This is a genomic window from Limnohabitans sp. Hippo4 (genome assembly GCF_003063605.1).
GTDB lineage: Bacteria > Pseudomonadota > Gammaproteobacteria > Burkholderiales > Burkholderiaceae_C > Limnohabitans_A.
Window position 1 is genome coordinate 1 of record NZ_NESE01000007.1, and the last position, 55,478, is coordinate 55,478.

Here is a 55,478-nt window from a genome sequence, read left to right on the forward strand (position 1 = left end):
CCGGCCAGGTGGTGCGGTGCGCGAGGTCCGCAAATTTCCGCAGGAACCCGCAAGAACACGGGGCAACACGCGCGATCGCCCAAGAAAAAACCCCAACTCAGACGAGTTGGGGTTTTGGTATTGGTGGTGGGTGCGGGCCCGGGTTCAATTCCCTGCCAATAGGTGCCTACTAACACCCGTTATGAACCTGCGGAAGGATGCGGAAAGGTACACACACATGTCTCCCGCTCCTTAGTATTTGCACGTGTTCGCATCCTTCCGATCCTGCCTTTCGGGTCAACGACGCATCACGAACCCGGATTCAACCGGGCATTACTTGCAATTGTTGTGCAGCTTCCACTTTTCCTCGTGCCCCATCGCTTTGGCAAAGTCGGGCACCTTGCAACGCTCCACTTCAGCTGGATCAACAGATTCAGCAGGTTGTGTCACTGCCGCAGCAGGCAACTCACTCACTCGCTTCGGGGCTGTGCTGTAAACCCATTGCGCAACGGCGAGCACCGCCATGGCGAAAGCCAAAAAGATCACAGCCTGGATCAGGGACATCTTGGGTATTTGATCAGGCGGGATATCGCAAACGCCCCCGGGGCACAGCTGAGCTTTTTCCTTGTTAAACAGGTTGTAAATCTTGCAGCCGATGCAAATGCCGAACGCCGTTTCGAAGAACAGCAAGAGCAGACAAACCGAGCACACGATCAGGTTGATGGGGCCGATGACGTTATTGAGCACCACCAGATACAGCATGGTCGCTGCCAAAACGAAGCCGATGCTCCAGGCAAAGCGCTTTTGCGGAGCACCGGTCCATTCGGGCAATTGCTTGCGCACCATCCATTCGCCCAAGATCATCACAGGAGCGAAACGTGGGTTGATGAAGATGCGGATCATGAACTCGATCAAAAAACAGACTACGAACACACGGGTCGGCTGGAAATTTCCCATGAGCCAGGCATTCATGAAGCTGATCACAGCCAGAAAAAACAGGATACCCGCAGCAGCACGGACCGCCCGCTCGTTCAGAACAGGGACGGCGTATTCGGGCCGAACTTGGCCAAACTCAAAGATTTTTGATGACATGGATAAACCTCTATAGCCATAGTCTCGTCATTCTGACCATGCAAGCATATGATATTGATCATATGCCACAAGTGGTTTGCCATGCCTTTACCCTTAACCCTTGAACAGTTGCTCCCGCCGCATCTGCTGGCACAGTGCGAGCACCTTTCATGCTCGCAAGAAACAACCCTGTTCCTGACTGGCGCTCGACCCCAGTGGATGTACTTTGTCTTTGAGGGCGAAGTGGTCCTGGAGCGACATGGCCAAAACGGGGAAGTGGCTAATCTCCAGCGCTGTCAGACTGGTTTTGTCGGTGAAGCCAGTCTGACATCCGTCGCATATCACTGTGATGCACGAACGACTGCGCCGTCGAAAATCGTGCGCATCCCTATTCGCGCACTGCGGCAAGCACTCAAGCAGGATCATGGGTTTGCAGAGCGATGGATACAGATGCTCAGCAACGAAGTGCGACGACTGAGACTTCAAAACGAGCGTCTGTCCTTACCCAAGGTTCAGAGCCGAATCCTGCACCTGATAGCGACCGAAGGTCGCGAAGGACGTTACAAACTGGAGTGCTCCCTCAAACAACTGGCCAAGCAACTGGCGGTGACGCATGAGGCGCTGTATCGGTCTCTGGCACTGCTTGAGAAGACAGGGACGATTACTCGGGACGAAATTGAAATCAGTTTGAAGTGAAGACCGATGAATCTGCGACCGGCTTTGCTGAAAGTTTGGCTCGATGTCAGCTTTCCGTCGATTTCGGGCCTTCGCTTGTGTTGACGGATCCTGAATTGCTGCAATTTCGCAGCTTCAACCAAGGAGTCGTCATGACCGAAATCACCTATCTGACCCAGACCCAGTTAGCCGATCGCTGGCAAGTCGCTGAAAGCACGCTTGAGCGCTGGCGCAGTGAAGGCATTGGACCGATCTACATGAAGATGATGGGCCGTGTCCGTTATCGCCTGTCCGATATCACGGACTTCGAGGAGGATGCTCTTCGCGGCAGTACGTCTGAGCGTGCATCGGCACGCAACGACCGGAGGTAACTAGCAACAACCCTCAGGACACTCGCGGAGCCTTACGGGCACCTACGGACACCTGAGGGTTGCCAAGGACAATTACTAACAAATGCGAAATTGGTGGGCCATAACACATAGTTCCACTAACTCGCTCAGTTTTCAGAGGGCTGATTTTGATCAGGTCAGGGATTCGAACCCTCGATTCGACTATCTGACAGAGCAAGCGTAAGCCCATAGCGCTAAGGTAAAAATTTCGTTGTGTTAGCAAAAAGTGACATCTTAAAAAAGCAAGCCGCTTCATTAAACCTGAGGAATTATTTGGATCAAGCACGCCAAGCAGGCAGTCGCCAGTTGTACCAAAGTGCTAGCGCTCGAAGACCAACTGTAACGATAAGGCATCCCAATAATGCTACCCAACCAGGTGTATCTAAGCTCCAAATCGCAACATAAGTCCAACCTCCAGCGAAAGAACACACCGCATAGGGGTGGTGGTCTTTGAAAGCAGTGGGAATTTCATTGCAAACCATATCACGCAGCACACCACCAAAAACACCCGTTATCAGGCCCATTAAAACAGCCACGACAAGCGGCATAAAAGACTGCAAAGCGTGGTGTACACCGGTAGCAGTAAACAGCCCCAAACCCAGAGCGTCAGGCCATAGTATTGTTTTTTCTGTGATTTCAAAATGACGCTGGCGCATAAAGCCCATGGCCAACACGCACAAGGCCAATACTGCCCAAAGCATCTCGGTGTGTTGCACCCAAAAAAAAGGCCTTTGATCCAACAGCAAGTCCCGTAAGGTGCCCCCCCCAAACGCTGCTAGAAATGCCACCACACAGACGCCCACCGCATCAAGCTTTTTGCGTGCTGCTTCCATTAGGCCTGACAAGGCGAAGGCAGCTGTCGCTAAAAGCTCGACCAGAAGGCGAAGGGTATCACCCCAAGATTGAATTGCACTCATAAGGTGTTATGTAGCGAAATCATGCTCGATTCTATTAATTCTTGGTACATAACTGTACAGGCACCCTATAAGCACAAGTTGCCTGCACTTCGACTAAATTGAACAATGTCATAGTCAAAGCGTTGAAATAAATCGATATATGTACGCGATTGAAGAGTTTGAGCAACCCTACCTCAGGCGCTGACTGCCATTGTTGCGAGATTGGGATTGAGTCTTTATTTTTATTCGCCAAATATTAAACGACGCTTATTTCAATGAGCCTTTTAGAAACTTTACTTTAGGACACCCGCAAAGAATGCAGCCAACTCATCGTAACCGTCTAAGGGCAAGACATGCGCCACATATTGATCAGGGCGCACCACAATCATGCAGCCCTTGTCGCGGTTAATGCCGCGCATGTCAAAAATGTCGCCCACGCCTTTGTGATCGACACAGAATACTTTTTCGTGGTCCTGCAGACCGAGTTTGCCGGTCTTGGGCTTGAGCAGCGAAGGCATTTGTTCGTAAGCCAATTGATCAAACGTTTGTTGAAACACGGCTCGGAAATCAATGACCGCATCTACGTCCTCACCTTTGCGGGTGTGCCTGACCACGGGCGACTTGGCACTGGTTTCCAGCCAATCGGCCAGCTTGTGAATGGCCGACCCCGCATTGGAGCTGTCAGCCTTGCCTGCGAACGCATAAATGCGCCAGCGCGCATCGGCCTCAGCCACATGACCAAGCTGCATTTGCTTGGCATCAGACACACGCACCACAGGGGCTGAGTGAAAACGACGACCGATCTCCTCACCTGTGGCCAAAGTTTGGTGTGCGCTGGCGGCAAACAAATACGAGGTGTCGTACTTGACCGCCGTACCCCCTGTGAATTCTAAGTTTTCTTTGAACTGGCGAATGATGCGCGGTTCTTCCGCACCTTCGCGCTCGGCCTGCGTGGTGGGCGCTGACATGATGCGCGACCATTTGTGGTCGGTCTCCACAAGGCGTTTGGCTTCCGTCAAACGCTCTTTGGAATAGCTGCGCAACAAACTGGCATCGGCACGGCCTCGCAACACATGCACCAGCTTCCAGCCGAGGTTGAAGGTGTCTTGCATGGACACGTTCATGCCCTGACCTGCTTTGGGTGAATGGGTGTGACAGGCATCGCCTGCGGTGAACACGCGTGGGTTGCGGTCGACGCCTTCGGGCACATCGTCAAACCGGTCGGTGATGCTGTGGCCGATGTCGTAGATCGACCACCACACCACTTCTTTGACGTCAATGCTGTAGGGCTTGATGATACGGTTGGCTGCTGCAATCATGTCGTCTTGCGTGAGCTTGCGTTGCGCGGCTTTCTCACCCACATTGAGTTTGTCTAACTCCACATACATACGGAAGATGTACCCCCCCTCGCGTGGTAACAACAACACATTGCCCTCTTTAGCGGAAGAGATCAAACACTTCTGGCGCACGTCTGGGAAGTCGGTGTTGGCCAAAATGTCCATCACACCCCAAGCTTGGTGCGCAGCGTCGCCGTGCAATTCACCGCCAATGGACTTGCGCACTTTGGAGTGAGCGCCGTCGCAACCCACCACATAGTTGGCACGCACCGTGCGTGTGGCCCACCAGTTGATGCCGGTGGCGTCTTTGAGCGTCACGGTCACGGGATGGTCGTCGGTGGTGGGGTCGATGGTGAGGCTCTCCACTTCCCAGCCGTAGTCGGGCTCTAAGCGTGAGGGGGAGTTTTTCATGACTTCGATGAACAACTCATGCAAACGTGCTTGGTTGATCAAGATATGCGGCATCTCTGAACTGTCGTCGGCCACGTCCTGCACGCGACCCACCCTTTTGATGTGGTCGGGGTTCTTTGGGTCGGGCATCCAAAACGCGGTTTGGTTGACCCAATAGGTTTCGCGCTTGACTTTGTCGGCAAAGCCAAAGGCTTGGAACATTTCCATGGTGCGCGTGTTGATGCCGTCGGCCTTGCCCTTGATGATATTGCTAGGCATACGCTCGATGATCATGGTGTCAATCTCGGGGAATTGCGACAACTGCGCGGCCAAACACAACCCCGCAGGGCCTGTGCCTGCAATCAGCACATCCACTTTTTCGGGCAAGGGTTCGTTGGTGCCACGGTTGCGACGATTGGGTGCGGCTTGCTTGATATCGGGGTTGCCACCACGAAAACCATCTTTGTAAAACTGCATTTTTTATCTCCGAATCAATTGAAAATCTTTTCAAAATTAGGGACTGAAATAGTTACTAACCGCATTCATATTGAGGTTTAGAACTGTATGAAAAATGGATAGGGCACCAGAAGTCCAGTGCCCTATCCAACGCTGAGTTTGTCTCCTCAGACCTCTCTTTTAAATTGAAATTTTCTAAGACAGCTCACATCAGCTCAAGCCCAGCAAGCGCACGGCATTGCCTTTCAAGATGCCAGGCATGACTTCGGGTTTGAAGCCGGCCACCTCGAAGTCCTTCATCCAGCGTTCGGGCGTGATGAGTGGGTAGTCGCTGCCAAACAACACACGTTCTTTCAACAAGGTATTGGCGTATTGCACCAATTGTTTTGGGAAATACTTGGGGCTCCAGCCCGACAGGTCAATCCACACATTGGGTTTGTGGGTGGCGACGCTCAGGGCCTCGTCTTGCCAAGGAAAACTGGGGTGCGCCATGACGATTTGCATGTCGGGCCAGTCGATTGCCACATCGTCTAAATGCATGGGGTTGCTGTAGGCCAAACGCAAACCACCCCCACAACGCATGCCACTGCCAATGCCGCTGTGGCCGGTGTGAAAAATCGCGGGCAATTTGTAATGGTTGATCACTTCATAAATGGGCCAAGCCATTTTGTCGTAAGGGTGGTAGCCCTGTACCGTGGGGTGAAACTTGAAGCCTTTGATGCCGTCTTCTTTGATCAGTCGTTCGGCTTCGCGGGCGCCCATTTTTCCTTTGTGCGGGTCGATGCTGGCAAAGGCAATCATCATGTCGCTGTTGGCTTTGGCGGCATCGGCAATTTCTTCGTTGGGAATGCGACGACGACCCAGTTGTGATTCGCTGTCAACCGTGAACATGACCAGACCGATCTTGCGCTCGCGGTAATAGGCCACAGTTTCTTCAATCGTTGGGCGACGGTTGCTTCCAAAGTACTTATCGGCAGCACGGTCGTATTCCTCGCCGTAGTTGTCAAACGGATTACGGCAGCTCACCTCGGCATGGGTATGAATGTCGATGGCTATAAGGTTTTTATGATCCATTGATATTTTCCTTAAGACGCGCTTTGAGAGTCGCCATCAATCGGCAAAATTTGACCAGAGATTGAACGACCCGCATCCGATGAGAGAAACACCGAAAGTGCAGCAATATCCTGAGGGGATACAAAGTGTTGAATAGATTGATTAGACAGAGCCAAGCGCTGTTCTTCTGCGACTGTTCGACCACTCGTTGCCGCTCGCCCCTCAAAGACTTGCTGTAATCTAGGACCATCCACTGCGCCAGGAAGAATGGCATTGACACGTATGCCAAATTCCCCTAGCTCCCTAGAGAGAGTTTTGGTCAAGCCTATTAATCCCCACTTCGAAGTGGAGTATGGGCTACGGTTGGGATAACCAAATCGACCAGCAAGTGAGGACATGATCAAGATCACACCTGCAGGAGAACACTTAAGGTGAGGTATTGCACAACGGGTGACGTTGAAAGTCCCGTTGAGGTTAACGTTCATAACCTGTTCCCACGCAACTGGGTCCATAGATTCAACTGGTGCTGTTGGGCCTGCGATACCAGCATTGTTCACAAGTACATCAAGACCACCCAACTTTTTGACAGCTTCAGCAACCATTCTTTCAATGGCTGGTCTATTACCAACATCACAAAAAGTGGTTGTTATACCGGGCAGTTCTTGACGTAGCGCTTCAAGCCCTTGAGTGTTCAAATCACACACATGCACTTGTGCACCCGAAGCTACAAAAGCTTGTGCAATAGCGCGTCCAATACCTGAGGCACCAGCAGTAATCAGCACTTTTTTATTTTTCATTTCAACCTCCTTAGGTGGTGGCATTGATTTCTGCAGCTAACTCAACAAAGAAATCTAGGCTCTGTGGATTCACCATAGCATCAGGGCTTGCCACTTTTTCGCGTGACATTCCCAACAACAGTTTTCGCACAGGCACTTCCATTTTTTTGCCAGTCAATGTACGTGGTATCTCTTTGATCGCATACACCTCATTTGGAACGTGGCGAGCAGAAGCTTTTGTTCGAATGTTGTTCGCAATCCTAGATTTCAAACCCTCGTCGAGTTCGAGGCCTTCGTTAAGAACAACGAACAAAGGCATAAACGATGGTCTGCCTAAATACTCAAGGTCAACAACGAGACTGTCTCTTACTTCTGGCAACTCTTCTACAACGCGATAAATCTCAGCCGTGCCCATTCGTATGCCAAATCGATTAATCGTGCTGTCAGAGCGACCGTAAATAACTGATGCTCCATGAGTTGTAAAACGAATCCAATCACCATGGCGCCACACTCCCTCAAAAGTCTCGAAGTAACTTTCTTTGTAGCGTTTGAAATCAGGGTCATTCCAGAAATACAACGGCATGGAAGGCATCGGTTTTGTAATGACCAATTCACCGACTTCATCAATCACAGATTGCCCAGCCTCATTGAATGCATAGGCTGCAACGCCGAGTTCGGCACATTGAATCTCGCCCGCTGTAACGGGTAGTGTTGGAGCACAGGCGACAAAACCTGAAGCAATATCGGTCCCACCACTGATTGATGCCAACCAGACATCGGATTTGACAGAATCGTAAACCCAGTTGTAGGCGTCGATAGGAAGAGGCGAGCCTGTTGAATTGATAGCGCGCAGTTGACTGAGTTGCGCGAACTCCTTGGGACGTAAACCATCCTTCATGCAGTTGATAAGGTAAGCCGCACCACAACCAAAATGCGTGATGTGATGCTCATCCATGAATCGCCACAATGCTTCGCCGTTGGGCCAAGCAGGATTGCCGTCATACAACACAATAGACGCACCTGTGAGCAAGGCTCCAATTTGTAAATTCCACACAATCCAGCCAGTACCGCCCAAAAAAAGCAAGCGATCCTTTGGCCGCAAGTCATGTTGTAAAGACATCGTTTTAAGATGAGTCAAGACAATGCCACCATGCCCGTGCACCATAGCTTTCGGCAGACCTGTTGTTCCAGAGGAGTAGACGATCCACAAAGGATGGCTAAAGGGCAGTCGCTCAAACTGCAATGGTGCTTGATCTGCAACCGTGTTACTCCATGACACAGCGTTGTGCCAAGTCAAAGGCGGTTGAGCCGAGTTTGGACCTGGTGCGTGCACAACAGTGGAAACACTGGGTAATTCGCGCAAAAGATCTTCAACTAAGCTGCTTCGATCATGTGTCTTGCCGTTGTAGTTGTAGCTATCTGTTGCAAAAAGAAGTTTGGGCTCAATTTGGCGAAAACGGTCAAGAACAACGGTGGCGCCCATATCGGGAGCGCAGCTTGACCATATCGCACCGATGCTAGCGCTGGCTAGGAAGGCAACAACCGTCTCGCGTCGATTTGGCATATAGGACGCGACCCTATCACCAGCTTTAATGCCAATGCTTCGCATCCACGCTGCAAGCGCTCCAGTTTCGCGCTCCAATTCAGACCATGACACTTCCGTGGTGGAAGCGTTTTCCCTCCGCACAATCAATGCTGGAGCATCCGATTTAGCATTGCGAAATACATGCTCGGCGTAATTCAATTTTGCGTTTGGATACCAGTTTGCTCCCGGCATTTTTTGCGAGCCAAGGACAGGTTCGCAAGAACCTTCACCCTGAACTTCAAAGTAGTCCCAGATTGACTGCCAAAACCCTTCGACGTCTTCGACAGACCAACGCCATATATCAGCATAGTTGCCAAAGCTAAGACCCTTAGCGGACTTGAGCCAAAGAAGGTAATCGGACAGTCGTGTTTGGGCTATCTGTTTGTTGGAAGGACTCCAAAGAGTGTCGCCCTCTTGAGTCTCTGCTTTGGTATTCATGTGAAATTGCTCTTTACTTTCAAGCTTAAAAGTTACTCGTCAGCCGTAAAACCAGAGGCTTTCACAACTGGACCCCAACGATTGAGTTCGCTTTTGACGAGTTTGGCAAATTCGGGTTGTGACTCACCACCAATTTCGAAAGACATTTTTTCTAAACCTGCGATCAATGCTGGCGATTTCAATGCTTTGCGAATGGATGCATTCAATTTATCTACCAGGTGAGCGGGCATTTTGGCGGGCGCAAAAACCGCAAAATATTCATCTGCTTCCACACCTTTCAATCCACTTTCGTTAAAAGTTGGAACGTTTGGCAGAAAACGTGAACGCTTGCTGCCGCTCACAGCCAAAATGCGCAGCTTGCCAGAATTGGCATGTGGCAGTACTTCAGGCAATACATTAACGCCTGATTGAATCTGACCACCCAGTAAATCGTTGACCAAAGGTGCCCCGCCTTTGAAAGCCACATGATTAAGATCAACGCCACCAGCGCGGCCGAGCATGACGCCGACGAAATGGGGGGCTGCACCAGCTGCGGCTGACCCAAAGTTTGCTTCCTTTGGATTTGATTTAGCCCACTTGACGTAGTCAGCAGCGTTTTTGACATTTGCTGGCACAGCAGGGCTGACGCTCAAAGCGAACGAGACGGATGCCACGGTGCTCACGGGCGTGAAGTCAGCCAAGGAGTCATATCCTAGCTTTTTGTAAACATGAGGGTAGATGGTAAGAATTGAGGTTGGGGTAAGCAAGATTTGGCTTCCGTCAGCATCCCCGGACTTGACTGCCTGGGCTGCCAAGCGCCCGCCTGCTCCAGCTTTGTTGTCCACCAAGACGGTGGGCGCGTAGTCGCCGCGAAGTTGGTCAGCCAAAAGTCGGGCCATCACATCGGATGCACCGCCTGCGGGAAAGCCAACAATGATTTTGAGTGGTTTGTCTATAGCAGTCTGGGCTTGCGTGAAAGAAGCACTCATAGCCAAAACCAGGGTCGAAAAAGATACCAATAAATGACGGTGAAACATGATGACGGCTCCTTTTAAAGTGGGAATTAGATGAAACAGACTGAATCTTTTCAGCTTTATCTGATTTAGACTTTCAGCTAGACGACAATTCGGTTACTGGAAAACACCTAATTCCGGCCTTTTGGGAGACGAACCATGGCTAGAAATTTGCGCAAACAAAGTACTCAGATGGGTATTGGGGCGCTTCTCTCGGGCTCCTCTTGGTTCCTAAAGCTCAGTCAAGCTGCCCAAGAACAAGTAAGAAATGATGTTTCAGAGACTGACCTCGTAGCTGGCGCATCACTGGGGCATTACGGAAATATGCAGCATGACTGGTACGGGGTTCTGGAGGGCTTGCTCAAATGGTCCATTGATGGCCCAGATGGGCGTACCGTATCGCTTGGAGGGCAATCAGTTGGGAGTTGGTTCGGAGAGGGCACCTTGCTGCGAGGCGTTCCCCGGAAGGCAAATTTAATCGCTCTTCGACCAACGCGAATAGCACAACTGCCTTTTGAGACTTTTGATTGGTTGCGCCAAACAGAGCCATCCTTTAACGACTTTTTACTTCATCAGATAAACGAGCGGCTCCACTGGTTTATGGGTAACTATGTCGCTCATCGGCTTGGTAACGCCGATCAACTGGTTGCCAGGGCCTTGGTTGGTCTGTTGCACCCGCTACTTAACCCCCAAGGGCAAATGAAACTCTTGATTTCTCAGGACGAATTGGCGAATTTAGCAACAGTGTCCAGGCAGCGTTGCAACGAGTCACTACTAGCGCTAAGAAAAGAAGGCGTTATCAGCGGTGAATACGGAGCAGTGCAAATTTTGAATCTTGATGCGTTACAACGTTGGATGGAATAGTCGATCTATTCAGCTCTGGTATTTGGGCTTGCCCGATTTTTTGTGTTGGTGACCTGCCCCCGTTAGCCATACCATTCAAAAGTAGCAAGTCCGGTTCAAGGTTAATCGATTTTGATGGTTGATGAAACAGCATCACTGCTTGCTGCCAAGCGGTGCTGCTGTGCGAATTGAGCCGGAGGTATCCGACCCAGACTGCTATGTGGCCGGATCTCGTTGTAATCCTGCCTCCAACTGGCCACTGCTGCTCGGGCCTGCTGTAGATTTTGAAACCAGTGTTCGTTGAGATGTTCGTCACGGAACTTGCCGTTGAAACTCTCGATGTAGCCGTTCTGCATGGGGCGACCTGGTTGGATCAGGATGTGTCGAATCCCATGGCTTTGCGCCCAAGCCAGAAACGCTCGACTTGTGAATTCAGGGCCGTTGTCGGTTCTGACTACTTGCGGGTAGCCACGGAACAGTGCAGCTTGATCCAACAGCCTTGTGACGTACTGGCCTGAGATTCCATAATCAACGGTGATATCAACGCACTCATGGCTGAAGTCATCTGCCACGGTCAAATACTTCAGTCGCCGACCATTGCTCAGGCTGTCGGACACAAAGTCCATGCTCCACACCTGATTCACACTGGTGGCCAATTGCAGCGGCACACGCTCATGCATGGGGCGCTTGGCCTTCTTGCGCTTGCGAACAGCTAGGTTGGCGTTACGGTAAAGCCGATACACCCGTTTGTGATTCACGCCAGGAAACTCTGGTCGCAACAAATCGTGGACCCGGCGATACCCAAAGCGGCGCCGTTGATGTGCGATCTCAACAATGCGCCCACAGAGAGCTTTCGTCTGAGCACTGGCCTCAGGTTCATGTCGATAACTGTCTCGGCTTAGCCCCACAAGACGGCATGCTCGGCGTTCGGAGAGATCAAACAATTCGATCATCTTGCGAATCGCTTCACGTCTGGCCTGTGGGGCTAGTGCTTTACCCCGAACACGCTCTTCAAAGCGTGGATATCCAGGTGGGCTTCGGCTAACAGCCTCTTGAGCTTGGCGTTCTCGGACTCCAAGTCCCGCAGCTTTGATGCGTCAGACGCCTCCATGCCACCGTACTTAGCCCGCCATTTGTAAAACGTGGCATCACTGAAGCCGCCACTGCGGCACAGCTCCTTGACTGGCATGCCAGCCTCGGCCTGCTTTAGAAAGCCAATGATCTGTTCGTCGGTAAATCTGCTCTTCTTCATGTCCGTCTTACTCCAGATTGACGGACTTTACTAACCTCAGCTTGGTACGGCTAGTGGGGGGCAGGTCAATACAGCTCTTCAGTATCGCTTGCAGATTCGAGAAAGAGCACTCCAAGACGATGCTGTGCATTGGTAAAGCCCATATCTGCATCGACCTTGAGCCATTTGATCTCATCATGGATCGACAGGAAGTGAAGCCGGTAATCGATGCTGCTTGCAGATTGCATATCAACCTCCGGTCATCAATTTTCTGAAGCGATACAACAACGAGCGTTTTGTTGATGCTTGGGTTTGCCCCCAGGAGGACTTGGAGATGGTCGGAAAAGCCTGAGCGAGCGCCTCTTCAACTTCTTGGACCAACGAGGCTTCAATGTTGGCAATTTGACCGTTGAGCAGTCGCTGTGAATGTCGTGTGAGCGAAACGACGCCGGCCACCTCATTAGAGAGCCAGCGCAACAGACAAGCCCAATACAAATCTAGCTCATTATCGTCATCCGCAATCTTGCACAAGACATTCCAGACATAACCCTCTGCAATGCGCTCAGTCAGTTCCCACGTGATATCACTAAATTTTGTTGTTGTCAGTGAAAGTTCATTGAATTTCTGAAGCATTTGATCAGGTGTAAAACTGTCCTCATCAAAAACAGGTTTAGCTGTTGGTTCTTGAAGTTTTCTGAGGAATGCAGGTATTTCGTAATCGTCCATTCCTCCAGCAGCCAAGGTATCCACTTTTGCTGAAGACGATATTCGGTTGGTTCGCCAAACACTTGGCAGTGCGTTTGAGCTGTATGCCGCTGCATCTGTTCCAAACCGCATTTTGCTGGGTGAGGCCAAGCAATACAGGATCTGTGATTGTTCAACTGTTCCTAACCCACCCCATCCCGCAGCACTCATTTGCTTGATCTTTTGCAGCTTTGGCAGCCCTTGCGCCTTGTCTTCTTCATCGCGAACGTGGACAAGAAGCAGGTTGGTGTACTTGCTAGCGAGTTGATACTTCAGAGCTAGCTCTTCAGCAGCCTTCTCATCAGTGATGCTCGTGATTTCTGCACCCGCCACCATGCGAGGCAATGCACCCGTTGAATTCCAGTCGATTGAAGTAGCGGACTCTTCATTCAAGACGTTTTCAACCGTCCAACGCAATGCAGGGGTCGCCGCGGGTTTACTCTTGACGCGTGCATGCACATGGATGGTTTCATCTGAGAACACCTGCTTTGGAAGTTTCGACTGCCAGAGGACTTCACCTTCCCAGTGAATGGATATAGAGCTTGTCCGAGCCGATCGGATTCGCTGAGTCATCCTCAGAACTGCATCAGAAATGCTTTCAGAAGGGGTGACCAACTCGCATGCGCCTCCGGTCTGCTCGGCCAGATCCTTCAGCAAGCTTTCGGCTGGCGCACTGCCTACCCCAATCGCAAAAATTCTGTGATTGCTAATCTTGGCTTGCTTGACGATTTCTTCGATTTCCCAAACGTCGCCATCGGTAATCAAAAGAAGATCACAGCCTTCTGTGTAGGCTTTTGTAAAGCTAATTTTGAAAGTTGAGGTCAGCGCCTGATTCAGTTCAGTACCGCCCAAGTCGGCAGCGGTGTCATGAACAGCTTTGGCCAACACGTTCTTGATGTAGCGTGGTGTGCATTTTTCGAGTTGGTTGGAGGTGTGAATAACCTTGGAGCCGAACTTGCTGTACGAGATCATGTCTTGCTCAGTAAGTCTAAGGATCAGCTCATGCATTGCTTCTTGAGCTTGTTCAATGCTGTCACCCTGCATGGAGCCAGAACAGTCAACCAGGATCTTCAGCCCCAGAGGGGTGGGCTCCTTTTCTTTCAGCTTTGGGCAGAAACTTGCAACAACGGCATAGGCACCATCATCTTCACTTGCCGACACGAACGACTCACCCTTGAGATCTTCAACAGTGACGATGAAGTCGCGATCAAGCAAGCCACCCTTCGCAAGCCGAACACGAGTACCACCTTCGATTTGCTCCATATCAACTTTATGGCTTGGGCAGGCGATTTCTCCTTGAGCCATTTGTCCAAGAATGTCGAGGGTAGCGGTGAAAGGGTACTCGGCCAGTAGGTCTGTGTCCACCGTCTGGTGCGGGGCAATATGCCCATCAGACACTTCGTCGCCATAACGCTCACCAATCACGGTGGGAACTGTGATGCGCACCCGACCTTTTTCAAACCTGAGCAGCTGGGCATACTCGATGATGATCACTGCTTCTTCGCCCGGCTTGAGATTCCCCAGGTTAGCTGTGTACAGGCCAAGAGGAGACTTCTCCAGCATGACTGGGGTGTCACCGCTTTCGATCGCCTCTTCGTACTTCTTTTCCGCCTTCTTCTTGGCAAGAGCTAGTGCCTGCATCCGTTTGCCATTGAGCTCCACACTGAAGCCCATCAGGTTTGCCCCCCATCCCGCCGGAAAGGTGTAGCTGGCTTCGATTGTGTCCTCTGAATCATTCAGGTACCGCTGCATCACCAGCATGGTGAGCAGGAGGCCTTCTAGTTTTCCCTCGAGGTGTACGGATTTGAGGGATACGTTTTGGCCGTATTCGTTTTCGAGACCTGTTTTCGTTTTCATAGGACGCTCCAGCTTGGTGTTGTTAGTTGAGGGGAGATGTAGATTCCGCGTCCCTCGTTTCGCGGTTGGAAAGGGGTGGGGCTTGCTCAATCATTAAGGGCCACAAGCACCACCGACAGTCAGGTTTCACATCTACAAGGCATCGCCTGACTGCCCATAACACGTAGGCCCACCAATCAGCTCTCGCCGTTGTCTTTCTTCATCACTCGCTCTGTTGCCGCCATGACTTCCTTGAGCAGCATCCGAATTTGTTCTGGACTCATACCTGCCTCCTCAGCAGAAATCTGTATCTCAACGCCTGGCATCACATGGAGGTGCGTTTTCACTTCCATGGAGCCAGGTTTTCTAGTGCTGGTTGGGGGTGCTTCAGCTTCCCCATCCATCACTTGCCGAATCCGCTCCAGCGGAACCTTGGCTTCAGTAAGTTTCTTTACCCGCAGGAGCTGGTCCAGATGGGTATCAACGTAATGAGCGGCCTTGGTTTCGCCGATCGGTCTGTCCACCAATCCGAGTTGGATGTAGTAGCGGATCGTCCTCTTCGGGATGTCCGTCAACTGGCTCAACTCGTCAGCGGTAAAGGTCTTGGTGTTCATGTTCAGAAGGGGCGGTTTGTATTATTGTAACAGTTGAAAGTGTCGCAATGAACTGTCGCAATAAATCGGATCACTTTTACCCAAAACCTTCACCCAAACCGGAGGGGCAGACTGACTAGGGGTCAATGTAGGTAGGGCTGGGCTCAAGGCGTGAGCCTGGCCAGCGGAAGAATTTGGGATGTCCGGGACGGGATCAATTCCCGCTCAAAAAAGTCGGGAATTCACACCGTAGGTGTGTCTGACCGGAGCAGATCAGTAGTTGACGAACAAGCCGGAAACGTGGTCTTCTAAAAAAACGAAATCAACGCCGAAAGGAACAACATGACTACGACAACAACGATCAACGGGCTCATCAAGCTGGCAAAAGACGAGTGCGCACGAGTAGCCAAGCTGAAGGACGTGACATACAGCCCGACCATGAAAACAGCAATTGAGTCTGTTTTGGAAATGGTGATCACGAAATCTGGCAATGACCCTAAGGTGATGGACCTCGCTGTGAAGGTGCGTGAAGCGCTTAAATGAAAAAAGCCCCCAGCAGCCTAGTAGCTTGCTGGGGGCTCATGACACTAATCTAAAACAACATGATCTACATGTATCAGTCCATGTTCTTGACGTTCAAATCGATTCATTCTCGCGGCAGCGTTGGCTCCATTAAACGCAACACTCGAGCGTGTAGCCCTAAGCTATTGAGAAAGTCTATTTCTGCGAGCTGCGCATTGGATACAGCTTCTTCTGGTTTTTTTACCTCAACAAACCGAGCTATTCCTGGCTTTTTCGAGCCAGTGGGTGTTGCAAAGAGGAAAAGATCTGGAATGCCTGAGAGGTTGCCTCGCTCGGGGGCTAAATGGCGGTTAAGAACGGCTTGCAGTCTGTCAGGACCAAGCACAGCAAACAAAGCGTGCAAGGCGTCTGGCGCAGGCAATGCAAAATGGTGTGCTCTGAGCAGAGTCCGTTTCTGGTCTACGACTTCTGAAATTATTGCAGGTGTTAGGCGGCATAAGTCCTTTGCATCTGCACCCAATGCCAACCCAACTGCACGCCAAAGAGTTGAACTCAAGCGAGTGCCGGAAAAAGAATACCCTGGAAAGTGGCGAGCACGCCAACGTCTCAGAACCACTGTCTCAGGCACAGCCATTAAATCCTTGATGCCCTTGGGATCAACTCGGTAATACACGCGATTGCCCACAAGCTGACGACCGTGAACTATGTGGCTGATACGAAGGGCTGGCTTTGGTTCTGTTTCTTTCATGCTGCTAGGTAATAAGTGACACTAGTGTCCAGGATTTATCGATTTTCTCAAACTGGTATGCAAAATTTATTAGGCTGACGATTATGAAAGGTGTGTATGCGAAAAAGTAAAACACTGAAGGCAGGCGCTTTGCGAGTTGAAAACGGCAATATTTCCATGTGCTTGGAACCAGAATGGGTCTGCGGTGGCTGGGGTGTTTTTGAACTTTGGGCCTGCGTTGGCAAGTCGTACAACATGGTTACTTCTGATGGTGGCGGTTGCTGGCAATGTGTGGAAGTTGATCCCATTTATTTAACAGCCACCTATCTCGCATTTGAAGGTGCTGACGCTAAAGAACGCAGATATGTTTTAACTGCTGAACAAATTAAGCGATGCAGTGAGGAAACTTCATTTGAAGATTACCGAGCAAAGAGACAGCTAGCCGAAGATGCGGCAAAAGAGCAGTTCTGGCAACACGCAGGCCAAGGCCTGATCAACCACAGCCAACCAAGCCTGGTTAAGGCCTGGCACATCCTTTTGGGCGAAAACACATATGACAAGTTGAAAATGGTCTTAGAGACCACCCAGGGGATTGCTGAAATTGTTAACCGTAGCAATGGCGCCTGTACCACCTACCCATCTGCGCAACTGGTGCGCCAATCTAAAGAACTCAAAGCCATGCTTGGCAACCTTCCAGACAAAATGATGGATACCGAAGAATTAACGAGCGCTGAACGCGCAATGTACGGTAGTGTTTTCGGCGCACTGATTGGGGACGCGGCCGGTGGAGTGCTGGAGTTCATGGGCCGCAAGCCAACAAAAGAAGAAGTTCAAAGGGCGCTCGACATGCCTGGCGGCGGAGTTTTCAATCTAGCACCTGGGCAGTTCACTGATGACGGTGAAATGACTGTCGCCCTATTGAATAGTCTTGCCCAGTCAAATGGAAGTTACTTGGTAAATCAAGTGGCCAATGCCTATTGCAGTTGGGTGCGTTCCAAACCATTTGATATCGGAATGGCGACTTCAAGCGCCCTGATGGAAGACCCCTACGATGGCAGCACAGATCCTCTTGAGATGAAGGTCACAAGACAGGCAGCTAACTTCAATAGCGAATCAAAAGCAAACGGCAGTCTGATGCGAGCCACTCCGTTAGGAGTGATCTCCGCAGCTCTCAGTTTAGAGGACGCAATTGAGATCGCCCGAAAAGATGCGTGTCTGACGCACCCAAACGAAACATGTCAGCACGCCACAGCGGCATATGTCCTTGCGATTCGTCATCTAATTCGTCAACCTGGTGACGCCACTGGTGCTTTTGCGATAGCAATGACCTATGCCCGTGAAAACAGCGAAGAAGTGACTGTGTGGATGGAAAATATTATTGAAAATAAACCTGCACCGGCATATCCACTGGCTGGCTTTGTTAAACATGCATTTAGCTTCGCCTTCTATCACCTTAAACGTAAAGATAGCTACGAAGATGCCTTGACGCAAACACTTGAACGGGGTGGAGATACTGACACTAATGCCTGCATTGTTGGAGGCCTTATTGGCACACTTCATGGTGTCGACAAAATTCCACAAGAAATGCTCGTAAAGTTGATGACCTGTTCAACACGAAAAGGGCAACCGAGGCCTAATGAATTTACTATCAAAATGGTTTTGCCGAGCCTGAGAAAACTAAATTCAGTACTCTTGAACTGATCTGATCAACCTTCGAGAATTGATTGGGAGAACACATCTGATTGAGCATTCGGCCATGCCAAATAAAAAAAAGCCCCCATCAGCCGAACATAGCTACTGGGGGCTTGCATCATTTGTAGGATTCAGACTGAAGAACGTACCACCGCTGTAGCTCAGTGAGCATCAGGGTTGTCTGTGCAGCATCCTTGCTCAGCTGTTCGCAGCTCACCGCTCTCGCATCGTCTGAGGAAGCAGATAAAGGGTCGGAGCGGGCTGGAGCAGCTCTGGCGGGAGCTTCGGAAACGGCGGGCAGATCCCTGACACTGGTTGCGGGGATGTTGCACACCCCGCCAGCACGACTGTCAAGCTGACGATCAGCCAGCAGCTTTGATCTTTTTGCGTATTCATTCGAGATATCCTGGGTGATTTGAGATTGAGTCAGCTGCACATCGGCTACACGTTGCTCCTGTCTGGCCTGAGTCAGTGCAATCTCTAGCTTTTCCAAATCCCATGATTTCTGGACACGAGATGCGCCAATTTGCATGCCGAAAAGCAGCACAATGAGCAGAATTAGTGCCCCCAGAATGTGCGACCAGTTGGCCAGAGTGAAGCGGCTAAGCCAGCTCATGGAGCGCCTCCGTCAAAGGCCAGCAGGTTGTGCTGCTTGATAAGGCCAACGACCTTATCCGCATAAGCGGGGTCGGTCGCATAACCCGCCTGCGATAGCGCCGTGGCAAAAGCTTGGGCAGTCGTGCAAGCAAAGCAGGCCTTGTAGCGCGGGTTGCGCTTAAGGAATGCAGCGTGGTCATCGATGCTAGCCTGCCAGCTTGGGTACTTGCGCCAGAGGGCTGGCACCACCACCCACTGCCCCTTGATGAATTCCTTGGTGTTTAGTGTCAGGGTGTGGCCGCGCCACATGCTGTCAGCTTTGATTCCGAAGAGGTTGTTGCCATTCCTAGCCAATACAGACTCTCCCCAGGCGGACTCAAGGGCAGCCTGTGCGATCGTGATGCTGGCAGGGACACCAGAAGTTTTTGCAGATGTAATGGCGGCTGTGGAGAGACGCATGATGAATTCAGTAGGGCTCATAGCAACTCCCTCATATCCTTGGCAACTTGATCGATGGAGTCGTCGCGCCGCTGATCGATGAAATTGAATAACCAGCGTACGAGTGCCCATCCGGGTAAGCCGCAGGCAAACATCAGTCCACCCATAGCGTACAGGCCTGTCGTTGAGAACGCCCAGTGATGAAGGACGAAATACTCAATCGTCACCGCACCGCCACCAATGCTTGAAACAACCGTACTGATGAGTCCGACGGCCCATTCGCGCTTGTTTCGGGGAGGAGTCATGAGCATGACAACAACTGCAGCAAGCGTTGCTCCACTTGCAACAGCCCCCGCAGTACCTCCAATTGCTTTGTATGCAGCGGCTGCCCCTGCGACTCCGGAGCTTGTAGGTTCTGGCATTGATTTCTCCAAAAGAAAAGCCACCGTGAGCGAACTCAGGGTAGCTGGTTATTAACGGCTTGTGTTAGACCGAAACGACTGGAATTGGAAAAGGCTTTGCTTTGATCGCTTGTGGAGTCACCGGTTGGTCAGACAAACCGAAGATGTCCTTTCTGTCGGTTCGGAATTCACCCTCAATATGCACAGGAATCAAGCCCGTCAGGAACTCTATACCTGCAGTAAAGATGGGTAACGCATCCGAGTAGGCGTTGTCACAAGACTTTTCCCAAAGTGGCCCCTCCAAGAACATGCATGCGCCCTTGCAAATGTGAAGCACAGGACATTTAGGACAGCCTTCACGCTTGGACCAATGGGTTGAGGTGCGTAGCGCTACCGACGTAAGATCCCTGACGTTTCCGATTCGGTGACTCTCGCCATTGGGAGCGGTTGACAGAGCACTCACGTTTTGGCAGGTCAGCACATTGCCCTTCAGGTCAACAGCGATGGAGTCGGATTTGTCCATGCCGCACTTTTGACCCAAACTTGATGCAGGTCGATTGAAGCGGATCGAATTAACGAAAGACATCATGCGATCTCGCACACTGGCAATGCGATCACTTTTTCCTTGTCTGATGTCTTTGAACGACTGACGTCTGAAGGAGTGAAATTCACCTGACCTCAAAGACAAGGCCTCACCGCCTACGTCATAGGCGTCAACGAAACCACCTTCACCAATCATGACTTTGGGGTCACCGGTTAGTTCTGTGAAAAACGCCTGAATCGCTGAACGTGACTGGTTTGATCTGTTGAGCATGGCGTTGAAACTAAAACGCCCCTGAGGGGCAAGTCGTTGGTACAGATCTAGAATGGCATTTCTAGTCGGAGGATCCGCTAACGGATCAGGACCACGTACATGCTGCCCAGGACCATCGTGCGACACGGAAACAGCAAAGCCCAAGTCATCAAGCCATTGATTTAAATCGGCATTGAGCAACGAGCCATTGGTGATCACTGAAAAGCGTGCCTGCGGATATTTTTTGCGCAAAGCCTCTGCCAGTGGTCTCATGGTCTTGATGTAGACCAATGGCTCGCCTCCCCAAAACTCGATGGCCTCAGGTGGCGAAAGAACCCAATTGTCCAGCGAGTCCATGAAGTCCGCCACATCCTCGGGGTTGGTTTCGTCGTTACGAGCCACAAAACGCTGCGAGCAGTACTCACAGGCGTAATTGCAGGACAGACCCAACGAAATTTTAAGAATGCGCGGTGATGATTTTCCTAGCGGAGTGTCTTTAGAGGTCACTGGTGCAACTGGCAAGATTGTCTGTATCGAAGGATCCATCATCTGCACCAAGGAGTGCCCCTGAAGATTAGTGAGGGACGAATCCATGTTGTCATAGTGGAGTCGCATCACAGTCTCGCTGCGTGGATCCACTGCAAAAATCACAAATTTAGCCATCGATTCGCTCCACCTTCATATTGAGTAGTACTTGCATGAATGGCACATTTCCCATGTAAGGCTTTTGGAAATGGACGGCTCTCGCATCAAATGCGACCAGCAATCCCCTGTGCGGTTTGATCCAGAACTTGGCGTGTGTTTCCCATGGCATCAGACATTTGCCAAAGCCAGATGAGCGCCAGTCGGGGTTACAAATGGCGAATGCGTTGGGGCCGTATTGATTGACTTGCGTCTGAAAATCCTGAAAAAAATCTAATTCGGGGCCGTTAGGAAAATACACCGCCTGCAAATGACATTCGTCCTCATCTGAGTGAGGCATTATTTCCATGCCATTGCTTCGCACAACTTCGCGTCCTTGTAGTTGTGTGATGCGGCCACAGTTACCAACAAACTCTCGCTGTATCCAAGGGAGCGCCATGTTTGCTAATTGATTGGCGCTCTCTAGCGTTCCATTAAAAACGTCGTGGGCCTGTCTGCTCCAGATCTCTGAACCATCCGTTTTCATGCGCGAGTGAACAGCGAGCAAATCGTCATAAAGGCGTTGATCAAATGAAGGCTCAGTACCAAGAGACCAGATGCCAACCAATGTTGGAAAAAGTGTGAGTCTCATAGGACATTCACCACCAGGTCATCAGTACCAGAGAAATACTTAAACCCAACTTTGATTTTGGAGATTTCACCTGAGGTCATGCCATCTGGCCTAAAAATTGTCGATCCCTGCCCGCCAACGGTTTTGATGCGCCGACCCACCAGATAGCCTGCCGTTGCCTCAAGATACACATCTGAATCTCGATCAGTGATCGGTTCGCCTTGAGGGGTTTCCAAACGAAAGTTGATAAAGACTTCATCACCAGGCAAAGCATCCGCTGTGGATTCACCAACAAAGCGCACCACAGGCAACACCTCCTCGCGCACCATTGCCAGCGTAATAGCAGGCACGACATCGAGGCTGGGGCTTGCTTTGATTAAAGCGGGATTAAACACATTAAAGCCTAGGCTCCACTCCTCAATCGGGGAAGATTTGAAGGGGATCAAGATATGCCCAAGAGGGTGCGTTTGAAGGACAGAGGCGTGGTAGGCCTGCGCATCCATCTTTGAAGCAAGCGTTGCCACATAAAGGTTGGGGGTCTGCGTGTAAAAACCTTCTGGCGTGTTGTATCGCTCCATCAGCCCAACAGGTGCATACAGCATGAAGCTTGCGTGATCAGCAAACTCAGGGTGCTGTCGCAGAGTCTGCAGATCGATCGAGCGCTTATATATTGGCTCACCAAACACGCCAAAGTCACCTCGCCACTCAGTGATCAGTTTCTCGTCAAAATACTTCCCGCCGTTTGAATGTGTACTGTTAGGGTTGCCTACAAACTCGCGCTGCATGATGGCTCGAACGCTGTATGAAAGCCTTGATCCCTCTAGCGTGACATCTAATGCAAACGGCGGATTTTTATTACCTGTGAAGAGTTTCATGTCAGCTCCTTAGCAACAGTTGCAATCGCAATTGCAGTTGTAGCGAGTGGTTTGTGAGCCAAAGCTGATGGTGGAGCCACCGTCATTCAACCGCAGCATGTAGATTCCGGAGTAGGAAGGTTGATCGCCACAGTTGTAATAGTCACTCGTATTGGCTGTGCAGTTTGGTGCACCCTGCCAACCTGAACTGGGATTGGAACTTCTAAAGCAGTTACTCACTGCATTAAAGAAATAGTCATGCAGCCACCCGTAGTTTGCAGTCCACATGGAGCCGCCGTTATTCATGTACATGTCCCAGTTACCGTCGGACTTTAAAAAACCCATCAGGTTGCTGTTTACATGGAGGTAGCGGGTCACGTTGTCCGTGTCCTGCATGTTGATGGTTGGGGCGGTATTCTGAATCGTCAGATTTCCCGTCATCGTGTCGCCGGTTTTGGAGACTCGGCCAGACAAATCAATATTGATGGTTGCATTCCCGTTTACGTCCGGTCCAGCACCATTGACTGACCTCACAAATGCGCTGGAGTCATAGCCATCGAGCTTGTCGGCGTCAGCAGCCTTGGAGGCAATGCCAAGATAGGCGGCGTTGTGGTTGTGCGTGCTAGAGGCAAAGGCGCTCGCATGCTGGCCATCCAGCAAGTCAGCGTCAAGCCCAGTTCCTGCACCATCAACGGTCAGCAGCTTTGCAAGAACGTCTGCAGCGGTGTAAGACGCAGCGTTCAGTTTGGCTGCGAACTGGGCATCGATGCCGCTTGCCAAATCCATGATGAAGCGCCAGTTATCGGGGCTGGTTCCAATCAACTGGTAGAGCTTCAACTGATCCGTGCGGTAGCACAGCATTCCGACTTGCAAGGCAGTCGTCGGAAAGGTGGTTCCACTGTTACAAGAGATAGACGTCTTGTCGTTATTCAGGATCTGAGACAACGAGTCCGAGAGCGTCGACGATGAAGGTATTTCGGTGTAGTTTTGCATTTAATAGCCTTGTGCAACCCAAGAGATGGCACCGGTGACCCGTGTGCCAGAGGTGTTTTCTAAAACCGCCGTGAAGCCTGCGGTGCTCACACTTCCAAGAATTCGAGGCACGGCAACGGTTGTTCCACCCTTGAAGGTCAGCGTCACCTCTGGAGCCACTCTGAACATTCGGGAGAATCCAACGAACACCCCATTGGCCGCATTCGTAACTTGCGCCGTACCACGATCAAACACATCAGGCACATCCACCGTGACCCGCAAGCCATCGATGTAGCCTCTGTCCGCATTACTCGAAGTGATTACCGCTCTGAACAGCGCCCGCTGGTAGGTGTAGTCGCCTTGGATGAAGTCTCGGAAATTTGTGTACCCTGGCGGATGACCAGACTCCAAGATGTCCATGAAATCCTGCTCGGTGATTTCGGTGCTGGCAACGATCATGTCGCTGATCACGCCATTTGCCTTTCGTCGGTATTGCTCAACAAGTGCAAACGCCTCGCTGAGCTTGATCGTCTGTGCACGCTTTAATGCCTCACCAATGGCAAAGCCTTCGGCAAGGGCGCGTCGATAGGCAACGGTGCGTCCGAAGATTTCACCAAAGGCAAATGCTTCAGCCACTCTCTTGGTTTGAGCTTTGGCAAGACCATCCGATAAGCCAAGCGGCTCAAACTGAGGCTGAGTAATGCTCTTGGCAGGGACTTCTGTACAACTGAAACTCTCACTCACGCGCAGGATGTATGCAATGAGGTCGGTATAGGTTTCAGCAATCCCAATCGCTTCGAACTTCTTGAGCACCAACTGCCGCGCCAGTCCTTCGCCAACTTGAAATGCCTCGAGCACAGCCTTGGTCCAGTTCTGCTTGTACTGCTCCGATACTGAAAGCGACTCCACAAACCGCAGGACGTAGGCAATCAGGTCGGTGTAGGTTTCAACAAAACCCCAGGCTTCGAACTTATTGAGTCCCACGCCACGACGGCTAGTTTCGACAATGCCAAAACCATCGGCGATTTGCTTGGTGTTGAGCTTTTGGACTAATTCAGCGAAGTTGAGATCGGACGCCACACTTAGGGCATAGATAGCGGGATAGGCGCTAGACCAATTCTTGCCTGAGGCGGCGCTGTTCCACGCAAACTTTGCCGTGTTCCATGTGTAGTTCGCACCAGGCGTCGTTGTGACGCTTGCGGTCTCGGCCATGGCCTCAGTCCTATCAGCTCATGGTGAACGTGAACACGGCGGTCAAGCTGTCATCTGCGCCCTTGTTCACCACAGGAAAAACAACACGGTCAAACATGGAGCCAGCAGATGCAGCGTTGAACACTCCCGCCTCGGTGATCGCTCCTGTGGCATCCCCAGCGGGATAACTGGCGGTGAAGGTAAACACCTTGGTGCCAGCCGTATGGGCATAAGTTGCAGCGTTGCGCTTGATCTCGGTGACTAGCGCCGTTTGCGTTGCCGCTGCTGCCGTGGTACCCGTTCCAAGGGCAATCCACCCCATCACGCCAGGACGACTGGATGAGTTACCAATGGCGTCGGCTACAAAGTCAAAGCCTCCATTGACGATGATGTTCTCTTTATGAACAACCTCCACCTCGCCACTGGCCTTGGCCAACAGCAGCGTGATTGCGCCTTTGATGTTCATGCCTTCTTCAATCATGAGTAATTCCTAGTTGTGAAATGAAAAAGGCGCTGGACCTTTCGGTTCAACGCCTGGTTTTTGAAATTCGCTTTTTGGTCAGTAAAGCTTGAGTGCGGTGTAACCCGCTGTTGGTGCAATTGCGCTGCTAGCGCTTTGCACTTCCCCACCCATCTTTCCGATAAAGAGCCTTCGCTCTGTAGCGGTTTGACACACCCCAACGCAAATGCGATCACTTGCATTTACGGGGTATGGGACTTGGATGCGATTGAACAGGTGGTCTTCAAGGAAGAACACTTGATTTGCAGCGTCATATCCGACGCACAAACTCACCCCCGTACCAGAGGCGCTCCAGATCACCGATGTAGTGACTTGGCTTGGGATGAACCAAAAGCTCACATGGAACACACTCGGTATGTGAACGCCCCATGACACTTTGGTGGTGTCCTTGATCAACACACCAGTCCCGTAGCGACCATCACCGTAGCTTACGCCTGACGCATCCCCACTCGTTGGACTGCCGTAGCCGCTCAGCACCCCGTTGAGGCGCCATCCATAAATCTCGCCCGATTGCAATGTGTCTTCACGCGCTATTTGGAATCTCGCCTCGATGCTCTTGAGCGCCCCGTCATACGTCCATTGACGTTTGGCTGCTTGGCTGTTCCACGCATAGTTGGCCGTGCTCCATGTCTCGCGGTCATCCAAGGTTGCGCCAATGCTGGCCAACAACGTGTTCTGCGCCCGGTAACTGGTCGGAAGGTTCACTTCGAACAGATATTCAGACTGGCTCACGCCGCTATCCATGCGCAGGACATCGAGGCTGTTGACTGACTCCACAGACGCAAAGTGCTTGATGCCCGGAAACCTTGTTGCTTGCGCATCCATGGTCACCAGCAAGTTGGCGTTTTGCGGCTGAGCCACTACCGTCGAAACAAAGGTAGCCTCGTCTGAGTAGATGCCAGGAGAGGCAATCGCCTTGATCCAGAACCTGCGCTCACCATCGAAACCCGAAGGCAAGGTGTAGCTACTGGACTTCACCTCTGCAATGAAGATGGAGGTGTCCCACGCTCCCCCTTCCCTGAGTTCGTAAGCTACGACCTCAGGCTCTGGGTTGGGTAGCCAGCGAAACTCCAGACGGTTCGCAGACTGAACCACATCAAACTGCCTCACCGACGATGGGGCCAGCAAGATCAGCTGAAAAGTCGTGACATACGTGCTGTACTTGCCCGAGGTATCAAACGCACGGATGAAGTAGTTGTACTGGCCCGATTCACTTTGGTCGTGAACGAGCTGCGTGCCTGCAGTTTGCCCAACCAATACGCCTGAGTCCCAACCCGAGCCCACACGAACCTCGTAACCCGCCAAGTCAGCATCCGTGTTGGCTGCCCACTTGAGAAGCAAGTCAGTCGTTCTGCGATACACAAGGAAATCTTGCACATCGTCGGGGGGCTGCAGTTTGCCAAGAATGGTTTGACCAAGCGTTGCACCGTTACCAAGTTTTCCTGAAACGCCAACGGCCTTGACCGTGAAGACATAGTCTCCAGTTTCGGCATTGCGAATTTCCAGATAACTGGTGGACACCCGAGGCAAGGTGACGGTGTTGCCGCCATTGACCCGATAGCTCACCTGATACTCAAGCGCACCAAAGACCTGCTCCCACGCCACCTGAATCAATACGAGCGCTTGATCCTTGACCCGATACAGGCTCTCAGACACCTTCAAGCCTGTCGGGGTTGCTGGGGTGGTCGACAGCACAGTGATGTCGCGGGGTTGTAGCGCCAAGCCCTGCTCAATCGCAACGTACTTGCTTGGGTTGTGCGCAAGGGCTGTCACCTCATGGATGCCCGGCTCACTCTCAGCAACTTGTACCACCCGAAAGAGTTGTGTCTCGACCTGACTTGAGGCCAAGACCCAAATCGCCCCTGCTTGAGGCGCCGCAGAAAACGCACTGGTCACACCAAGTGTTCGACCGCTGAAAGATCCGACCTGGCGCTCTTCCACCAAACCAGCTGGCGTGATGACTGAAATTCGCCATGATCCTGCAGGTGGATCTTGGTCAAGGGTCACGGTCACAGTTGTGGCCGCTGCAATACGCCCGCCTAGGCGAAGTCCGCCACGGCTTGAGTCAGCCACTTTGATGACATCACCCGGTCGGACCACAGCGCCCTCAAGCCCTGTGCGAAACGTGATGATTTCTGATTCTGACTGCTCTGAGTAGAGCAACCACTTACCAACTCGGTTAGCCTGACCTCGAGAAGTGCATCCCATGGCCACGACATCCGCTTGCACCACTCCGTAGCGAGCAATGCCATCAACGTCCTCGACGTATTCAACCTTTTGTCGATAGAAGTCATCCGGGTCAATCCAACTCACCAACGCCACAGTGTGACGCGCTTTGGCAGACGAGCCTTGGTACGAGAAGTCCCCATCGATGACGTTTGCAGCCGTGAATTGATAGACCGCATCTTGCGGGGCATCTTGGGTCACGGTGATGGCACCACCTGACCAATACGCCATGCCCCTGAAGATCGAGGCCATGTCCTGCACCACCTTGTAAGCCTGCTCTCTTGTTTGCAGATACAGGTTACAGGTGAACCGAGGCTCGTAGCTACCTAGTCCGTTAGGTACCAATTCATCACAATACCGAGCCACTCGATACAAGGCCCACTTGTCGACCTGTGCCTCTGGAATGTAGTTACCCAAGCCATAACGTGTGCTTGTCACCAAATCGTAAAAGCACCAGGCAGGGTTGTCTGTCCATGCGACTTTGAACTTGCCATCCCACACGCCCAAATAAGAGCGCGTTTCGGGAAAGTAGTTAGACGGTATTCGCACCCGAAGCAACTTCAGGTCATAGCTGCGTTTCGGGATAGAACTGAATTGTGAGGCATCAACGCGCAACGCCATCAAGGCGCTGTTGGGATAGCGAAGCTTGCTCTCTATGACTTCGGTGTATGACTCCAGAAACGTCTTGTTCTGGATGTTGGTCTTGGTGGAGTCCTCTGTGATGCGACGCAACCGCACATCCCATGGTGCAGAACCGTTGAGTGGGACGTAGTAGCTACGCTGGTATTTGGTTGTGGTCTTTCCCGAAACCGAGTCGGCCACCACCTGCGAGTAACCACCCCCGTTGCTTTGCACATCGATCGCAAAGTCCACCGTTGTGCCACTCAAGTCACCATTGGTCGCGTCTTGATAGGTCAGCGACGGAAAACTGATCTTGACTCGAACAGCATCCACATCCGGATCGGTGATTGCGCGAACAACGGGTTGGTTGAACTTGCATTCCACACCGACAGCCACCTCGTTCTCAACCGATGTGAAACCTGGGATATAGCTTTGCTGTTGTGTTCCGTTGCGAGTTTCGAGCGTTACGCCCGCGAAGTTGTAGCTGCCATCGGCATTTTGAATGGCCGTGTCATCAAGATAGACAGACTTCAGGCCATTGGCCAGCCCTTGGATTTCTCCCTCGCACACCAAATCCACCACGCGAGCGAAGGCTTTGGAGCGTAGGCTATCGGGGGCCTCTTGTGCAACCCTTGCACTCCCCCCGCCGCCTTTGCCTCCACCGCCTGCACCAATGATGAGTGAAGGTTGGCTTATAGATTCGGTGATCAATTCGCTCATACAGGCACCTCGTCCACATCAATACCTGCGCTAATGACAGCGGATCCCACAATCAAGCGTCCGTAGCCCACAGGCACTGGCTGACCTTGCGCAGTCGTGTTGACCGCACCATTGAATGCGTAGCTGGGCTTGTTCTCTGGCCGCTCTGATGGGTCTGAGGATTTAGGCGTTGGAGCAATCATTTGAGCCACCCCGCCAAGAATCATGGATGTGCCCACCGAGTAAAGCGTGGCCTGAGACAAAAAGCTGCCCGCCGCAGCCCAGCCCATGGGGTTCCACCAAGCAACGGCAATCAAAGCAGCGCCAAGGATGATTTGCCCAAGACCATTGCCGCCAGCACCCGAGATGACGGGCGCTATCGTGATGCGCTGTTGACCACTTGGCTCATGCAGGCGCTCAAGATTGAGTTCATCTCGACCAACTAGTACTTTGTAACCTACACCGCGCTCGCCAGAACTCACCAGCTCTCGCTCAAAGGTTGGGAAGTTGGCACTCAACGCACGCACAGCCTCAGCAGCGCTAGCCACCACCATCTTGTGTCGGCGACCGAACTGTCGCCCTAGTTCGCCGAGAAGAATGATGGTTGCCATTACCGTTGTGACTGATGTCTAAGAATGTGTGTTGTGATCATTTGCCAATAGCCGCCATAAACATCGCGACTCGATAACCGGCCTTGAAGGTGATGCAAGATCAGTCCATCGCCCAAGTAAATGGCCGCATGATTAGGAACATCCGAATTCACCTGCATCAGCAAGACATCGCCTTCGCTTAAATCATCTGAACTGGCAACGTCAAAACCCGCATGTGCAAAGTTATCGAGGTAGAGGTTCTCTCCTCGCTTCCACCACTCGTCAAAGCGTTGATAGTCGGGCAAGATGAACTTCATCTCGTGGGCATACCAATCTCGAATGAGTGAATAGCAGTCCAGAACGCCGTGGGACCACTCCCTCCCAACCAGCGGGGCCATATACCCCTGCGGCTGGATCTCTTCCCACACCCCATTGGGATAGGAGACGATGAACCAAGGAATACCACTGGCCTCACAGGCCACACGGTCAGCTTGGCTTGGTGTCGCAGGCATGTTGGGGTGCGAGTGAACGACCCCAACAATCTGGCCACGCTTGTCGGCTTTGGCATAGTCCACAGGGTCAATCACAAATTGATCAGTCCCCACGCCAATGTTCTGACACGCGACGTAGCTCTCTTTTCCTTTGCGGATGATGAGCAAGCCACATGATTCGCGCGGAAACTCACGCTCTGCATGCTCAAAGGCCAGTTGTTTATTGGTTTCAAGCATCTGCAAACATCACCGTATCAATCCAGCAGCGGGAAACCCGCCAAAGGGAAGCTCCGCATTAGAGCCAAATCGCTTTTGGCAAGAACTCAATCGCTTGCCACAGGCGTCTTGGGATTTCAAAGAAACGGACACATCATTGGCGTTGAAATACGCCGTGCCCGTGTAGCCACACTCTGAGCTTCGATAGCCCCAAGGGCACACGTTTTGCACAATCTGTCTGCGCGGCAACGACACACCCTCAAGGTCAAAGGATGCAGCCAACTCGAACTCAACCACATCACGCGTTTCGCGAGACTTGCGATCGATGTAATAGACGTCATCCGCAAACTCCGCACTTGCATCCGCCGTTGAGTTGGTGCCGCTGGCAAAGTTCACCCCGTCTAGATACTTGACCAAGGTGCGCTTGCGAGTGATCTTGGCTCCCACCAGGTCTTGATACGACAAGATCAAGGCAGTGATACTGCCAGTGACGTTGGCCACCTTGAGCTTTGGCCTTGGCACTTGCCCATTGCCGTTGAACTCAAAGCCATCGGCCTGAATTGGAAACGGCTCGTAGGCATTGCCTTGCCAGACCACCTGTCTACGCAACTCATTTGTGCCCGCATGAAAGCGCACAACCCCCTCGTTGAAGAGACTCAAGTCCAGAACAAACAACTCGATGACCGCACTTGGAGCAAGCTTTTGAATTTCGGTTGTGATGGCTTGTGTGGTCATGACAAATCAAACACCTGCTTGAAGGTGGCGCGAATGTTTTCGATGTTGGGCTCTTCAATCGTGCGACTCCACTCTTCGCATGTAAATTTGCCTGTGATGCCACTTGGCGTTGTCCAATCGAATGCTTGGACTGCACCTCGGGCACGTAAGAAGTTGTCGATGGCAGATGCGTCACCAGTGGACTTACCCCGAAACTCCAGCGACCAGACTTCAGGCTGCGTGTTGATTCCATAAGCCAATCGTTGTTCGTAACCATCTCCAAAGGAGACCCGTCGCACGTTTGGTTTAACGGTGAGTGAAGCTCCGATGGATGGAATCCATGTGAAGGTAGCCATCGAAATTTCCTTGATTCAATCTGATCACCCCATCCTTCGGGGATCCAGCAAGCCGCCTGCTCGCTTTTGGTTAAGCAACTCTTGACGCACTGCGCTGGAGATAGCGCGACCTAAGTCTTGGCCTTGACCAGCCGTTGAGTTTGTTCCAGCTTCCGCAACGTTGACCGAGATGTTGAAAACATCCCCTCCAGCCGAACCGCCTTGGCGCATGGTCACGGGAATGGAGCGACCATCAGGCAAAGGCACATAAGCCTCGTTCATGGAGCCTTCACCAAACACGGCCAATTGAGGCGACGAGGCAACCCCGCCGCCTGCATATGTGCGCAATGGCAAAGGGCCAGCTGATGTCATCACTCCACCATTGGCAAATCCAAACATCCCGCCCAAGGCATTTGCCATTGGCAAGGTGATGGAGCGTTGGATTTGAATTCGAATCAAGTCCGAAATGATCGACGTTGCAAGAGTTCGGAAATCAAGCTTTCCTGTCATCACAAAGTTGGTCAACGCATCGGTCATGCCGTTGAAGGCTCTGGTGGTCACCGCCTCCATTTGCTTGCCCACTTGCTCGGTCTCTTCCCCGAGGGTTCGCAACGCTTTAGAAAACCCTGCACCGGGGTCTGAGAGCTCAAACGCTCGCTGACCCAAGAGCTGCGCACCGTCAGCGGCCTGCCTTGCCGCATCCTCAATTCGCTTGAAGGAGTCAGCCAGCTTGTCGTTGCCTGGTGCAGCCTCGACCAGCTCTCTGGCCTTCGCAGCAAAGTCTGCCAACTCCTCTGCGCTGGACTTGCGTGCAGTCGAGAGGCGTTTGAGTGACTCCACCTCGCTGATGGCACCGCTGTCCTTGAGCACCTTGATCTGCTCTTCTGTGGCTCGCAGTTGGTTTTGACCTCTGGCAACTTGCTCTTGGATGTCCTTGAGCGTCTCGCCGGGCAACTTGATCTCGCGCTCCAGATTGGATTGCTGCGCATCACGTTCGAGCTTTTCACGGCGCAGGGTGATTTCAGACAGCTTGTCTTGAAGCTTGAGTTTGTCTTGGGTGGTTTTGGCAACCGTTGCAAGACCGCGCTTGAGGATGGTTTCCTCTTGCCCATACAGGTCACCCAGCTTTTGCGTGAAGTCTTCCTGCGCGTTTAGCCTTGCTTCACTCGCTTCCTTGTAGCTGATGTAGCCTTGACTCTCATACAGATCAATGATCTTCTGACGGTCTTTGAGAATGCCGCTCTCAACGTCTGTCAGACCTTGAATCTTTTTGATGTCGCTCTCAATTTGAGCCATTGCTCCTGCGGTGAGAGCGCCTGTCGCTGAGTTGTAGTTCAGCTTCGGTTTAGATGCACCGCCTGTGGCATCTGATTCACCTTTGTTGATGGCGTCAAATCGAGACTTGACCGCATCAGAGAGCAGCGGCATCTTCCACAGATCCACATAGTTCTGATTGGCCTTCTCAACAATCGCATTGCGCTTTTCAAGTGCTGCCTTGAGCGTGGCTTGGTTCTCTTCTGAGAAGGGATTCAATCCCTTGCCACCAGCAATGAAAGTACCGAGCAACTCCATGTCTGCCCAGACAGCCTCAAAACTGCCGATCACAGACTTGACTATTTGGATCAGTCCACGCATCGCATCAATCACGATGGCCAGACCAACGGCAGCGTCTTGCGCCCACTCTTTTAGCGTGCCGTCATCTCGCAAACGAACCATGGCCTCAGCCGAGTTGTGCGTCCCAAGAACCACTTCTTTGAGTTGCCCTACCAGCTCTTCCATGGCAGGCAAGGCCGCAGTCACGATGGTCTGAGCCACAAAGTTGTGCTCTGCCTTCATACGCCCAAGGGCTTTGGATGCTTGTTCAGCGGATTCAATCTCCGCTTGGGTCATTCGGATGTTGAGGTCCTGATTTGCGGCCAAATCCTTGAGGAATGGCAACAAAGTAGCGCCAGACTTACCGAACAACTCAAGCGCGATGGCAGTTTTGCCAGCACCGTCTTCAAAGTCAGAGAGCTTTAAGGCTATGTCATTCATCACCTCCGCAGGATCGCGAAGATTGCCCCCAGAGTCCTTGGCCTTGATGCCAAGGTAAGCCAGCGCTTGGCTTGCACCCTTGGTTTCATTGTCAACACCCGCGAGTCCCTTGGAGAGTTTGGTCAATCCAACGCTGATTTGTTCCATGGCCACACCAGAAATGGTGGCCACAGGCGCAAAACCAGACAGAGCAACCGCACTCGCACCCGTTTGCTCGGCGAAGTCTTGTAAAGCCGCAACGGTCTCAAGCGTGTGAGCAATCAACTCCTTGAGTGCGCCAACAGACTCCACACCGATCGCAATGGCAAAGGTGGTTTTGGCCACTTCGGCCACACGTTCCAACGAAGAGCGCATGCCATCGGCGTGCTTTTCAAGAAGTCGGGCACTCTTGCCCAAATCTTCCCGAAACTCTGCCGTTTCTGCTGCGAGTTTGACAACCAGTGAGCCAATATCAGCCATTGTTTTTCTTCACCTTGTGAGCAAACATGGCCTTGAACCTCGCCACATTGAGACCGACGTCTTGCGTAGTCGCTTGTTTTTCCATGAACGGCATGAAGTCTTCAGGTCTAAAGGGGCTCGCATCTTTGGCCCTGTGCGCATTGGCAAAGGTGGACGCCACCACACCCGATCTGTAATCTGCGCGGTAGTCGCCAAAGGGCTCAAGTTGGTAAAAGGCCAACCACTCCGAGAATTCATCTGAGCCCATCCGATCCAGCATCTCGCGCACAGGCATTCCAAGTGCCAGTGCCAAGCGAAATGCAAAGCGTCGTGTCGGATGGGTCTTTAGGCGTTTTTTGCTTGTTCGACCTGTTCAGCACCAATGCCGTTCAGTCGCTGAGCCACAGAGAACACTCGGTCAAGTGCCTTGGCGCTTTTGGCACCCAAGGCAGCAACGTCTGCGTCACCAAACAGGCGACTGCCCGATTCATCGCACACGGCCAAGGAGACCAAGCGAGCGCGGACGTTTTCCAGTCGGCCTTCTTTGCCAATCAGACTGGCTTCAAACGCATCGCGATCTGTTCCCGTCATGGTGCGCACCTGCACCTCACCACCCCACTCGGGGACTTTGACTGTTTCTTTGGGCAAGTCGTCACATTGCAAAATTTGTTCACGCGTCAACATGTGTTTCTACCTCTCAAGCTTCGGTAATTTCGCCATCGATCTCAATCGTCACAGACGCTTGCACAACGGCATCGACACCACCTTGCACGCTGAAGGTGGTGACATAGCCGTAGAAGGTCCAAATCGCTGGCACGGTGTCCGTGAACGTCAACTTGAACTGACGTCGCACACGATTGGCGCGATCACTTCGCAGGCCTTGATGGATTGTGTCGTCGGGGTTGTAGTGCATGGTCAGCGTCAACTGACCTTCATCACGCAAGCCCACGCGCTTTTCTTTAGACGCTGAGGCCAAGTTGGTGACATCGATCACGGCGGCTTGACCGCCAGGACCTTGAAACGACACCACGTTGGGAATCACTTCAAAGGCGGTTGTTCCAAATCGGGAAATCGTAATTCCCTGTGCAGTAATTGCTGTGCTGCTCATGTGTAGCTCCACGTTTAGGTTGAACTGACCTGTCGGAAATAGGTGTAGTCCACGCTCACCCGGTACAGCCGGGCCTGTTCTTCAAAATCGGATAGCCCCATGCGTACATCGACGACGGTGCTTTTGTCGACCAACAACGTTTCGAGAATTTCGTCGTGCAGACTCAATGCCTCTTGATAAGTTCTGGCGTAGGTATCGACTTGCATGCGGATGCGTTGCAAGCCGTGCGGCCCATCGAGACCAAAGATGTGCTCTTGCGCGATGGGCGTGTAAACAATGGCTGGGTACTGAGCGTCTTGTGCGGCAACTAGCGCATAGACCTCCCCAGCCGCCAAAGTTTTGATGGCGTCGTAGAAGTCCTGCATGGCTATTTCCTGTTCAGCGCTTTGGCTTCTAGTTCGATGCGATCGCTCAGCCGAACTTTCATCGCTTGAACTGCTTCACGCCGCTTTGCTTCGAGTGCAGGCCTCAGAAATGGCCGTGCTCGCATCTTGCGAGTGCCAAACTCAATGAAGCGCCAGTACCAGGCGTCTTGCGAGAGGTTCCCTTTTTTGCCTTGCTTGCGGTACTTCTTGCCGTGACGCACAGTCACGAAAAAGGTTTGCCGAGTGAGGCTTGAAAGCTCTGGAATGTGCTTCATGATCACCGAACGCTTCAACGTGCCAGGCGGAGGTTGGTTTGGGCCCAGCGACTCGGCAGCCTTTGGTGCACGCATCCTCGCTTCATCTCGAATGACCTTTGCACCTGCATAGACGGAGACGCGAAGTCCATTCTTAGCCACCCGATCAGGCAACTCCCTGAGAGCCTTGGCTAACTCCGCCAAGCCTTCGATCTTGACGATTTCATGTTTAGCCATCGTCAAGTCCTTCGGACACCAGCAAGATGAGTTGAGCTCGCTTTTCGTCTTCATTCAAAGCTGAGTGAATGTTGAAGATGCGTGACTTATAAAGCACGCGCATCTGTGCCACTTGCTGTGGGTTGTCAAATACAGGCTGGTATCGAACCGTGATCTGATGCGTCAATTCAGCAGAGATTCGGTTGGCAATCACAGCCTCTTTGCCTGAGAGGGGTTGAATGTCCGCCCACACCATCGCCACATCCAGCCAAGTCCGACAAGGAGCGCCTAGGCTGTCTTTGATGGTGCTCGGACGTTGCACCTTGATGCGTCGCGTGAGCATGCCTGCGCTGATGGGATTCATATGAATGAGACCTTGAATGGGTCGAGTAACCCGTCAACAAATGGCAAAGATTCAATTCGGCCACGAGAGAGTGCGGCAACTTCTTCTCGGTGCGCATACAAGCTACCAACTCTGAGCTTGATCCAACTCTTGATGCCCTCTGGAACTGCAGCAGCATTCCCATAGCCAACATCAAAGGTGACCGTTACCGCTCCAATTTGCGGCAAGGGAACGGGCCATATTTGGCCAAATACTGGGGTGATCCGGGCAGGCTCACAGGCTGTATCGACCGTGTAGTTGCTAGTTGGCATGGTCTGCATAACTCCAGCCATGTCGAGGTAGTTGATAGACACCACGTTCAGGACGGGTGACTTTTGAATCAGGATGGCATGCCCAGGCAATGTGAAAGGTTGCCCCGCCGGAACCCCCATGAGGCTCGGTCCGGGAAAGCTATCCATGACCAATTTCCAACGTCCAGTGATGAACTGCCTGTTCGTGATGGTCTCTGCAGCTTGTCTAGCAGCAGATATCAAAGCCTGTATCAACCCATCGTCGTCATCGAAATCCACCCGCAGGTGGAGCTTGGCCTCTTCAAGAGAAACTGGCTCCCCTGCGGGAGGGGTGATCAATTGCATGGGCATGCCCTTGGTCTCCCCTCAAACTCAGATTACCTGAGCCACTGCAGCCTGATTGCTTGCGTCACCCGGTGCGAATCGAGGATTAAACCCAAGCAACTGTGCAGAAGTCAGACTGGCTGCAACAGCCACAGTTACAGAGAGACGGACATAACTGAACCCGTTGTTCACATCTAGCTCGTCCGGACGCAAGTTGATCAAGGCCTGCTTGCTGTCACCCGTGGCCTTAACGATCTGGGTTATGGCTTTACCAGCTACGTCCTTGGCACCGGTGCCTGAGGCGTCGGTAGCTTGCTGGATCTTCGCGTCCAGCGTGGCACCCGTGCCCATGACACCGCTTTGAATCAAAGCCAGCAGGTTGTGGTGGTTGCCAGCTGAAATCCAGCCGGTGGTGACTGTGCCCGCCGCTTGGCTGGCGGGGTCGATGGTGGCCAGAACTGAAATCAGTTCGCTGCCTTTTGCATTGGGAAACATTAAGTTGCTCCTTCAGGTAATGGCGACATTCAACGTGCGCCCAATTGAACAAAGGGCGACATCGTCGAGCTGCCCTTGGCAGGCGAGATAGGTGCCGCGATCTTGGACTGGCCGTCCATGCGGAAAGTCGTACGAAATGCCGTGAGGTCGGCATCAAAGTACAGATGCATGGACGTTGCAGTTTGCAAACCACCCGCCTTGGTGATGGTTTGGTAGTAAGACAAGTCGGCCAACAGCACGTCACCTGCGCCGGAAAAGCTGTTCGCGTGTTGCGATACAAACACCGGACGACCCAGCAAGGTGCCGTAGGGAGAGACTTGGATGCCGCCGACGTTCAAGCCCATGGGCAAGTAGATCGGGTAGTTGCCCAAGGTGAGCGTAAAGAGCGCAGGCAACACATCGTTGTTGACGATCCACACTGCCTTAGCAAAGGATGCTGGAGGCAAGCGAGAAATCATCTTGGCCAAGTTCTGAGCCAGGAGCGTTTGTGTAGCTTGGCCAGTTTCCTTGGCAACGGTCACGGTGGTGGCGTTGCTCATACAGCCGACAGGAACGCCAGTGCCAGAACCAAAGAGGATGGACTCATTGGTCTTCCAGCGAATGGATGTGGCGATTTTGTCGGGCAGGTAGCTCGACAGCGCATTGGTGTCATCCAGCAACTCATCTGTCACTGGCACCAAGGCCATGAGCTTTTTGAGGCGCAAGGTAGACAAGCCAAGCACTGGTTTGGTGTTCACCGCAGGGGTGGCTTCACCTTGCCAGTAGGCACGAATACCGTTGCTACCCCATGGCGTGGTTTCGTCTTTGGGAAAGGCCATGGTGTTGCCCGTGATCTCCACGTTGTCGGTCAAAGGCAGGAGCGAGTCCTCACCCAACGACAACTGGAAGATCTCTTGCGCGAACTGAGGTGGCACCAAGAAGCCACCATCTTGGGCAGAGCCTTCGCTACCGAAGTTCGTTGGCACAGCAGCACCACGGGTTGAGCCAATCAGCAGTCGTTCATCAAGAGAGCTGCCATGCTTTTGGGCTTGGCAGACAGTCTTGAGAAACTCGCCAACGCTTTTGAAGCCGTGTTTGGGGTCAGAGGCTGCGTTATCCACAACCGTGATCACCGAAGCTGTGGGCAGTTGGGCTGCATGAGCCAACTGCGCCTCTTCGGCAATCAAGGCAGCTTCGCGATCGATAGCACTCGAAGTTGCTTCGATCTTGGCCTTCAGGGCTTCAAAAGCACTGACCTCTTCCTCGTTCATGTCGCGCTGCTCAGCAGCAGCGATATCGGTCAGGGCACGTGCGTCCTTGACCAAGGATGCTTTGCGAGCTTGAAGCTCGCGCAAGTGTTTACTCATTGGTTTTACTCCAGAAATGAAAAAACCGCCTGGTCGAAATGACTCAAGGCGGCGACAGGGATGACGACCAACGGGTCGCAGGAAGTTGACTCAAGGCCTCTACGGAGGCCATAGGTCAAAAAACAGTCTTATGGGCGCTTGATCAGCCCAAAACAAACCTGTACAATGTTTCTGTACATAATTTGGATTGCCACCATGACCATAGAAACAACCTACAGCCAGGCACGAGAGCAGCTCAAAACGCTGATGGACCGTGCTGTTGATGACCGCGAAGTGATCGTGGTGCGTCGTCGCGCAGGTGGCGATGTAGCTATGATTGCAGCCGATGAGCTTGAAAGCCTAGTGGAAACAGCTCACTTGATGCGCTCAACGAAAAATGCTGAGCGTCTGCTCACTGCATTGACTCGCGCACGAACTGAATCTGTGAAACCGACTTCGTTGGCCGATCTACAAAAACGAGTGGGATTCGATGCGTGAGAGTGATCGGGTCGCAGTGTGCCACACTGAATTTTTAGAAGACCTTCAACACTGGGTTGAAACAGACCGGCGAACAGCCAAAAGACTGCTTGAGTTGGTTCGTGCCGTTTTGAAAGATCCATTCGACGGAATTGGTAAACCGGAGCCACTGAAATATCTCGGAGCAGATGTCTGGTCACGTCGCATCACACAAGAGCATCGCTGCGTCTACCTTGTCAAAGTAGATCGCGTTGAGTTCTTGCAAGGTCGTTACCACTACTGAATACTTCATCGCAAATGATTAACAAGCCTGCGATAGAAGGATAACAAGCATGAAGACGCATGACCAACTAGTTCAGACACTGATGCAACGCCCTGGTATTCAAGCAGAGGTGATCCGCATTGAGCATGAAGAATCCGTTTTGCTTGATGTGCAACTCAATTCACGATCTAAAGTTGATGGCAAACAACCTAATCAGATCAACGCAAGCTCATCACGAGCTTGCTTCAAGCGTGACTGACTAGCCGGCCTGCTTGAACGGACTTTGGCCTGCATCTTGGCCAACACATCATCAAATGTGGCGATGCCATCAACCATGTTCAGTGCCTGCGCTGCATCTGCGCCAAGCACTCGCCCCTCTCCCATACCGTTGCGTACGTCGTTGATTGACACATCTCGCCCAATGGCAACAGCTTCCACGAAGGCGTTGTAGTAATCATCTACACGAGACTGCATGAACGCCTGTGCTTGTTCATCCAGCGGTACATAAGGATTGCCCTCAACCTTGAACTTGCCAGCAGAGATGAGTGTGGGCTTGACGCCATCTTCTTCCAGCGCCTTTGAATAATCAAAATGCGCTTGCCACACACCAATGGAGCCAACCTCACCACCAGGGGTGACATAGAACTCACTGGCAGAGCATCCAATCCAGTAGGCAGCAGAGGCGGCCAGACTGTTGGCAACAGCAATGACAGGTTTTTGGGCGCGTGCTTTGACAATCTCACTTGCAAGCTCACTCACACCGTAGACACTGCCACCGGGACTATCGATGTCAATCAAGATCTGACCAACCGTATCGTCTGCCAACATCTGTCGCAGGATTGCTGTGAATTGTTGGGTACTGGTGCTACCAGGTCCAGAGATATCGTCAACCATGTTGCCACGCTGCGTGACCACCCCATACAGTGGCAGCACCGCAATGCCAGTGCCTGTAGTGGCTGCTGCCATTTGTTTACGGGTGTCACGAAGCACGCGATCCGTGTTTACCTGAAACATCGTCTCATCGCTTGGCGGTTCACCTGCAGACCAGCGTGTCAGGATGCCTGACATGGCTTGCAAACGCTCAGGCATCAACGCCCAAGGCGTAGTCAAGAATTCAGAGAGAAGGAGTTGTTTGTTCATTGGTTCATTCCAAGTTGAATAAGTGAAGCCGACAGCGCGACTTCTTGTAGCGGTAGAGCTTGTTGTGTTGCCCACGCCTCAACGTGTGAAGCGTTAACACCAAAAGCCTGTGCGATTAATCCGATTTCGTTCTGACCAATCGCCCCCTTTTTGGCAATGCGACGAGCGAGTCGATGGGCGTTTGACTCCACCAACATCCGAAAGCGCAGGCTCATCTCTTGATCAACAGATGAGGCGGTGTCATCGGGGTTAGAGTCACTTGGTTCGCTCTCTTGTTCTGCCTCTTGTGCATCCTCTTCTTCCACCATGTTCAGCGGACGAAGCGGTTGATCGAGTCCCTGCAAGGGATTGAGGTTTTCAGCGATACGAGCTTCGTTGCGTGTGAGCCATCCGTTTTGGATGCCGCTTTGGTAATAGGCTGAGCGACTGGATGCGTCACCTCGCATGAGGTTGGCAAAGTCAAACTCAATCTCAAGCGCATCACCGTCTGGCAATAGATCCGCCTCAATGGAAGCCTCCCATCGTTCAGCCCAAGGGGTCATGGTGTGCATGACGAATTCAAGGCTTTGCTGTTCGATGTTGGAAAACGTCGCACGCTCCAAATCCGCAATCATGTGCGGTGGCACACGAAACATCCGAGCAATGTCAGTGATCTGAAACTTGCGCAACTCCAAAAACTGAGCGTCTTTGTTCGTAACTCCCACTTCGTGGAACTTCATACCGTTCTCAAGCACCAGCACTTTGCCCCTGTTGGAGCCCGCTTGTGCGGATTGATACGAATCCCGAAATACGCGCTTAGCCTCAGCATCCTTGAAGTTGCCCGGAAACTCAATCCAGCCACCCGTAGGTTTGGCATCGTTGGTAAAGAAACGTGCTCCGTAGTCTTGGGCAGCTAGTGCCATGCCCAAGCTCTCCCTTGCTAGCTCAATAGGGCTCATTCCCAATAAGCCGTCCGACGACAACCCCCTCAAGTGCCAGATCTGTCCACGAGGAAAGACCATCTCGTCACCGTTTTGCATTCGCACTCGGTACCGGAAGTCTCCGCTGTCCATCACTTCCATGCGCACACGGTCGGGATGGATGGGCATCAACTCCGTGATCTCCCCCTTGGGGTTGGAGATAATCTGACAAAACGCATTGCCCCTAAGCGCCAGATGACCTTGCAGCATCTCGCGCCATTCAAACGGGTTTTGAAACCGATTGGGTTTACGGGCCAACAAACCATAGAGCCAGTGATCGGTCACCCGATCCTTGCCACCATCCTTGCGCTGGCGATAGACCACCACAGGAAGGGAGGCCATCGTCTCGGACAAGATGCGCACACAAGCGTAGACAGCGGCTAATCGGAGTGCCCCATCGGGTGAGACACGCACACCCGAAGAGCTGCGCACCGACACGGGCTCGAAGAAGAAGTCACCCCACGGGGAACGGTCACTGGTCGATGCTTTGAACCGATCTAATAGATTGAAGATTCCCATTGCTTCAGAGCACCATCAACTCATAGTCGGAACCAAGCACCACCGATTCACCCGGTTTTATGGCGCGCGAGAGCGCCATGATCAGCGCCACGATTCCGTCTATCTTGTTTTCTGCTCGCTCCTTGCGTGGATAGATGTTGTCTTTGACGTCCAAGTGGGCAACTACGTTGCTGGCCATCCAGCCAAGAACAGGGTCGCCATCGTGAACGAGCTTCTTTTGCAAGACCAGGGCTTCCAAGGTCTTCATGGGTTCGCTGAAGTTCAAGACCGTTGGTCGAACCTCAATCATTGGCAACCCTTCCGACAGCATCCTTGTGGATAACTGCGTGGCTTGAAATGGATCGAATGCCACTGCTTGAATTTCATAGCGCGTGGCCATGTCCAATAAGTCCGCCTCTATCCACCCAAAATCAATCACGTTGCCGGGAGTAACGATCAATCGCCCAGAGTGCATCCAACCGGAGTACTGGCTATTTACCGCAGCATTGACCGTGTCTTCTGGTAGGTAGTACTTACCAAAGGTCACAAATGCATCGGTGATTTCAGGATGCCTAAACACGATCAACAGGGCTGCGATGTCTGTCTTACTAGCCAGGTCAAGACCAATCCAGCAAGGCTGACCTTCAAACTGCTCAATGAACATGCCCTGCTCAGCGCAAGCATCCCAAGCCCGCATATCCATCCAAGCGGTGTCAGCATTGACCCACTCGTTGAGATGCTTGGTCTTGAAGTTGTTCACCGCACTTGGCAACTGCATAGCCTTGGCCTGCAACGGCCCAAGCACCTCCGAGCGAACCGAAATGCCCCAGTTGGGATTAGCCTTGATGAGTGACTCTTCAGTCGTCCAGTCATCTCCGTCATCTAGTCCGTAGATGATCCCGAATTGGGTGTCATCCTCGAACACCTCATCTAGTAGCTTGGTCACAAACGAGCGAACCTCGTAGCAGATGCCTGCCCGGTTACTACCAGCCGTGGTGATGACCCATAGCAGGGAGTTATCCCGTTTACCGGTACCGGTTTCAACTACGTCATAAACCGTGCGGGTTTTGTGCGCGTGCAACTCGTCCACGCAACCGAAGTGAATGTTCAGACCATCCAGCGTGGAGCCCTCAGCAGACAGGGCTTCAAACTTCGAGCCCGAGGCCATCACGTTCATGTTGTGCGCACCGACATTCACCGAGAACCGATTACGAAATCCCGGACTACGACGCGCCATGGTTTGTGCGTCGCCAAAAACGATACGTGCTTGATCACGTGTGGTGGCCAGTGAGTAAACCTCTGCACCACCTTCGCCATCAGCCGCCAGCATGTAAAGCCCTACAGCGGAGGACAAAGTTGATTTAGCGTTTCCCCGTGGAACCTCGATATACGAACGACGAAACCTTCTCGTCCCATCAGCCTTGACCCATCCGAACACCGTTGTGAGAATGAATACCTGCCAGGGCTCCAGCGTGATGGGTTCTCCTGCCAGCGGACCTTTGACGTGAGGCAGCCGTTCAATGAACGCGCATAGGTTGTCCGCTGGGTAGTAGGTCTTGCCGCTCTTGCTTGTGAGCTTGGGATTGAACCGGTAAGGACTGGACTTACCCTTGTACTTCTTCAGATCATTGAGCTGCCTTTGGCAGGCTGCCTTCACCCATTTGCACGCCAGAATTTCTCCATCCACGACCTTTTGTGCATATGCCCTGGAAATTTCACAATATGAAGATTGCCTAGATTGCATATTTGCCCGAGTTCGCTAGCTTTAATGATCCTGTGTTGACCTATCCCACCAACAAGGTTTGGTTATGAACTTAGGGATAGAGCGTCAGCTCTAAAGTCACGCTAATTTCATGGTTTTTTCACAAATCTTCCCTACCATTGACACATTCAAAATTTTTTTTAGGAACTTTCATGCAAAACACTCTCAAGCCCCAAGTCGAAGCCTCTTTGAATGCTGCGTTTGAACTGGCTAATCTCTCTTTCTCCCAAGTGGAGCGCTTATCTCAACTGAGCTTTGAGCAAGCCAAATTCAACGCCGAAGTCGCCAAAGAGCAACTCGACGCTGTTTTGGAAATCAAAGATCCTGCCCATGCCTTGGAATTGGCAAAGTCCATCCTTGAGCAATCGGCAAAGAATATGGCTGGCTATGCTGCGACCGCACTAGAGCTCACTCAAGAGTTCCAACACGAGTCAGCAGCATTCGTCGAAGGTCATTTCGACCACGCACACAGCACAGTCAACAAAGCACTTGCAGAGAATCTGAAAAACGCTCCTGCAGGTTCTGAAGCTGCCGTCAGCGCCGTTAAAGCAGCTGTTGAGGCTGGCAACAAAGCATTGGCCGAAGCTCGTAAGAATGCTAAGAAAGCCGCCGACCTCGCCCAAGAAGGCCTTGCCAAGCTGAAAGAGCACGCTCCCAAAGCAGCTGCCAAGGCTCCTGTGCGTCGTAAAGCCCGCGCTTAATTCGACTGCGAACACGAATGGCACTGCTAGGTGCCATTCGCTCACAAATCAAGATACTGCTAGTTGGCGTTTGTTCATAGACGCGCAACACGACTTGATATGTCTAACAATAAAAATTCATCAGACAGATCGCAAGTTTGTTCGAATTGCGGTTTTGTTATGCATTCTGAAAGCTCCCAGACGCTCTTCAGATGCGGACATGCCTATTTCTCGCAGCCACCTAACGAACGCGTTCAGGAGCGCATGGATCATTACCCAAGCGTCAAGCCAGACGATTCATGCGGGCACTGGTGCAGTCACCTGCAATCCCTGCTCGATAGCACCAAGTAGGCAGACCTGCTTGATTTGACCTATATCAAAGTATTAACAATCCTAGGGTTTCTCACCACCTCTGAACCTCTTGTAAGTAATTACCCTTCGGCTTAAAACTAGTGGCAGAGGGGATTATGAGTTTCGCGCAAAAAACATTACGTGCAAGCCTAGTTGCGTATTTATCAGCAATGTTTGGTTCTTTGACATTTGCACTTTTCAAAATGGACTTTACTGGGTATCCAGTGGGTAGGGCCGGGTTACTCATCCTCATGGTCACAACCGGGGTCGTTTCCCTCAGGCTCATGTTAGCTATGGCGCGCACTCAAAGACTGCGAAGCAACTGGGCCTGACATGCGAAAGATGTTTCTGGGAGACGCTCATGTACAACAACATTGTCCTTGCATACGATGGGTCTCAAGCTAGCCAAGAGGCTTTGCTCAATTGCAAAGATCTCTCTCAATGGCATCAGGCTCAGGTTCACTTGTTAGCAGTCGTGCCCTATGACCTAGTCGCACTTGGTCCCGAAACCGCTTATTACAACGACGAACAGAACAAGGCAGAGCATGACCGGTTTTTAAATGTGCTCAATGATGGTGTTGCCCAACTCAGTCAAATCGGCATAAAGGCATCAGGTCAACTGCGTAGGGGTGACCCAGTGGATCAAATCGTTCACTACGCACAAGAAATTTCAGCTGAGTTGATCATTCTTGGTCACAAGCACCGAGACAGTTGGATCGAGAGATGGTGGCGTGGGTCTATTTCAAAAGCATTGATCGAACACTCACCCTGCAGTGTTCTGGTGGTTATTCTGAAGTAGCCCGCCAACTCGCAAGATCAAGCGCCTCCCAAAAAAGCGCGATGCTTATGGGATGTCAGCTCAAGTTATCAGGCTTTTTTAAGAGGCTGCGAGAAAAAAGATCCTGAGTAGGCGCTTGTGTTTTCTTTTTCGCCATTTCTCTGCAAAACCTGACGAAGCCCATCGGAGATGTCTTTTTGTAGATACCAAATAGCGTCATCAACTCATTAACATCAAAGCCACTTTGTTTGGTCAATTCCTCAAAACCAATTGGGTTTGCGCAATTCACTTCAATCCATGCGCAAAGCTGATTGATTTTCTGCTCAATCTCGGGAGTTAGAAATTGCTTTGTCTTGCTGATCATGACCATAGGTCTTTATAACAGCAATTGATTTCAAAACAAGTCATTCCTGAACGCCGTATTCCAAATCTTTGGCGACGCGTGATGGAGTTGAACCACCGATAAACAGATTGCTAAGTGAACCTGCTTTGCTCCCGCCGCGCCAGGGCTTCATTTTGTCAAGCGGCCAGCACTTTGGGATGGTGTTTTCCCTAGATTTAAAAAGTTCGGGTCAAAGTGACGCAAACCGATTCACGCACGTAGGTCCACCACATGCAGTCCGTCCAGGCGCAAGGCCGGAGCTTGGGACTTTTTCTTCTGCGCTGCGGACTGGGAAGCCGTATTTGCAAAATTGCTCTTGATTTCCTTGACCAGTTGCTGAGCTAGGTAGATGCTTCCAGCCTGTAAAAATTTTGACAATCGCACAAACTGAGCATCAGCCAGGGTGGAAGCATCAAAGTTGACCAGCGCCTGAAAGGCATGCCTTGCAGCATCTAAGTTTCCGCTATTGATCGCCTCAAAAAGAGCAAGCACTTTTTGGCGATGTTGTTGTTGCTTGTCGTGGGACGCTCCGCCGTGTCCAGCGTAGCTTCCCGAGCGGGCATTCACCCGCATCATGTTGGCGGTTTCCATAGACGACTCCTTCAGGTGCTGACTATTTCATGCAAGCCTTTCTGGCTGGGTTGTAGGGGATTGACCGTTTCACAGGACCTAGTTTGATGGTTCAATAAAAATTGAATGTCAGGAAATCGGTCAATCAGCTAAAAACACGCATAAGCCATGCCAGTCATATTTCGGCAATTATTTGCCGGTGTCTGTTTCTTTGTTGGTCGGCAAGCAAAAAGCCCGACAGGTACTAAACCTTGTCGGGCTTGACAGCAGGCACGGGAGTCCAGCTGTCGGGTGCGTGGACGGAGATGAGAATTTAGACCTCCCCACGCGAGCGGCATGGATGTCGCTCATTCGGGTAATGCGAGCCAAGATTTCTCGAGGACGCATCTTGATGCTAGAACTTCTTTTCTGACAAGTCAACCCAAATAGCTCGGTGATATGGGTCAGATTATTTTCTTGTTGCAGCGCAGGTCTGTATCATTGCTTCCCCTTGAACCTACATTAAGGCGAGGAGACCCATTTGATTAAAAAGTATTACGCAGGCAACCAGCAACCAGCAACCAGCAACCAGCAACCAGCAACCAGCAACCAGCAACCAGCAACCAGCAACCAGCAACCAGCAGTAGCAAATTGCTCTACCTACGCTTTTTAAATCTCAGTCATGCTGTCAGCAGTAATTTGACTAGTGTTGACTCTTTAGCTCTGCGCTTACTCGAGTCAATTGCTGTAGCCCACAGCAATGGTGCTGCATTGACCGTTACAGATGCAATGTCACTAAATGCAATAGCATCACCAGCAACAATACATCGCAAGTTAAATGACCTACTTAAGGCTGGTTTGGTTGATCAGGTTCATGTTGATGAAAATCGCCGGACCAAATATCTGCATACCACTAGTAAAGCCAACGCATACTTTGCCAACATGGGTAGCGCAATGGTGAGTGCCCTGCACCTCGCCTAGGCGCTCACCCTATTGCTCAAATCAATAAAAATGGTGCTGAGGCACTGATGTCTCGTCAAGATTGCCAGTAATGGACTGATGCAATACTGGCCACAAATCCTTCTTAACTCACAATATCGGCCCATGGGTCTGAACTATTTTCAGTTTGACTTTGTGAAACACTAACCTTAGAACGCGAAGCAGGTGTAAAGCCCATCTCTGCCTCGTAGCCCTTCATCTCGAGAGCCAAATCACGAATGACATCCATTAATGGAGAACGCCGCAAAATTCCACTGGGCGTTTTGATGATCATTCCCGCCACACCTGAGCGATTGATCTTTGCCAACGCCTCTCGATACAAACCGGCGCAATTGGCCCAACGCTCTAAAACAGAAGCGTCAAGTGATGAAAGCAAACCAGAGGGAGCGTTTTCAACTGCGTATGTCCATGCCTCTTTGGCAATGTCCGACATGTACTCAGGTGGATCTCCAAGCTTGCCAATTGGACGTGGTTCGTTCGGATTGACTCTGCACTTTTGCAAAGTCCCCTTAATCTTTTTCACTGCAACAGGTAATGGTTTACGTCCGGCCATAGGGTTCTAAATCATTTTGTGAAATTGACAGACGCTTAAGCTCTTCAAGCGACATACCTTCCAAAGCCTCTGCGAGTGCTGGGCACATGTCTTTCGCGTCGGCTGGCTTTAGGTCCATCGAATCAATCTTTTGAATTTGTTCAAGTTCATCAAAATAAGCCTGTTGAATTAAGGACGACGTCACTTTCCAGCATCCAAAAAAATGTTTTCAATTTGCACGCGCAAAAATTTGAGCTGGCGAGCGCATCTTTGGCTGCCGTTCCTAGAGATTTAGACCCCCTACCCCCCTGCGCGCTTGCCTGCAGTCTCTCTGGCCGTCTTACGGTTGTGACAAGAGACACAGAGAGACTGCAGGTTGCTTTTATCTAAACGAGCGCCACCTTCCTTGATGGGGGTAATGTGATCCACAACTCCGGCAGCAATTGATTGGCCTTGGTCAGCACACGCCTTGCAAAGGGGGTGCAACCGCAGGAAATTGGCACGCAAACGCCGCCAAGTGCTTGATTGATAGAACCCAACCTCATTGTCAAAACTACGCCGCATACGCCCGTAATCACGATGGACCAAAGCACGGTGGCTGTCGCAGTAGCCGGGGTTAGTCAAAACAGCCATACATCCCGGATATCTGCAAGGAGTTGGCGCACTTCTTGGCATATCAATCGGCTTTCAAGAAATAAGCGACATATCGCGGAATTAGCTTGGCTTCTTCTCGATTTAGAGCGTCAATGCTTTACATCGCAACACGAACAGGAGAAATAGATGAATCAATCGAATCAACTCAACGCGCTCTTTGAGCGGATTGCCAAAGAGCATCTCCACATTGAAACGCTTGAAACACAAAACCGTGACCGAGACGACTTTCACGACGTAGCGGTTTGGTCAATCAAGAGCGCGCTTGAAGCCGCCTACGCCGCAGGTGCTTTAGCAGCACAAAACACATCAACAACGTCGAGAGGTAAAAAATGAAACTGACAGATAGCCAGCGCCACTTGCTCCAAGCGGCGGCAAAACATCCGCAGAAACTATTGACAGACTTTCCAGCCAACCTCAAGGGCGGTGCTCTAATCAAAGTGCTTACAGCACTTGGCAACGCAGAGCTGATCTCCCCACACAGCAAAACAACTGAGGGGACCACTCAATTTGTGATCACCCGCTCAGGACTTGTCGCGATTGGAGAAAGCTCCGCATCGCCGACAAAGCAACGCCATGGCACTAAGCAAGCAACCATGATCGAATTGCTCAAGCGACCCGAAGGGGCAAGCCTCGCAGAGCTTGTTCAAGCGACCGGTTGGCAACAACACACAGTGCGAGGCGCCATGGCTGGTGCTTTGAAAAAGAAGCTGGGATTGAACATCGTGTCAGAGAAGATCGATGGCCAAGAACGTAAGTACCGCATCGTTTGAACGAAATGAAAACCGTGGGATTGTTCTGAGTTTTCTGGCTGCAAAACATAACCTTTTTTGCTATGCAGCTTCAGGCTCCACGGGCGTATCCAACTTCCGGTTAGAGAGAACACCCTTTTTTCCGGTGAACTCCTCCCAGCGTTTGACGATGACGTCAACGTACTTGGGGTCAAGCTCAATGAGACGGGCTCGACGACCGGACTTCTCACAGGCAATCAATGTCGAGCCTGAACCACCAAATGGATCCAGGACGAGGTCGCGGGTCTTGCTGCTATTTCGCACCGCACGTTCGACCAGTTCCACTGGCTTCATCGTCGGGTGCAGATCGTTCTTCTGTGGCTTCTTGACGTTCCAAACGTCACCCTGATCACGGGCACCACACCAGAAGTGGTCTGATCCATCACGCCAGCCGTACAGGATGGGTTCGTACTGGCGTTGGTAGTCCGCACGTCCGAGCGTGAACGTGTTCTTGGCCCAGATGATGAACGTGGACCAACGACCGCCAGCGGCACGGAAGGCCGACTGGAGAGTGTCCAGTTCCGAGGAACTCATAGCGATGTAGACGGCACCCTTGGTGTGGGACAGGATGTTCATGCATGCGTCCAACAGGAAGCTACCGAAGCCTTCGCCCAAGTTGTCGTTCATGATAGGGCGGTTCTTGCCACGCAACTTGTCTTTGGCCGTGTTTGCGTAGTTCACGTTGTAGGGCGGATCGGTGAAGGTCATGTCCACCAGTTCCTCCCCCAATAGGGCCTTGAAATCATCCGCCTTGGTCGCGTCGCCACACAGCAACTTGTGCTCACCCAGGATCCAGATGTCACCATTCTTGGAGATGGGTGTGTCGCTGCCCTCAGGTACAGCATCCTCATCGGTGAGTCCATCCTTCGTGGCTTCCTCACCAGCGATCAGGGCTTCCCACTCCTCTTGCGAGAAGCCGGTAAGACCCAGTTCGAAACCTGCGTCTTTGAGGTCTGCCAATTCGATACCCAGCAGTTCGTCTTCCCAAGAGGCGTTCTCGCCAATCTTGTTGTCGGCCAGGATCAGTGCGCGACGCTGAGTGTCAGATAGATGCTCAAGCGGAACCACTGGCACCTCAGGCAGACCGAGCTGGCGGGCAGCCATGAGCCGACCATGGCCTGCAATGACGTTATTTTTGCCATCGATCAGGATCGGAGCGCCCCATCCGAACTCCCGGATGCTGGCCGCGATCTGAGCCACCTGCGCTTGCGAATGCTGTTTGGCATTGCGGGCATATGGGATCAGTTCGTCGACCTGTCGGTATTCGATGTGGATGGGATTCATGGGGACCAGAAATGAAAAACCCGCCGGGCGTTGCCACCGGGCGGGTTTGTGAAATTATTTTTTCGGAGACGCATCTCTCGCGACCGTAGACAGAATTTAACCTGAATACGGTCAAAACGCGACACCTCTAAATTCGCGTTTCTTTCGCATCTGTTCGCATCCCTTGGAGCAGTTTCGCTGTGCCACGCAACGCCTATCAACCTCCACGCGAAATATGTTCAGTGATGGTCTGAATTGCGACCTCCCAATGTCGCTGTGCCGTGCGTGGAGCCACACCGAAGCGTTTGCCGATGTCGTACCAGCGCCAGCGTTCAGCACGCATCCACACCAACTTGCGTTGTTCCACATCCAAACACTGTACCCACTGCATGACGACGAGCATGCGCTCCACCTCAACCGGGGTTGGAGGGAAGCGATAGACCGGCGGGTCGTTACTGGCCATGCGCTCGTACTCTGTTCGCACGATGGTTGGCCAGCAGTTGAAGTGGCCCTGCACTCTGACCGGTGGCAAGCGATGTGCTGTGCGCGAGGCCTCGATGAGCCAGTTGGCCACGTCATCCGTCGTCCATTGAAGTGTTGCTGCAACCATGTCATCCCTCCTGTGTGTCCAAAGCCCAGTGCAGCAGCGCCAATGCATCTGCTTCGTTGTCGTCAGTTACCGGATGCCCCAGTTCCCGCATTGCGTCCATCACCTCTGTCTTGCCTGCATTGCCCTTGCCGGTGGCGTGTTTCTTGATCGTTCCCACGGGCACCCCTTGGTAAGGGATGTTGTGGTGCTCGCACCAAGCCGTGAGCGTGGCCAGCAGTCCGCCGTAGACATGGGCCGCATCCACGCCGGCATGGCGGCGAACTTCCTCGAAATAAACGCAGTGGATTGCATTGGCCAGTTGGCGCATATCGCTGAGCCAGCGCTTGAAACGCAGGTAGCGCATGCCTCCACCCTCGTACCGGCTTGGCTTAAAGCTCACAAAGCCATGGACGACTTGCGCGTCCAGCGTTCGCATGGCCCATCCAGTCGTGGTCCCCATATCGATTGCCATGACCACGGTTCGCGATGCAGGCATCGGGTCGAGCGCGTGGGCATCCTCCCTACGTAACGGAGAGAGGGCATCAGCCCCCTCTCCTACGTAGTAGGAGGGGGAGATTTCGCCAACTTCGGAAGTGGCAGAAAGTGAATAAAAACAAGGACTTGGCTCAGTTGGCAACTTTTGCCAACTGCCAACTGCCAACTGAACCAGAAAACTCGTAAGTGGTTGATATGAAAAGGAATTAAGTTGGCAACGGTCTGCCAACTGAATCCAGTTGGCAAAACTTTGCCAACTTCCAGCCCCTTTTTTGCCAACTTGCTCCTGCGTGCCGGTGTGTGTGGCATCGCACAAACGCGGGTCAATGCGGGCGTTTTCCAAGGCGCGGCACATGACAGCGTGTGCGCGCTCCTGCGTACCGATGCGAGCGCGTACCAATGCGCCGTGCGTGATGTCTCTATCTTGGCAAATCATGTTCATTCGGACTCCTGTGGGTCATTGCTGTTTTCGGGATAGACCCACACTTCCGGGTTCTCGACAGGCATCGCTGCCCCGGAAAGCGGGCACTTGTAGTGGGTGGGGAGGACGCGCAGCGACACCGTGGGCACCTCTCCGGTGTCCGAATCCGGTTCGCCCTGGGGCAGGTTGACCACCATGCCCTCGACACACAGGTAGCCAAACTTGGAGCGCCCGATGGAGGGCAGCCCAAAGTCCTGTGCGTTACGGAAATACTTGATGTAGCCCTGGGTGGCCAGGGCTGACAGTCGCTCGCGGATGGTGCGCTCGCCGCCCAGGCCAGCCTTGCCTTCGAAGGCCTCAGCGAACTGATTGGCGGTGTAACAGTTGCCCTTGAACCCTTCATCGAGCAGGATCTGCAGGATCACATCAAGTTTGCGCAGACGCTCGGCATCGAGACGCTGTCCGTACTCCTTGAGAACCAAGCGTTCGCTGGCATTGACGATCTCCCACTGGTTGTCGATCTTGTCGACATAGCGGATAGGCAATCCCGGGCCGTTACGCAACTCAAAGATCAACTGGCGCACCGTGGTCGACTCATCCGGCCGATGCAGCATGAGGCTGGACGAGTAATAGCTGCGTAGGCTGCTCGCACCCGCAAAAGCCTGGAATGGGTCTTCCTCGAACTGCCGCTTGGTGATCTTCTTGGTGTGGTGGACCAAGATCACGCCAGCATCCGGATTGACCGCGAGGTGCAGCTTGGCCACGCGACGCGTGAGGAAAAACATCATCGCGTCGTTGTCGTTCTCACCACCAACACCGCCGCCGTCAAACACGTTTCGAATCGGATCGATGGCAATGATGTCTGGAGGCTCGCCAGCAAAATGGGCGCTGATGGACTGGATCAGTTGCTCCAACCCCTCGTCGTTGAGCACCAGTTGCAGCTGGGGCGTGACCATCAGATTGCGACGGGCAAGCGCCAAGGCCTCCTTGGGCAGGACGATGTTGTGCATGCGCTCCTTGAGGTACGGGTAGCGAACCTCGGCCTGGATGTAGACGACCTTGAGCGGTCGCGCAGGTACCATGTCCAAAAACGCCACGCCAGCGGCCATGTGGGCAAGCCACGCCAGCAGGAAGTCGCTTTTCCCGACCTTGGGCGCACCGCCGAACACGGTGACGCAACCGTGCATGACGATCCGGTTGGAGACGAGATCAGGTGGCACAGGGGTGTCGTCATCCATGATCTCGCCCATGGTGTAGATGGGCAGAGCCGAGGTGCTGGCCTTGACCGTGATGCGCTCGCCAGCTGAGATGAAGGCCTTGCAGTCAAAGCCTTCGGCGACCGCATCGGCAGCATCCCACTTCTCGGGTTTTGATTCGGGCGGCACAACGATGGCGACCGAGCGACTGCCCGCCGCGACGCAGGCCTTGGCTGCACTTTCCGCGTAATCCCAGCCGGGTAGATCCCGGTCAGGCCAGATCACCACATCCTTGCCTCTCAGGGGCGACCAATCCGTCTTGTCGATGGGCGCGCGCGCACCGTTCATGGCGGTGGTGGCCACCACCCCAAGCTCAATCAAAGCCTGGGCGCACTTCTCCCCCTCTACCAGCACCACCTGCCTGGCTGACGCCATCGCTGGCTGGTTGTAAAGCGGGCGCGGGTCAGGGGCACGCCACATCCGGGCGCGCACATCCCAGGGCCTGAACTCCTTGCGGCCAGGCTCTGGGTCATAGCGGTAGACCCGGGCGATCAGCGTGCCGTCGGCTTGTTTGTAGTCCCAGGTGGCGGTGTAGGGGCCAAGTTCATCGACCGGCTGCTGCCGGACTTCACGCTTGATGGATTTGCCAATGGGTGGCGCCACGCCACACCACTGGCGAACCTCTTCAAGGATCCGGGTGAAATCTGTCTTGACGGACAGGTTGCGCGACAGGCCCCAGGCATCGAACACATCGCCACCCATATCGGTGGCGAAGTCGAACCAAAGCCCGCGTCGCGGGCCCTCCATCTCAACCACGAGGCTCTTGCCGGGTGAACCGTCAATGTCACCCACATAGAACTTCCCACCCCGGATCCGCCCTTGAGGGAATAGGAACAGCAGGACGGACTCGAGCCGATCGATCAGCGCATGGCGCAATCCTTCGACATCTTCTGTCGTCCCGGGTACGCGATCCGCTGCATCGTTGAAGTCGAAGTAGCTGGACTCATGCATCAAGACCCACCCCAGCAGCGTTCCTGCCATGAACAGAAGCGGCACTTCTGGTGGGTTGGCGTGGTCGAGAATCGGGGAAGAACTTCCCCCGCATCGGTGGCCGTGATGACACGCACCGCCCGATCGGACATGCGCTGAGCGAGGCCACCATCGAAGGGGACCAACTCGAACCAGATTTCCTGGCTGTCCTTGTTGATGGCTGTGAAGAGCGCAGGGTTCTGCGAGATCCCCGGAATGCTGGCCTCCATGTAGGCCTGATAGATCGCCATCTGCGCGGCATAGACGGGCTTGGACTTGGCCACACCGTTCTTGACCGTGTCGCGCCAGGACTTGTCGTTCATGGTCTTGCATTCCCACAGCGCGGGATAGCCCATACCCAGTGACGCCGGTCCGCTGTTCAGGATGCCGTCGACGTGTCCCTTGATGCGGCCGCGCGCCACGGAAAATCCGAACTGACCACCCTGAGCTTTGCGGGTGTACAGGTCAAAGCCAATCAGGCGCAGCCAACGGATGGCAAGGTCTTCCAGTTGGTGGCCCACCTCGAATACCCGCAGCAATCGACCAGAGAACTCCCGGCCTGGATCCACAGGCGTGCGGGTGTACTCGAACTGGAGCGCACGCTCGCAGGCGACTCCCAGGCGTGAAGCGCCCAGATAGTCACGCCGCGTTTGCGCGTCGCGCTCCAGCGCCAGCGCGTCATCAATGAGCGAGCCGACCTGTTCATGAAATTTGGGACGGTGATTGAAGTCCAGCATCACACCCGTCCTTGCTGCCGGCCTGCAGCCTGCGTGGCAATACGCTGCTCAAGGAACGCACGGTCCTTGGCAGCCATGCGTTCATGCTCTTCGAGCATGCGGTCCTGATAAGCGGACACGACCACATCGATGAGTGTGAGAACCTCCTGCCGGCTGTAGTCGGCCAGTGGCCGTTGCATGCCAATGGAGCCCACGTACTCACCCAGCGGGGCCAGGCAGGACTGCATGGCGGCGATCTCCATGTCACTGGGGTCGATCATCTGCCCCTCCGTTTTGTTCATGAGCTTGGAGAAGGCCTCCTGACAGCGACGCGAGCAGAACACCCACTTGTCGTTGTGGCGAGAAGGATCCGAATGGGGCACACGAGGGTTGAACCAGCCGAACCCTTTGGCTTTGCGGTGACAGACGGCACATTTCACGCAGCCTCCAGAACCTGGTGGGCGTGGGCATCGTTGGCCGCATTGACCAGACGAACGATGGCGTTGCGGTTGAACCGGAAGGACAGCAGCGCCGAGGCCTGGTAGCGGGTCAGACCAAAGTCAGCCCTCAACTCTGGCGGCAGATACTGGAGCTGCTTTGGTGTGGGCGATTCGTTGAGCCAGCGACGGGT

Annotated in this window: 61 protein-coding genes and 1 pseudogene (1 of these 62 running past the window's edge); 11 read left to right on the plus strand and 51 right to left on the minus strand. The window is 52.6% G+C overall.

Features of this window, described 5'->3' with window-relative positions; all coding sequences use genetic code 11:
* Positions 1–312 precede the first annotated feature (312 nt).
* Positions 313–1,071 carry a DUF4395 domain-containing protein gene (locus tag B9Z46_RS13970; protein WP_108257206.1) on the minus strand — a complete coding sequence of 253 codons (759 nt, stop codon included), beginning with the start codon at positions 1,069–1,071 and terminating at the stop codon, positions 313–315.
* An 81-nt stretch (positions 1,072–1,152) separates the two neighbouring features.
* On the opposite strand from B9Z46_RS13970, the gene B9Z46_RS13975 reads away from it, so the two are divergent.
* A complete protein-coding gene (locus B9Z46_RS13975; RefSeq protein ID WP_158268442.1) occupies positions 1,153–1,746 on the plus strand; it encodes a Crp/Fnr family transcriptional regulator in 594 nt (197 codons plus the stop codon).
* Complete coding sequence (locus tag B9Z46_RS15285) at positions 1,743–2,096, plus strand: AlpA family transcriptional regulator (protein ID WP_233246025.1); 354 nt, start codon at positions 1,743–1,745, stop codon at positions 2,094–2,096. Before B9Z46_RS13975 ends, B9Z46_RS15285 begins: the two co-directional genes overlap by 4 nt.
* A gap of 296 nt (positions 2,097–2,392) precedes the next feature.
* Here the strand turns inward: B9Z46_RS15285 and B9Z46_RS13985 are convergent, their stop codons facing one another.
* The 6 genes from B9Z46_RS13985 to B9Z46_RS14010 form a co-directional block, all read right to left on the minus strand.
* A complete protein-coding gene (locus B9Z46_RS13985; RefSeq protein ID WP_108257208.1) occupies positions 2,393–3,031 on the minus strand; it encodes a trimeric intracellular cation channel family protein in 639 nt (212 codons plus the stop codon).
* Between the two features lie 272 nt (positions 3,032–3,303).
* Positions 3,304–5,214 (minus strand): FAD-dependent monooxygenase, encoded by a 1,911-nt coding sequence (locus tag B9Z46_RS13990; protein WP_108257209.1) that lies wholly within the window; start codon positions 5,212–5,214, stop codon positions 3,304–3,306.
* A gap of 189 nt (positions 5,215–5,403) precedes the next feature.
* Entirely contained in the window at positions 5,404–6,267 is an 864-nt protein-coding gene (locus B9Z46_RS13995) for an amidohydrolase family protein (RefSeq protein ID WP_108257210.1), read from the minus strand.
* Positions 6,268–6,278: 11 nt separating this feature from the next.
* The gene (locus B9Z46_RS14000; RefSeq protein WP_108257279.1) at positions 6,279–7,043 is read right to left on the minus strand and encodes an SDR family oxidoreductase; all 765 of its coding nucleotides are present in this window, start codon (positions 7,041–7,043) and stop codon (positions 6,279–6,281) included.
* A gap of 10 nt (positions 7,044–7,053) precedes the next feature.
* A complete protein-coding gene (locus B9Z46_RS14005; RefSeq protein ID WP_108257211.1) occupies positions 7,054–9,045 on the minus strand; it encodes an acetoacetate--CoA ligase in 1,992 nt (663 codons plus the stop codon).
* Positions 9,046–9,077: 32 nt separating this feature from the next.
* Positions 9,078–10,013 (minus strand): Bug family tripartite tricarboxylate transporter substrate binding protein, encoded by a 936-nt coding sequence (locus B9Z46_RS14010; RefSeq protein WP_158268443.1) that lies wholly within the window; start codon positions 10,011–10,013, stop codon positions 9,078–9,080.
* 183 nt (positions 10,014–10,196) lie between these two features.
* On the opposite strand from B9Z46_RS14010, the gene B9Z46_RS14015 reads away from it, so the two are divergent.
* Positions 10,197–10,901: a Crp/Fnr family transcriptional regulator gene (locus B9Z46_RS14015; RefSeq protein WP_108257213.1), complete on the plus strand. Its 705-nt coding sequence runs from the start codon at positions 10,197–10,199 to the stop codon at positions 10,899–10,901.
* 101 nt (positions 10,902–11,002) lie between these two features.
* Here the strand turns inward: B9Z46_RS14015 and B9Z46_RS14020 are convergent.
* The 4 genes and pseudogenes from B9Z46_RS14020 to B9Z46_RS14030 form a co-directional block, all read right to left on the minus strand.
* A protein-coding gene (locus B9Z46_RS14020; RefSeq protein ID WP_108257214.1) for an IS3 family transposase occupies positions 11,003–12,132 on the minus strand; the annotation gives its coding sequence in 2 pieces (ribosomal slippage) (positions 11,003–11,871 and positions 11,871–12,132; 1,131 coding nt in all).
* Positions 12,133–12,197: 65 nt separating this feature from the next.
* Positions 12,198–12,359: a hypothetical protein gene (locus B9Z46_RS15150; RefSeq protein ID WP_158268444.1), complete on the minus strand. Its 162-nt coding sequence runs from the start codon at positions 12,357–12,359 to the stop codon at positions 12,198–12,200.
* A 1,126-nt stretch (positions 12,360–13,485) separates the two neighbouring features.
* Positions 13,486–14,712: pseudogene (locus tag B9Z46_RS15290) on the minus strand (VIT domain-containing protein); the annotation flags it as partial.
* A gap of 176 nt (positions 14,713–14,888) precedes the next feature.
* Entirely contained in the window at positions 14,889–15,305 is a 417-nt protein-coding gene (locus B9Z46_RS14030) for a helix-turn-helix domain-containing protein (protein ID WP_108257216.1), read from the minus strand.
* Positions 15,306–15,626: 321 nt separating this feature from the next.
* Here B9Z46_RS14030 and B9Z46_RS14035 point away from each other — a divergent pair, with 321 nt between their 5' ends.
* Positions 15,627–15,827, plus strand: coding sequence for a hypothetical protein (locus B9Z46_RS14035; protein WP_108257217.1), 201 nt, complete (start codon positions 15,627–15,629; stop codon positions 15,825–15,827).
* 103 nt (positions 15,828–15,930) lie between these two features.
* On the opposite strand, the gene B9Z46_RS14040 is transcribed toward B9Z46_RS14035, so the two are convergent.
* A complete protein-coding gene (locus B9Z46_RS14040) occupies positions 15,931–16,554 on the minus strand; it encodes a VRR-NUC domain-containing protein (protein WP_108257218.1) in 624 nt (207 codons plus the stop codon).
* A gap of 96 nt (positions 16,555–16,650) precedes the next feature.
* On the opposite strand from B9Z46_RS14040, the gene B9Z46_RS14045 reads away from it, so the two are divergent.
* On the plus strand, positions 16,651–18,234 hold the full coding sequence (locus B9Z46_RS14045; protein ID WP_108257219.1) for an ADP-ribosylglycohydrolase family protein: 1,584 nt from the start codon (positions 16,651–16,653) through the stop codon (positions 18,232–18,234).
* Between the two features lie 109 nt (positions 18,235–18,343).
* On the opposite strand, the gene B9Z46_RS14050 is transcribed toward B9Z46_RS14045, so the two are convergent.
* The 24 genes from B9Z46_RS14050 to B9Z46_RS14165 form a co-directional block, all read right to left on the minus strand.
* Positions 18,344–18,841 carry a hypothetical protein gene (locus B9Z46_RS14050; RefSeq protein ID WP_108257220.1) on the minus strand — a complete coding sequence of 166 codons (498 nt, stop codon included), beginning with the start codon at positions 18,839–18,841 and terminating at the stop codon, positions 18,344–18,346.
* Positions 18,838–19,302, minus strand: coding sequence for a glycoside hydrolase family 73 protein (locus B9Z46_RS14055; RefSeq protein WP_108257221.1), 465 nt, complete (start codon positions 19,300–19,302; stop codon positions 18,838–18,840). The genes B9Z46_RS14050 and B9Z46_RS14055 overlap by 4 nt, the downstream gene beginning before the upstream one ends.
* Positions 19,299–19,682 (minus strand): hypothetical protein, encoded by a 384-nt coding sequence (locus B9Z46_RS14060; RefSeq protein WP_199220617.1) that lies wholly within the window; start codon positions 19,680–19,682, stop codon positions 19,299–19,301. The genes B9Z46_RS14055 and B9Z46_RS14060 overlap by 4 nt, the downstream gene beginning before the upstream one ends.
* Before the next feature lie 64 nt (positions 19,683–19,746).
* Positions 19,747–21,117, minus strand: a complete 1,371-nt coding sequence (locus B9Z46_RS14065) for a radical SAM protein (protein ID WP_233246026.1) — start codon at positions 21,115–21,117, stop codon at positions 19,747–19,749.
* Positions 21,110–21,727 carry a hypothetical protein gene (locus tag B9Z46_RS14070; RefSeq protein WP_108257222.1) on the minus strand — a complete coding sequence of 206 codons (618 nt, stop codon included), beginning with the start codon at positions 21,725–21,727 and terminating at the stop codon, positions 21,110–21,112. The genes B9Z46_RS14065 and B9Z46_RS14070 overlap by 8 nt, the downstream gene beginning before the upstream one ends.
* On the minus strand, positions 21,724–22,581 hold the full coding sequence (locus tag B9Z46_RS14075) for a hypothetical protein (protein WP_108257223.1): 858 nt from the start codon (positions 22,579–22,581) through the stop codon (positions 21,724–21,726). Before B9Z46_RS14075 ends, B9Z46_RS14070 begins: the two co-directional genes overlap by 4 nt.
* A 9-nt stretch (positions 22,582–22,590) precedes the next feature.
* Positions 22,591–23,553, minus strand: coding sequence for a hypothetical protein (locus B9Z46_RS14080; protein WP_146179268.1), 963 nt, complete (start codon positions 23,551–23,553; stop codon positions 22,591–22,593).
* Positions 23,554–24,744 (minus strand): hypothetical protein, encoded by a 1,191-nt coding sequence (locus B9Z46_RS14085; protein ID WP_108257225.1) that lies wholly within the window; start codon positions 24,742–24,744, stop codon positions 23,554–23,556. It abuts the gene before it with no gap.
* Between the two features lie 13 nt (positions 24,745–24,757).
* Positions 24,758–25,204: a hypothetical protein gene (locus B9Z46_RS14090; RefSeq protein ID WP_108257226.1), complete on the minus strand. Its 447-nt coding sequence runs from the start codon at positions 25,202–25,204 to the stop codon at positions 24,758–24,760.
* A gap of 78 nt (positions 25,205–25,282) precedes the next feature.
* Positions 25,283–28,810, minus strand: a complete 3,528-nt coding sequence (locus B9Z46_RS14095) for a host specificity protein J (RefSeq protein ID WP_108257227.1) — start codon at positions 28,808–28,810, stop codon at positions 25,283–25,285.
* Positions 28,807–29,400 carry a tail assembly protein gene (locus B9Z46_RS14100; protein ID WP_108257228.1) on the minus strand — a complete coding sequence of 198 codons (594 nt, stop codon included), beginning with the start codon at positions 29,398–29,400 and terminating at the stop codon, positions 28,807–28,809. The genes B9Z46_RS14095 and B9Z46_RS14100 overlap by 4 nt, the downstream gene beginning before the upstream one ends.
* Positions 29,400–30,107, minus strand: a complete 708-nt coding sequence (locus tag B9Z46_RS14105; protein WP_108257229.1) for a C40 family peptidase — start codon at positions 30,105–30,107, stop codon at positions 29,400–29,402. Before B9Z46_RS14105 ends, B9Z46_RS14100 begins: the two co-directional genes overlap by 1 nt.
* A 9-nt stretch (positions 30,108–30,116) precedes the next feature.
* Complete coding sequence (locus B9Z46_RS14110; RefSeq protein WP_108257230.1) at positions 30,117–30,821, minus strand: phage minor tail protein L; 705 nt, start codon at positions 30,819–30,821, stop codon at positions 30,117–30,119.
* A complete protein-coding gene (locus B9Z46_RS14115; protein WP_108257231.1) occupies positions 30,818–31,156 on the minus strand; it encodes a phage tail protein in 339 nt (112 codons plus the stop codon). The genes B9Z46_RS14110 and B9Z46_RS14115 overlap by 4 nt, the downstream gene beginning before the upstream one ends.
* 24 nt (positions 31,157–31,180) lie before the next feature.
* On the minus strand, positions 31,181–33,628 hold the full coding sequence (locus B9Z46_RS14120; protein WP_108257232.1) for a phage tail tape measure C-terminal domain-containing protein: 2,448 nt from the start codon (positions 33,626–33,628) through the stop codon (positions 31,181–31,183).
* The gene (locus B9Z46_RS14125; RefSeq protein ID WP_146179269.1) at positions 33,621–33,920 is read right to left on the minus strand and encodes a DUF4035 domain-containing protein; all 300 of its coding nucleotides are present in this window, start codon (positions 33,918–33,920) and stop codon (positions 33,621–33,623) included. The genes B9Z46_RS14120 and B9Z46_RS14125 overlap by 8 nt, the downstream gene beginning before the upstream one ends.
* Positions 33,921–33,952: 32 nt before the next feature.
* Entirely contained in the window at positions 33,953–34,291 is a 339-nt protein-coding gene (locus B9Z46_RS14130; RefSeq protein ID WP_108257234.1) for a hypothetical protein, read from the minus strand.
* Positions 34,292–34,304: 13 nt separating this feature from the next.
* On the minus strand, positions 34,305–34,715 hold the full coding sequence (locus B9Z46_RS14135) for a phage tail tube protein (RefSeq protein ID WP_108257235.1): 411 nt from the start codon (positions 34,713–34,715) through the stop codon (positions 34,305–34,307).
* Between the two features lie 14 nt (positions 34,716–34,729).
* Complete coding sequence (locus B9Z46_RS14140) at positions 34,730–35,080, minus strand: DUF3168 domain-containing protein (RefSeq protein WP_108257236.1); 351 nt, start codon at positions 35,078–35,080, stop codon at positions 34,730–34,732.
* 2 nt (positions 35,081–35,082) lie between these two features.
* On the minus strand, positions 35,083–35,571 hold the full coding sequence (locus B9Z46_RS14145) for an HK97-gp10 family putative phage morphogenesis protein (protein ID WP_158268445.1): 489 nt from the start codon (positions 35,569–35,571) through the stop codon (positions 35,083–35,085).
* Entirely contained in the window at positions 35,564–35,914 is a 351-nt protein-coding gene (locus tag B9Z46_RS14150) for a phage head closure protein (protein WP_108257238.1), read from the minus strand. Before B9Z46_RS14150 ends, B9Z46_RS14145 begins: the two co-directional genes overlap by 8 nt.
* Positions 35,911–36,528, minus strand: coding sequence for a head-tail connector protein (locus B9Z46_RS14155; protein ID WP_233246027.1), 618 nt, complete (start codon positions 36,526–36,528; stop codon positions 35,911–35,913). The genes B9Z46_RS14150 and B9Z46_RS14155 overlap by 4 nt, the downstream gene beginning before the upstream one ends.
* Before the next feature lie 27 nt (positions 36,529–36,555).
* The gene (locus B9Z46_RS14160; protein ID WP_108257240.1) at positions 36,556–37,002 is read right to left on the minus strand and encodes a hypothetical protein; all 447 of its coding nucleotides are present in this window, start codon (positions 37,000–37,002) and stop codon (positions 36,556–36,558) included.
* Positions 37,003–37,031: 29 nt separating this feature from the next.
* On the minus strand, positions 37,032–38,348 hold the full coding sequence (locus B9Z46_RS14165; protein WP_108257241.1) for a phage major capsid protein: 1,317 nt from the start codon (positions 38,346–38,348) through the stop codon (positions 37,032–37,034).
* Between the two features lie 195 nt (positions 38,349–38,543).
* On the opposite strand from B9Z46_RS14165, the gene B9Z46_RS14170 reads away from it, so the two are divergent.
* The gene (locus B9Z46_RS14170) at positions 38,544–38,825 is read left to right on the plus strand and encodes a type II toxin-antitoxin system Phd/YefM family antitoxin (RefSeq protein ID WP_108257282.1); all 282 of its coding nucleotides are present in this window, start codon (positions 38,544–38,546) and stop codon (positions 38,823–38,825) included.
* Positions 38,818–39,087, plus strand: a complete 270-nt coding sequence (locus B9Z46_RS14175; protein ID WP_108257242.1) for a Txe/YoeB family addiction module toxin — start codon at positions 38,818–38,820, stop codon at positions 39,085–39,087. The genes B9Z46_RS14170 and B9Z46_RS14175 overlap by 8 nt, the downstream gene beginning before the upstream one ends.
* A gap of 192 nt (positions 39,088–39,279) precedes the next feature.
* On the opposite strand, the gene B9Z46_RS14180 is transcribed toward B9Z46_RS14175, so the two are convergent.
* The 3 genes from B9Z46_RS14180 to B9Z46_RS14190 are packed head-to-tail and all read right to left on the minus strand — an operon-like array spanning position 39,280 to position 43,350.
* Positions 39,280–40,206, minus strand: a complete 927-nt coding sequence (locus B9Z46_RS14180) for a S49 family peptidase (RefSeq protein ID WP_108257243.1) — start codon at positions 40,204–40,206, stop codon at positions 39,280–39,282.
* Entirely contained in the window at positions 40,203–41,684 is a 1,482-nt protein-coding gene (locus tag B9Z46_RS14185; protein ID WP_108257244.1) for a phage portal protein, read from the minus strand. Before B9Z46_RS14185 ends, B9Z46_RS14180 begins: the two co-directional genes overlap by 4 nt.
* 4 nt (positions 41,685–41,688) lie before the next feature.
* On the minus strand, positions 41,689–43,350 hold the full coding sequence (locus tag B9Z46_RS14190) for a terminase large subunit (RefSeq protein ID WP_233246028.1): 1,662 nt from the start codon (positions 43,348–43,350) through the stop codon (positions 41,689–41,691).
* Positions 43,351–43,577: 227 nt separating this feature from the next.
* Here B9Z46_RS14190 and B9Z46_RS14195 point away from each other — a divergent pair, with 227 nt between their 5' ends.
* Complete coding sequence (locus B9Z46_RS14195; RefSeq protein ID WP_108257246.1) at positions 43,578–44,126, plus strand: phasin family protein; 549 nt, start codon at positions 43,578–43,580, stop codon at positions 44,124–44,126.
* Positions 44,127–44,817: 691 nt separating this feature from the next.
* Positions 44,818–45,255, plus strand: a complete 438-nt coding sequence (locus tag B9Z46_RS14205) for a universal stress protein (RefSeq protein WP_108257248.1) — start codon at positions 44,818–44,820, stop codon at positions 45,253–45,255.
* A 55-nt stretch (positions 45,256–45,310) separates the two neighbouring features.
* On the opposite strand, the gene B9Z46_RS14210 is transcribed toward B9Z46_RS14205, so the two are convergent.
* The 5 genes from B9Z46_RS14210 to B9Z46_RS15310 all read right to left on the minus strand — a co-directional run bounded on the left by B9Z46_RS14210 (position 45,311) and on the right by B9Z46_RS15310 (position 48,371).
* A complete protein-coding gene (locus B9Z46_RS14210) occupies positions 45,311–45,598 on the minus strand; it encodes a helix-turn-helix transcriptional regulator (protein ID WP_146179270.1) in 288 nt (95 codons plus the stop codon).
* A gap of 228 nt (positions 45,599–45,826) precedes the next feature.
* On the minus strand, positions 45,827–46,207 hold the full coding sequence (locus B9Z46_RS14215; RefSeq protein ID WP_108257250.1) for a hypothetical protein: 381 nt from the start codon (positions 46,205–46,207) through the stop codon (positions 45,827–45,829).
* 1,042 nt (positions 46,208–47,249) lie between these two features.
* Positions 47,250–47,717, minus strand: coding sequence for a phage terminase small subunit P27 family (locus B9Z46_RS14225; protein WP_108257252.1), 468 nt, complete (start codon positions 47,715–47,717; stop codon positions 47,250–47,252).
* On the minus strand, positions 47,704–47,901 hold the full coding sequence (locus B9Z46_RS14230; protein ID WP_108257253.1) for a hypothetical protein: 198 nt from the start codon (positions 47,899–47,901) through the stop codon (positions 47,704–47,706). Before B9Z46_RS14230 ends, B9Z46_RS14225 begins: the two co-directional genes overlap by 14 nt.
* A gap of 95 nt (positions 47,902–47,996) precedes the next feature.
* The gene (locus B9Z46_RS15310; protein ID WP_108257254.1) at positions 47,997–48,371 is read right to left on the minus strand and encodes an HNH endonuclease; all 375 of its coding nucleotides are present in this window, start codon (positions 48,369–48,371) and stop codon (positions 47,997–47,999) included.
* Between the two features lie 105 nt (positions 48,372–48,476).
* Between B9Z46_RS15310 and B9Z46_RS14240 the strand changes: the two genes are divergently transcribed.
* Positions 48,477–48,683, plus strand: coding sequence for a hypothetical protein (locus B9Z46_RS14240; RefSeq protein WP_108257255.1), 207 nt, complete (start codon positions 48,477–48,479; stop codon positions 48,681–48,683).
* A complete protein-coding gene (locus B9Z46_RS14245; protein ID WP_108257256.1) occupies positions 48,680–49,120 on the plus strand; it encodes a DUF3489 domain-containing protein in 441 nt (146 codons plus the stop codon). The genes B9Z46_RS14240 and B9Z46_RS14245 overlap by 4 nt, the downstream gene beginning before the upstream one ends.
* Positions 49,121–49,180: 60 nt before the next feature.
* On the opposite strand, the gene B9Z46_RS14250 is transcribed toward B9Z46_RS14245, so the two are convergent.
* From B9Z46_RS14250 to B9Z46_RS14280, 7 genes are all read right to left on the minus strand, one after another.
* A complete protein-coding gene (locus B9Z46_RS14250; RefSeq protein WP_108257257.1) occupies positions 49,181–50,422 on the minus strand; it encodes a site-specific DNA-methyltransferase in 1,242 nt (413 codons plus the stop codon).
* Positions 50,423–50,618: 196 nt separating this feature from the next.
* Positions 50,619–51,011, minus strand: a complete 393-nt coding sequence (locus B9Z46_RS14255) for a DUF6362 family protein (RefSeq protein ID WP_108257258.1) — start codon at positions 51,009–51,011, stop codon at positions 50,619–50,621.
* Position 51,012: 1 nt separating this feature from the next.
* Complete coding sequence (locus B9Z46_RS14260; RefSeq protein WP_108257283.1) at positions 51,013–51,486, minus strand: crossover junction endodeoxyribonuclease RuvC; 474 nt, start codon at positions 51,484–51,486, stop codon at positions 51,013–51,015.
* Between the two features lie 437 nt (positions 51,487–51,923).
* On the minus strand, positions 51,924–54,143 hold the full coding sequence (locus tag B9Z46_RS14265) for an AAA family ATPase (protein ID WP_199220619.1): 2,220 nt from the start codon (positions 54,141–54,143) through the stop codon (positions 51,924–51,926).
* Entirely contained in the window at positions 54,113–54,868 is a 756-nt protein-coding gene (locus tag B9Z46_RS14270) for a PD-(D/E)XK nuclease family protein (RefSeq protein WP_108257284.1), read from the minus strand. The genes B9Z46_RS14265 and B9Z46_RS14270 overlap by 31 nt, the downstream gene beginning before the upstream one ends.
* Complete coding sequence (locus B9Z46_RS14275) at positions 54,868–55,287, minus strand: DUF6511 domain-containing protein (RefSeq protein WP_108257260.1); 420 nt, start codon at positions 55,285–55,287, stop codon at positions 54,868–54,870. Before B9Z46_RS14275 ends, B9Z46_RS14270 begins: the two co-directional genes overlap by 1 nt.
* A protein-coding gene (locus B9Z46_RS14280; RefSeq protein ID WP_108257261.1) for a DEAD/DEAH box helicase crosses the window boundary here: on the minus strand, positions 55,284–55,478 show its 3' end. The gene runs 1,494 nt beyond the window's last position; the window shows 195 of its 1,689 coding nt (coding positions 1,495–1,689); the start codon falls outside the window, past its right edge — the gene reads right to left on this strand; it ends in the stop codon at positions 55,284–55,286. Before B9Z46_RS14280 ends, B9Z46_RS14275 begins: the two co-directional genes overlap by 4 nt.

Excerpts from the sequence above, each read along its gene's own strand:
- B9Z46_RS13970 (WP_108257206.1), bottom strand. The coding sequence starts at position 1,071 with ATGTCATCAAAAATCTTTGAGTTTGGCCAAGTTCGGCCCGAATACGCC.
- B9Z46_RS13975 (WP_158268442.1), top strand. The coding sequence starts at position 1,153 with ATGCCTTTACCCTTAACCCTTGAACAGTTGCTCCCGCCGCATCTGCTG.
- B9Z46_RS13985 (WP_108257208.1), bottom strand. The coding sequence starts at position 3,031 with ATGAGTGCAATTCAATCTTGGGGTGATACCCTTCGCCTTCTGGTCGAG.
- B9Z46_RS13990 (WP_108257209.1), bottom strand. The coding sequence starts at position 5,214 with ATGCAGTTTTACAAAGATGGTTTTCGTGGTGGCAACCCCGATATCAAG.
- B9Z46_RS13995 (WP_108257210.1), bottom strand. The coding sequence starts at position 6,267 with ATGGATCATAAAAACCTTATAGCCATCGACATTCATACCCATGCCGAG.
- B9Z46_RS14000 (WP_108257279.1), bottom strand. The coding sequence starts at position 7,043 with ATGAAAAATAAAAAAGTGCTGATTACTGCTGGTGCCTCAGGTATTGGA.
- B9Z46_RS14005 (WP_108257211.1), bottom strand. The coding sequence starts at position 9,045 with ATGAATACCAAAGCAGAGACTCAAGAGGGCGACACTCTTTGGAGTCCT.
- B9Z46_RS14010 (WP_158268443.1), bottom strand. The coding sequence starts at position 10,013 with ATGAGTGCTTCTTTCACGCAAGCCCAGACTGCTATAGACAAACCACTC.
- B9Z46_RS14015 (WP_108257213.1), top strand. The coding sequence starts at position 10,197 with ATGGCTAGAAATTTGCGCAAACAAAGTACTCAGATGGGTATTGGGGCG.
- B9Z46_RS15150 (WP_158268444.1), bottom strand. The coding sequence starts at position 12,359 with ATGCAATCTGCAAGCAGCATCGATTACCGGCTTCACTTCCTGTCGATC.
- B9Z46_RS14030 (WP_108257216.1), bottom strand. The coding sequence starts at position 15,305 with ATGAACACCAAGACCTTTACCGCTGACGAGTTGAGCCAGTTGACGGAC.
- B9Z46_RS14035 (WP_108257217.1), top strand. The coding sequence starts at position 15,627 with ATGACTACGACAACAACGATCAACGGGCTCATCAAGCTGGCAAAAGAC.
- B9Z46_RS14040 (WP_108257218.1), bottom strand. The coding sequence starts at position 16,554 with ATGAAAGAAACAGAACCAAAGCCAGCCCTTCGTATCAGCCACATAGTT.
- B9Z46_RS14045 (WP_108257219.1), top strand. The coding sequence starts at position 16,651 with ATGCGAAAAAGTAAAACACTGAAGGCAGGCGCTTTGCGAGTTGAAAAC.
- B9Z46_RS14050 (WP_108257220.1), bottom strand. The coding sequence starts at position 18,841 with ATGAGCTGGCTTAGCCGCTTCACTCTGGCCAACTGGTCGCACATTCTG.
- B9Z46_RS14055 (WP_108257221.1), bottom strand. The coding sequence starts at position 19,302 with ATGAGCCCTACTGAATTCATCATGCGTCTCTCCACAGCCGCCATTACA.
- B9Z46_RS14060 (WP_199220617.1), bottom strand. The coding sequence starts at position 19,682 with ATGCCAGAACCTACAAGCTCCGGAGTCGCAGGGGCAGCCGCTGCATAC.
- B9Z46_RS14065 (WP_233246026.1), bottom strand. The coding sequence starts at position 21,117 with ATGGCTAAATTTGTGATTTTTGCAGTGGATCCACGCAGCGAGACTGTG.
- B9Z46_RS14070 (WP_108257222.1), bottom strand. The coding sequence starts at position 21,727 with ATGAGACTCACACTTTTTCCAACATTGGTTGGCATCTGGTCTCTTGGT.
- B9Z46_RS14075 (WP_108257223.1), bottom strand. The coding sequence starts at position 22,581 with ATGAAACTCTTCACAGGTAATAAAAATCCGCCGTTTGCATTAGATGTC.
- B9Z46_RS14080 (WP_146179268.1), bottom strand. The coding sequence starts at position 23,553 with ATGCAAAACTACACCGAAATACCTTCATCGTCGACGCTCTCGGACTCG.
- B9Z46_RS14085 (WP_108257225.1), bottom strand. The coding sequence starts at position 24,744 with ATGGCCGAGACCGCAAGCGTCACAACGACGCCTGGTGCGAACTACACA.
- B9Z46_RS14090 (WP_108257226.1), bottom strand. The coding sequence starts at position 25,204 with ATGATTGAAGAAGGCATGAACATCAAAGGCGCAATCACGCTGCTGTTG.
- B9Z46_RS14095 (WP_108257227.1), bottom strand. The coding sequence starts at position 28,810 with ATGAGCGAATTGATCACCGAATCTATAAGCCAACCTTCACTCATCATT.
- B9Z46_RS14100 (WP_108257228.1), bottom strand. The coding sequence starts at position 29,400 with ATGGCAACCATCATTCTTCTCGGCGAACTAGGGCGACAGTTCGGTCGC.
- B9Z46_RS14105 (WP_108257229.1), bottom strand. The coding sequence starts at position 30,107 with ATGCTTGAAACCAATAAACAACTGGCCTTTGAGCATGCAGAGCGTGAG.
- B9Z46_RS14110 (WP_108257230.1), bottom strand. The coding sequence starts at position 30,821 with ATGACCACACAAGCCATCACAACCGAAATTCAAAAGCTTGCTCCAAGT.
- B9Z46_RS14115 (WP_108257231.1), bottom strand. The coding sequence starts at position 31,156 with ATGGCTACCTTCACATGGATTCCATCCATCGGAGCTTCACTCACCGTT.
- B9Z46_RS14120 (WP_108257232.1), bottom strand. The coding sequence starts at position 33,628 with ATGGCTGATATTGGCTCACTGGTTGTCAAACTCGCAGCAGAAACGGCA.
- B9Z46_RS14130 (WP_108257234.1), bottom strand. The coding sequence starts at position 34,291 with ATGTTGACGCGTGAACAAATTTTGCAATGTGACGACTTGCCCAAAGAA.
- B9Z46_RS14135 (WP_108257235.1), bottom strand. The coding sequence starts at position 34,715 with ATGAGCAGCACAGCAATTACTGCACAGGGAATTACGATTTCCCGATTT.
- B9Z46_RS14140 (WP_108257236.1), bottom strand. The coding sequence starts at position 35,080 with ATGCAGGACTTCTACGACGCCATCAAAACTTTGGCGGCTGGGGAGGTC.
- B9Z46_RS14145 (WP_158268445.1), bottom strand. The coding sequence starts at position 35,571 with ATGGCTAAACATGAAATCGTCAAGATCGAAGGCTTGGCGGAGTTAGCC.
- B9Z46_RS14150 (WP_108257238.1), bottom strand. The coding sequence starts at position 35,914 with ATGAATCCCATCAGCGCAGGCATGCTCACGCGACGCATCAAGGTGCAA.
- B9Z46_RS14155 (WP_233246027.1), bottom strand. The coding sequence starts at position 36,528 with ATGCAATTGATCACCCCTCCCGCAGGGGAGCCAGTTTCTCTTGAAGAG.
- B9Z46_RS14160 (WP_108257240.1), bottom strand. The coding sequence starts at position 37,002 with ATGTTTCCCAATGCAAAAGGCAGCGAACTGATTTCAGTTCTGGCCACC.
- B9Z46_RS14165 (WP_108257241.1), bottom strand. The coding sequence starts at position 38,348 with ATGAGTAAACACTTGCGCGAGCTTCAAGCTCGCAAAGCATCCTTGGTC.
- B9Z46_RS14170 (WP_108257282.1), top strand. The coding sequence starts at position 38,544 with ATGACCATAGAAACAACCTACAGCCAGGCACGAGAGCAGCTCAAAACG.
- B9Z46_RS14175 (WP_108257242.1), top strand. The coding sequence starts at position 38,818 with ATGCGTGAGAGTGATCGGGTCGCAGTGTGCCACACTGAATTTTTAGAA.
- B9Z46_RS14180 (WP_108257243.1), bottom strand. The coding sequence starts at position 40,206 with ATGAACAAACAACTCCTTCTCTCTGAATTCTTGACTACGCCTTGGGCG.
- B9Z46_RS14185 (WP_108257244.1), bottom strand. The coding sequence starts at position 41,684 with ATGGGAATCTTCAATCTATTAGATCGGTTCAAAGCATCGACCAGTGAC.
- B9Z46_RS14195 (WP_108257246.1), top strand. The coding sequence starts at position 43,578 with ATGCAAAACACTCTCAAGCCCCAAGTCGAAGCCTCTTTGAATGCTGCG.
- B9Z46_RS14205 (WP_108257248.1), top strand. The coding sequence starts at position 44,818 with ATGTACAACAACATTGTCCTTGCATACGATGGGTCTCAAGCTAGCCAA.
- B9Z46_RS14210 (WP_146179270.1), bottom strand. The coding sequence starts at position 45,598 with ATGATCAGCAAGACAAAGCAATTTCTAACTCCCGAGATTGAGCAGAAA.
- B9Z46_RS14215 (WP_108257250.1), bottom strand. The coding sequence starts at position 46,207 with ATGGAAACCGCCAACATGATGCGGGTGAATGCCCGCTCGGGAAGCTAC.
- B9Z46_RS14225 (WP_108257252.1), bottom strand. The coding sequence starts at position 47,717 with ATGGCCGGACGTAAACCATTACCTGTTGCAGTGAAAAAGATTAAGGGG.
- B9Z46_RS15310 (WP_108257254.1), bottom strand. The coding sequence starts at position 48,371 with ATGCCAAGAAGTGCGCCAACTCCTTGCAGATATCCGGGATGTATGGCT.
- B9Z46_RS14240 (WP_108257255.1), top strand. The coding sequence starts at position 48,477 with ATGAATCAATCGAATCAACTCAACGCGCTCTTTGAGCGGATTGCCAAA.
- B9Z46_RS14245 (WP_108257256.1), top strand. The coding sequence starts at position 48,680 with ATGAAACTGACAGATAGCCAGCGCCACTTGCTCCAAGCGGCGGCAAAA.
- B9Z46_RS14250 (WP_108257257.1), bottom strand. The coding sequence starts at position 50,422 with ATGAATCCCATCCACATCGAATACCGACAGGTCGACGAACTGATCCCA.
- B9Z46_RS14255 (WP_108257258.1), bottom strand. The coding sequence starts at position 51,011 with ATGGTTGCAGCAACACTTCAATGGACGACGGATGACGTGGCCAACTGG.
- B9Z46_RS14260 (WP_108257283.1), bottom strand. The coding sequence starts at position 51,486 with ATGCCTGCATCGCGAACCGTGGTCATGGCAATCGATATGGGGACCACG.
- B9Z46_RS14265 (WP_199220619.1), bottom strand. The coding sequence starts at position 54,143 with ATGGCAGGAACGCTGCTGGGGTGGGTCTTGATGCATGAGTCCAGCTAC.
- B9Z46_RS14270 (WP_108257284.1), bottom strand. The coding sequence starts at position 54,868 with ATGCTGGACTTCAATCACCGTCCCAAATTTCATGAACAGGTCGGCTCG.